The organism is Aeromonas sp. FDAARGOS 1409 (assembly GCF_019048705.1).
Classification (GTDB): domain Bacteria; phylum Pseudomonadota; class Gammaproteobacteria; order Enterobacterales; family Aeromonadaceae; genus Aeromonas; species Aeromonas sanarellii.
On record NZ_CP077395.1, the window covers coordinates 1,932,015 to 1,986,747 of the forward strand.

General features: G+C 61.1%; 59 protein-coding genes (1 of these 59 running past the window's edge). 48 read left to right on the forward strand and 11 right to left on the reverse strand.

The window, feature by feature from the left end; all coding sequences use genetic code 11:
• Nucleotides 1-191 precede the first annotated feature (191 nt).
• The 5 genes from glnK (at nucleotide 192) to I6L39_RS09270 (ending at nucleotide 5,492) form a co-directional block, all read left to right on the forward strand.
• On the forward strand, nucleotides 192-530 hold the full coding sequence (glnK, locus tag I6L39_RS09250; protein ID WP_005332325.1) for a P-II family nitrogen regulator: 339 nt from the start codon (nucleotides 192-194) through the stop codon (nucleotides 528-530).
• Between the two features lie 218 nt (nucleotides 531-748).
• On the forward strand, nucleotides 749-1,753 hold the full coding sequence (locus tag I6L39_RS09255; protein ID WP_042079309.1) for a Fe(3+) ABC transporter substrate-binding protein: 1,005 nt from the start codon (nucleotides 749-751) through the stop codon (nucleotides 1,751-1,753).
• Between the two features lie 39 nt (nucleotides 1,754-1,792).
• On the forward strand, nucleotides 1,793-3,418 hold the full coding sequence (locus tag I6L39_RS09260) for an iron ABC transporter permease (RefSeq protein ID WP_216991617.1): 1,626 nt from the start codon (nucleotides 1,793-1,795) through the stop codon (nucleotides 3,416-3,418).
• Between the two features lie 44 nt (nucleotides 3,419-3,462).
• Nucleotides 3,463-4,497: an ABC transporter ATP-binding protein gene (locus I6L39_RS09265; protein ID WP_216991618.1), complete on the forward strand. Its 1,035-nt coding sequence runs from the start codon at nucleotides 3,463-3,465 to the stop codon at nucleotides 4,495-4,497.
• Nucleotides 4,498-4,586: 89 nt separating this feature from the next.
• On the forward strand, nucleotides 4,587-5,492 hold the full coding sequence (locus I6L39_RS09270) for a Dyp-type peroxidase (protein ID WP_216991619.1): 906 nt from the start codon (nucleotides 4,587-4,589) through the stop codon (nucleotides 5,490-5,492).
• Nucleotides 5,493-5,576: 84 nt separating this feature from the next.
• Here I6L39_RS09270 and argR read toward each other — a convergent pair whose 3' ends face one another.
• Nucleotides 5,577-6,047, reverse strand: coding sequence for a transcriptional regulator ArgR (gene argR / locus I6L39_RS09275; RefSeq protein WP_005308670.1), 471 nt, complete (start codon nucleotides 6,045-6,047; stop codon nucleotides 5,577-5,579).
• A 200-nt stretch (nucleotides 6,048-6,247) separates the two neighbouring features.
• Between argR and I6L39_RS09280 the strand changes: the two genes are divergently transcribed.
• The 7 genes from I6L39_RS09280 (at nucleotide 6,248) to I6L39_RS09305 (ending at nucleotide 11,288) form a co-directional block, all read left to right on the forward strand.
• Nucleotides 6,248-6,988, forward strand: a complete 741-nt coding sequence (locus I6L39_RS09280; RefSeq protein WP_216991620.1) for an ATP-binding cassette domain-containing protein — start codon at nucleotides 6,248-6,250, stop codon at nucleotides 6,986-6,988.
• A gap of 24 nt (nucleotides 6,989-7,012) precedes the next feature.
• Entirely contained in the window at nucleotides 7,013-7,750 is a 738-nt protein-coding gene (locus tag I6L39_RS09285; RefSeq protein ID WP_216991621.1) for a transporter substrate-binding domain-containing protein, read from the forward strand.
• A 3-nt stretch (nucleotides 7,751-7,753) separates the two neighbouring features.
• Nucleotides 7,754-8,404, forward strand: a complete 651-nt coding sequence (artQ, locus tag I6L39_RS09290) for an arginine ABC transporter permease ArtQ (RefSeq protein WP_201997025.1) — start codon at nucleotides 7,754-7,756, stop codon at nucleotides 8,402-8,404.
• 2 nt (nucleotides 8,405-8,406) lie between these two features.
• Nucleotides 8,407-8,532, forward strand: a complete 126-nt coding sequence (locus tag I6L39_RS20325) for a hypothetical protein (RefSeq protein WP_302055617.1) — start codon at nucleotides 8,407-8,409, stop codon at nucleotides 8,530-8,532.
• 2 nt (nucleotides 8,533-8,534) lie between these two features.
• Nucleotides 8,535-9,197 (forward strand): arginine ABC transporter permease ArtM, encoded by a 663-nt coding sequence (gene artM / locus I6L39_RS09295; RefSeq protein ID WP_216991622.1) that lies wholly within the window; start codon nucleotides 8,535-8,537, stop codon nucleotides 9,195-9,197.
• A 242-nt stretch (nucleotides 9,198-9,439) separates the two neighbouring features.
• Nucleotides 9,440-10,375, forward strand: a complete 936-nt coding sequence (gene mdh / locus I6L39_RS09300) for a malate dehydrogenase (protein WP_216991623.1) — start codon at nucleotides 9,440-9,442, stop codon at nucleotides 10,373-10,375.
• 322 nt (nucleotides 10,376-10,697) lie between these two features.
• Nucleotides 10,698-11,288 (forward strand): tetratricopeptide repeat protein, encoded by a 591-nt coding sequence (locus I6L39_RS09305; protein WP_219144409.1) that lies wholly within the window; start codon nucleotides 10,698-10,700, stop codon nucleotides 11,286-11,288.
• 83 nt (nucleotides 11,289-11,371) lie between these two features.
• On the opposite strand, the gene hmpA is transcribed toward I6L39_RS09305, so the two are convergent.
• Complete coding sequence (gene hmpA, locus I6L39_RS09310) at nucleotides 11,372-12,565, reverse strand: NO-inducible flavohemoprotein (protein WP_216991624.1); 1,194 nt, start codon at nucleotides 12,563-12,565, stop codon at nucleotides 11,372-11,374.
• Between the two features lie 111 nt (nucleotides 12,566-12,676).
• Here hmpA and I6L39_RS09315 point away from each other — a divergent pair, with 111 nt between their 5' ends.
• Nucleotides 12,677-13,144, forward strand: coding sequence for an Rrf2 family transcriptional regulator (locus I6L39_RS09315; RefSeq protein ID WP_042079298.1), 468 nt, complete (start codon nucleotides 12,677-12,679; stop codon nucleotides 13,142-13,144).
• Between the two features lie 30 nt (nucleotides 13,145-13,174).
• Here I6L39_RS09315 and I6L39_RS09320 read toward each other — a convergent pair whose 3' ends face one another.
• Both I6L39_RS09320 and ccsA read right to left on the reverse strand, forming a co-directional pair.
• Nucleotides 13,175-14,455, reverse strand: a complete 1,281-nt coding sequence (locus I6L39_RS09320) for an HlyC/CorC family transporter (protein ID WP_042079297.1) — start codon at nucleotides 14,453-14,455, stop codon at nucleotides 13,175-13,177.
• 40 nt (nucleotides 14,456-14,495) lie between these two features.
• Complete coding sequence (ccsA, locus tag I6L39_RS09325; RefSeq protein WP_042079404.1) at nucleotides 14,496-15,287, reverse strand: inner membrane protein YpjD; 792 nt, start codon at nucleotides 15,285-15,287, stop codon at nucleotides 14,496-14,498.
• A gap of 364 nt (nucleotides 15,288-15,651) precedes the next feature.
• Here ccsA and ffh point away from each other — a divergent pair, with 364 nt between their 5' ends.
• The 5 genes from ffh (at nucleotide 15,652) to rplS (ending at nucleotide 19,166) form a co-directional block, all read left to right on the forward strand.
• Complete coding sequence (gene ffh / locus I6L39_RS09330; RefSeq protein WP_042079296.1) at nucleotides 15,652-17,028, forward strand: signal recognition particle protein; 1,377 nt, start codon at nucleotides 15,652-15,654, stop codon at nucleotides 17,026-17,028.
• 179 nt (nucleotides 17,029-17,207) lie between these two features.
• The gene (gene rpsP, locus I6L39_RS09335; RefSeq protein ID WP_010673084.1) at nucleotides 17,208-17,456 is read left to right on the forward strand and encodes a 30S ribosomal protein S16; all 249 of its coding nucleotides are present in this window, start codon (nucleotides 17,208-17,210) and stop codon (nucleotides 17,454-17,456) included.
• Between the two features lie 24 nt (nucleotides 17,457-17,480).
• The gene (gene rimM / locus I6L39_RS09340) at nucleotides 17,481-18,002 is read left to right on the forward strand and encodes a ribosome maturation factor RimM (RefSeq protein WP_040096753.1); all 522 of its coding nucleotides are present in this window, start codon (nucleotides 17,481-17,483) and stop codon (nucleotides 18,000-18,002) included.
• A 34-nt stretch (nucleotides 18,003-18,036) separates the two neighbouring features.
• On the forward strand, nucleotides 18,037-18,783 hold the full coding sequence (gene trmD / locus I6L39_RS09345) for a tRNA (guanosine(37)-N1)-methyltransferase TrmD (RefSeq protein WP_216991625.1): 747 nt from the start codon (nucleotides 18,037-18,039) through the stop codon (nucleotides 18,781-18,783).
• Nucleotides 18,784-18,818: 35 nt separating this feature from the next.
• On the forward strand, nucleotides 18,819-19,166 hold the full coding sequence (rplS, locus tag I6L39_RS09350; RefSeq protein WP_005313505.1) for a 50S ribosomal protein L19: 348 nt from the start codon (nucleotides 18,819-18,821) through the stop codon (nucleotides 19,164-19,166).
• Between the two features lie 105 nt (nucleotides 19,167-19,271).
• Here the strand turns inward: rplS and I6L39_RS09355 are convergent, their stop codons facing one another.
• Both I6L39_RS09355 and mutH read right to left on the reverse strand, forming a co-directional pair.
• Complete coding sequence (locus tag I6L39_RS09355) at nucleotides 19,272-19,601, reverse strand: isoamylase early set domain-containing protein (RefSeq protein ID WP_042079294.1); 330 nt, start codon at nucleotides 19,599-19,601, stop codon at nucleotides 19,272-19,274.
• An 83-nt stretch (nucleotides 19,602-19,684) separates the two neighbouring features.
• Nucleotides 19,685-20,359 carry a DNA mismatch repair endonuclease MutH gene (mutH, locus tag I6L39_RS09360; protein WP_209793625.1) on the reverse strand — a complete coding sequence of 225 codons (675 nt, stop codon included), beginning with the start codon at nucleotides 20,357-20,359 and terminating at the stop codon, nucleotides 19,685-19,687.
• A 731-nt stretch (nucleotides 20,360-21,090) separates the two neighbouring features.
• On the opposite strand from mutH, the gene rppH reads away from it, so the two are divergent.
• The 8 genes from rppH to I6L39_RS09400 all read left to right on the forward strand — a co-directional run bounded on the left by rppH (nucleotide 21,091) and on the right by I6L39_RS09400 (nucleotide 28,730).
• A complete protein-coding gene (gene rppH, locus I6L39_RS09365) occupies nucleotides 21,091-21,618 on the forward strand; it encodes an RNA pyrophosphohydrolase (protein WP_082035008.1) in 528 nt (175 codons plus the stop codon).
• A 12-nt stretch (nucleotides 21,619-21,630) separates the two neighbouring features.
• Nucleotides 21,631-23,910, forward strand: a complete 2,280-nt coding sequence (ptsP, locus tag I6L39_RS09370; protein ID WP_216991626.1) for a phosphoenolpyruvate--protein phosphotransferase — start codon at nucleotides 21,631-21,633, stop codon at nucleotides 23,908-23,910.
• Nucleotides 23,911-23,976: 66 nt separating this feature from the next.
• Nucleotides 23,977-24,801, forward strand: coding sequence for a prolipoprotein diacylglyceryl transferase (gene lgt, locus I6L39_RS09375; protein WP_216991627.1), 825 nt, complete (start codon nucleotides 23,977-23,979; stop codon nucleotides 24,799-24,801).
• Nucleotides 24,801-25,595: a thymidylate synthase gene (gene thyA, locus I6L39_RS09380; protein WP_042079290.1), complete on the forward strand. Its 795-nt coding sequence runs from the start codon at nucleotides 24,801-24,803 to the stop codon at nucleotides 25,593-25,595. The genes lgt and thyA overlap by 1 nt, the downstream gene beginning before the upstream one ends.
• A gap of 272 nt (nucleotides 25,596-25,867) precedes the next feature.
• Nucleotides 25,868-27,058 (forward strand): Na+/H+ antiporter NhaA, encoded by a 1,191-nt coding sequence (nhaA, locus tag I6L39_RS09385; RefSeq protein ID WP_216991628.1) that lies wholly within the window; start codon nucleotides 25,868-25,870, stop codon nucleotides 27,056-27,058.
• Between the two features lie 20 nt (nucleotides 27,059-27,078).
• Nucleotides 27,079-27,459 (forward strand): hypothetical protein, encoded by a 381-nt coding sequence (locus I6L39_RS09390; RefSeq protein ID WP_216991777.1) that lies wholly within the window; start codon nucleotides 27,079-27,081, stop codon nucleotides 27,457-27,459.
• Nucleotides 27,446-28,378, forward strand: a complete 933-nt coding sequence (nhaR, locus tag I6L39_RS09395) for a transcriptional activator NhaR (protein WP_042079287.1) — start codon at nucleotides 27,446-27,448, stop codon at nucleotides 28,376-28,378. The genes I6L39_RS09390 and nhaR overlap by 14 nt, the downstream gene beginning before the upstream one ends.
• Nucleotides 28,379-28,427: 49 nt before the next feature.
• Complete coding sequence (locus I6L39_RS09400; RefSeq protein ID WP_042079286.1) at nucleotides 28,428-28,730, forward strand: metalloregulator ArsR/SmtB family transcription factor; 303 nt, start codon at nucleotides 28,428-28,430, stop codon at nucleotides 28,728-28,730.
• 49 nt (nucleotides 28,731-28,779) lie between these two features.
• Here I6L39_RS09400 and rpsT read toward each other — a convergent pair whose 3' ends face one another.
• Entirely contained in the window at nucleotides 28,780-29,043 is a 264-nt protein-coding gene (gene rpsT / locus I6L39_RS09405) for a 30S ribosomal protein S20 (protein WP_005308808.1), read from the reverse strand.
• 191 nt (nucleotides 29,044-29,234) lie between these two features.
• On the opposite strand from rpsT, the gene murJ reads away from it, so the two are divergent.
• From murJ to ispH, 6 genes are all read left to right on the forward strand, one after another.
• On the forward strand, nucleotides 29,235-30,797 hold the full coding sequence (gene murJ / locus I6L39_RS09410; protein ID WP_216991629.1) for a murein biosynthesis integral membrane protein MurJ: 1,563 nt from the start codon (nucleotides 29,235-29,237) through the stop codon (nucleotides 30,795-30,797).
• A 131-nt stretch (nucleotides 30,798-30,928) separates the two neighbouring features.
• Nucleotides 30,929-31,903 carry a bifunctional riboflavin kinase/FAD synthetase gene (ribF, locus tag I6L39_RS09415; protein WP_202007359.1) on the forward strand — a complete coding sequence of 325 codons (975 nt, stop codon included), beginning with the start codon at nucleotides 30,929-30,931 and terminating at the stop codon, nucleotides 31,901-31,903.
• The gene (ileS, locus tag I6L39_RS09420; protein WP_216991630.1) at nucleotides 31,903-34,764 is read left to right on the forward strand and encodes an isoleucine--tRNA ligase; all 2,862 of its coding nucleotides are present in this window, start codon (nucleotides 31,903-31,905) and stop codon (nucleotides 34,762-34,764) included. The genes ribF and ileS overlap by 1 nt, the downstream gene beginning before the upstream one ends.
• On the forward strand, nucleotides 34,764-35,279 hold the full coding sequence (gene lspA / locus I6L39_RS09425) for a signal peptidase II (RefSeq protein WP_042079282.1): 516 nt from the start codon (nucleotides 34,764-34,766) through the stop codon (nucleotides 35,277-35,279). The genes ileS and lspA overlap by 1 nt, the downstream gene beginning before the upstream one ends.
• Nucleotides 35,276-35,728: an FKBP-type peptidyl-prolyl cis-trans isomerase gene (gene fkpB, locus I6L39_RS09430; protein ID WP_042079281.1), complete on the forward strand. Its 453-nt coding sequence runs from the start codon at nucleotides 35,276-35,278 to the stop codon at nucleotides 35,726-35,728. Before lspA ends, fkpB begins: the two co-directional genes overlap by 4 nt.
• Nucleotides 35,728-36,663: a 4-hydroxy-3-methylbut-2-enyl diphosphate reductase gene (gene ispH / locus I6L39_RS09435; RefSeq protein WP_216991631.1), complete on the forward strand. Its 936-nt coding sequence runs from the start codon at nucleotides 35,728-35,730 to the stop codon at nucleotides 36,661-36,663. The genes fkpB and ispH overlap by 1 nt, the downstream gene beginning before the upstream one ends.
• 51 nt (nucleotides 36,664-36,714) lie before the next feature.
• Here ispH and I6L39_RS09440 read toward each other — a convergent pair whose 3' ends face one another.
• Complete coding sequence (locus tag I6L39_RS09440) at nucleotides 36,715-37,101, reverse strand: type IV pilin protein (protein WP_216991632.1); 387 nt, start codon at nucleotides 37,099-37,101, stop codon at nucleotides 36,715-36,717.
• 87 nt (nucleotides 37,102-37,188) lie between these two features.
• Between I6L39_RS09440 and I6L39_RS09445 the strand changes: the two genes are divergently transcribed.
• The 8 genes from I6L39_RS09445 (at nucleotide 37,189) to luxS (ending at nucleotide 44,857) form a co-directional block, all read left to right on the forward strand.
• Nucleotides 37,189-37,719 (forward strand): GspH/FimT family protein, encoded by a 531-nt coding sequence (locus I6L39_RS09445; RefSeq protein ID WP_216991633.1) that lies wholly within the window; start codon nucleotides 37,189-37,191, stop codon nucleotides 37,717-37,719.
• Nucleotides 37,713-38,378, forward strand: coding sequence for a PilW family protein (locus I6L39_RS09450; RefSeq protein ID WP_216991634.1), 666 nt, complete (start codon nucleotides 37,713-37,715; stop codon nucleotides 38,376-38,378). The genes I6L39_RS09445 and I6L39_RS09450 overlap by 7 nt, the downstream gene beginning before the upstream one ends.
• Before the next feature lies 1 nt (nucleotide 38,379).
• Nucleotides 38,380-39,510, forward strand: a complete 1,131-nt coding sequence (locus I6L39_RS09455) for a PilX N-terminal domain-containing pilus assembly protein (protein WP_216991635.1) — start codon at nucleotides 38,380-38,382, stop codon at nucleotides 39,508-39,510.
• An 11-nt stretch (nucleotides 39,511-39,521) separates the two neighbouring features.
• Complete coding sequence (locus tag I6L39_RS09460) at nucleotides 39,522-41,618, forward strand: prepilin-type N-terminal cleavage/methylation domain-containing protein (RefSeq protein ID WP_216991636.1); 2,097 nt, start codon at nucleotides 39,522-39,524, stop codon at nucleotides 41,616-41,618.
• An 86-nt stretch (nucleotides 41,619-41,704) separates the two neighbouring features.
• Nucleotides 41,705-43,327 carry an NAD+ synthase gene (locus I6L39_RS09465; protein WP_216991637.1) on the forward strand — a complete coding sequence of 541 codons (1,623 nt, stop codon included), beginning with the start codon at nucleotides 41,705-41,707 and terminating at the stop codon, nucleotides 43,325-43,327.
• 9 nt (nucleotides 43,328-43,336) lie between these two features.
• Nucleotides 43,337-43,675 (forward strand): nitrogen regulatory protein P-II, encoded by a 339-nt coding sequence (gene glnB, locus I6L39_RS09470; protein ID WP_005308848.1) that lies wholly within the window; start codon nucleotides 43,337-43,339, stop codon nucleotides 43,673-43,675.
• 61 nt (nucleotides 43,676-43,736) lie between these two features.
• A complete protein-coding gene (locus tag I6L39_RS09475; protein ID WP_167335726.1) occupies nucleotides 43,737-44,330 on the forward strand; it encodes a hypothetical protein in 594 nt (197 codons plus the stop codon).
• Between the two features lie 17 nt (nucleotides 44,331-44,347).
• Nucleotides 44,348-44,857, forward strand: coding sequence for an S-ribosylhomocysteine lyase (gene luxS / locus I6L39_RS09480; protein ID WP_042079274.1), 510 nt, complete (start codon nucleotides 44,348-44,350; stop codon nucleotides 44,855-44,857).
• 57 nt (nucleotides 44,858-44,914) lie between these two features.
• Here luxS and I6L39_RS09485 read toward each other — a convergent pair whose 3' ends face one another.
• Complete coding sequence (locus tag I6L39_RS09485; protein WP_042079273.1) at nucleotides 44,915-45,937, reverse strand: GGDEF domain-containing protein; 1,023 nt, start codon at nucleotides 45,935-45,937, stop codon at nucleotides 44,915-44,917.
• A gap of 133 nt (nucleotides 45,938-46,070) precedes the next feature.
• On the opposite strand from I6L39_RS09485, the gene rnr reads away from it, so the two are divergent.
• From rnr to I6L39_RS09510, 5 genes are all read left to right on the forward strand, one after another.
• Nucleotides 46,071-48,464, forward strand: a complete 2,394-nt coding sequence (gene rnr / locus I6L39_RS09490; protein WP_042079272.1) for a ribonuclease R — start codon at nucleotides 46,071-46,073, stop codon at nucleotides 48,462-48,464.
• Nucleotides 48,461-49,210 (forward strand): 23S rRNA (guanosine(2251)-2'-O)-methyltransferase RlmB, encoded by a 750-nt coding sequence (rlmB, locus tag I6L39_RS09495; protein WP_042079271.1) that lies wholly within the window; start codon nucleotides 48,461-48,463, stop codon nucleotides 49,208-49,210. Before rnr ends, rlmB begins: the two co-directional genes overlap by 4 nt.
• Nucleotides 49,211-49,217: 7 nt before the next feature.
• Nucleotides 49,218-49,787: a Crp/Fnr family transcriptional regulator gene (locus I6L39_RS09500; RefSeq protein ID WP_216991638.1), complete on the forward strand. Its 570-nt coding sequence runs from the start codon at nucleotides 49,218-49,220 to the stop codon at nucleotides 49,785-49,787.
• Nucleotides 49,788-49,980: 193 nt separating this feature from the next.
• Nucleotides 49,981-50,436, forward strand: coding sequence for a GNAT family N-acetyltransferase (locus I6L39_RS09505; protein ID WP_216991639.1), 456 nt, complete (start codon nucleotides 49,981-49,983; stop codon nucleotides 50,434-50,436).
• A 101-nt stretch (nucleotides 50,437-50,537) separates the two neighbouring features.
• Nucleotides 50,538-51,374: a DMT family transporter gene (locus tag I6L39_RS09510; protein WP_216991640.1), complete on the forward strand. Its 837-nt coding sequence runs from the start codon at nucleotides 50,538-50,540 to the stop codon at nucleotides 51,372-51,374.
• 35 nt (nucleotides 51,375-51,409) lie between these two features.
• Here the strand turns inward: I6L39_RS09510 and I6L39_RS09515 are convergent, their stop codons facing one another.
• Together I6L39_RS09515 and I6L39_RS09520 are read right to left on the reverse strand one after the other, a co-directional pair.
• Entirely contained in the window at nucleotides 51,410-52,258 is an 849-nt protein-coding gene (locus I6L39_RS09515; protein WP_216991641.1) for a hypothetical protein, read from the reverse strand.
• Between the two features lie 113 nt (nucleotides 52,259-52,371).
• Nucleotides 52,372-53,595, reverse strand: coding sequence for an Nramp family divalent metal transporter (locus tag I6L39_RS09520; protein ID WP_216991642.1), 1,224 nt, complete (start codon nucleotides 53,593-53,595; stop codon nucleotides 52,372-52,374).
• A 236-nt stretch (nucleotides 53,596-53,831) separates the two neighbouring features.
• On the opposite strand from I6L39_RS09520, the gene rpsF reads away from it, so the two are divergent.
• The 3 genes in view from rpsF to rplI are tightly spaced (at most 52 nt apart) and all read left to right on the forward strand, a layout consistent with a single transcriptional unit that may run on beyond the window.
• On the forward strand, nucleotides 53,832-54,218 hold the full coding sequence (gene rpsF, locus I6L39_RS09525) for a 30S ribosomal protein S6 (RefSeq protein WP_005331771.1): 387 nt from the start codon (nucleotides 53,832-53,834) through the stop codon (nucleotides 54,216-54,218).
• 32 nt (nucleotides 54,219-54,250) lie between these two features.
• A complete protein-coding gene (gene rpsR / locus I6L39_RS09530; RefSeq protein WP_005313392.1) occupies nucleotides 54,251-54,481 on the forward strand; it encodes a 30S ribosomal protein S18 in 231 nt (76 codons plus the stop codon).
• A 52-nt stretch (nucleotides 54,482-54,533) separates the two neighbouring features.
• Nucleotides 54,534-54,733, forward strand: partial view of a 50S ribosomal protein L9 gene (gene rplI / locus I6L39_RS09535; RefSeq protein ID WP_042079265.1) — the beginning only. 247 nt of this gene lie beyond the right edge of the window; 200 of the gene's 447 nt are visible here — the first part of the coding sequence; its start codon is at nucleotides 54,534-54,536; its stop codon lies off the right edge, out of view.

The following is a 54,733-nucleotide window of genomic DNA, read 5'->3' on the forward strand; positions in this document are numbered from 1 at the left end:
TCTCATTTGGTGCATCAAGGGAGTCTGGTGCAGCTTGGTGCCTCATTATGGGGCGAGATGCGCTTCCTTGGTGATCCTGAGCCGTAATGGCTCAAGGGTTGATGTCTATCTTAATGAAAATAAACAATAAAAATACTTGGCACAAGAATTGATGACCCATTCGTGACATACCATGGATTGGGAGCAACCAGATGAAGCTGATTACTGCGATTATCAAACCCTTCAAGTTGGACGACGTGCGCGAGGCCATCGCCAACCTGGGGGTAGAAGGCCTGACCGTCTCCGAGGTCAAGGGCTTCGGTCGCCAGAAGGGGCACACCGAATTATACCGGGGGGCCGAGTACCAGGTCGACTTCCTGCCGAAGGTAAAGCTGGAGATCGCCACCGCCGACGAGAACGTGGAAGGGGTGATCGAGGCCATCTGCAAGGCGGCCTACACCGGCAAGATAGGTGACGGCAAGATCTTCGTCTATGACCTGTTGCAGGCGGTGCGGATCCGCACCGGCGAGAGCGACGACGAGGCGCTCTGATACCCCGCGCCGCGGGGCCGTGAAGGTCAGGCTGCGACGCCTCGGCGGGGAGAGGCCGTCATCAAGGGACCGGATGAGACATCATTCGGTCCCTTTCATTTGTTCAATGGTTAAATATGTGATCCTACCTCCCTGAAGCGCCTTGATCCTGAGGCCGTGACTCGTGCAGAATGCAAACAAAAATGGTTATCAATCGATACGCACACAAGGAACGGACAATGAAAATGAAGATGCTGGCGCTGGCTCTCTCCACCCTGGCCGCCCAGTCGGCATTCGCCGCTGAAGTGAACGTCTACTCCACCCGTCAGGATGAGCTGATCAAGCCCATCATCCAGCAGTTCGAGAAGGAGACCGGGATCAAGGTCAACGTGGTGTTCGCCAAAGAGGGGCTGAACGAGCGTCTGGAGCGGGAAGGCAAGCTCTCCCCGGCGGATTTGATGCTGACCGTCGACATCAGCCGCCTGACCGACCTGGTGAACAAGGATCTGGTGCAGCCGGTGGACAGCAAGACCCTGCAGGAGAATATCCCCTCCATCTATCGGGATCCGGAGAACCGCTGGTTCGCCCTGACCACCCGGGTGCGCGCCATCTACTCCAGCAAGGAGCGCCTCGGCAAGCTCGCCACCATCAGCTACGAAGATCTGGCCAAGCCTGAATTCAAAGGAAAAATTTGTACCCGCAGCGGCAAGCACGAGTACAATGTGGCGCTGGTTTCCTCCATGATCGCCCATCACGGCATGGCGGATGCCAAAACCTGGCTGGAAGGGGTCAAGGCCAACCTGGCACGCAAGCCGCAGGGCAACGACCGGGATCAGGTCAAGGCGATCAAGGACGGCATCTGCGATGTCTCCCTGGGCAACAGCTACTACCTGGGCGCCATGCTGAAGGATCCGGCGCAGAAGTCCTGGGCCGAGGCGGTCGAGATCAACTTCCCGAACCAGGGGGATCGCGGTGCCCACGTGAACGTGAGCGGCGTGGCCATGACCAAGTACGCCAAGAACAAGGAGGCGGCCCAGAAGCTGATGGAGTTCCTCTCCGGCGACACCGCCCAGCACATGTATGCGGACGTGAATGCCGAGTACCCGGTCAAGGCCGGGGTGGAACCCTCCGCCATGGTCAAGTCCTGGGGCAGTTTCAAGTCTGACTCCCTGCCGGTCAGCGACTACGCCAAGCATCGCAAGGACGCCTTGCAACTGCTTGATGAAGTGAAATTCGACTTGTAATCAGATGGGGCCGATGGCCCCATCAACATCTGTGGACTCATGAAACATTTTGGATGGATTGCCGGCAGCTGGGCCACCGCCCTGCTGCTGGGTTTGCCGGTACTTGCCCTCGTCTTCTCCGCCTTCTCGGCCGACGGGGATCTGTTTGCCCACCTCGCCGATACGGTACTGACCGATTACCTTCGCAACACCTCGGGCCTGGTGCTGGGGGTGGCGGCGCTCAGCCTGTTGTTCGGGGTGCCTACCGCCTGGCTGGTGGCCATGTGCCAGGTGCCGGGGCGCCGCGCCCTGCAGTGGGCGCTGATGCTGCCCATGGCCATGCCCTCCTACATAGTGGCCTACGTCTATACCGATCTGCTCGACTACTCGGGCCCGTTGCAGGCGGGGCTGCGCACCCTGTTTGACTGGCAGAGCCCGGCCGACTACTGGTTCCCGGCCATTCGCTCCCTCGGCGGTGCCGCCTGGGTGCTGGCCCTGGTGCTCTTCCCCTATGTCTATCTGCTGGCGCGCGCCTCCTTCCTGGAGCAGTCGGTCAGCCTCATTCACTCCAGCCGGCTGCTCGGCTGCACCCCCTGGCAGAGCTTTCGCCGTCTCAGCCTGCCGCTGGCCCGCCCCGCCATCATGGTGGGGGTATCCCTGGTGGCGATGGAAACCCTGGCCGACTTCGCCACCGTCCACTTCTTCGCCATCAACACCCTGACCACGGCGGTCTATGACACCTGGCTCGGTTACGGCAGCCTGGCCACCGCCGCCAAGCTCTCCTGCCTGATGCTGCTGGCGGTGGTGCTGCTCATCGCCATTGAGCGCCGCTCCCGCCAGCGCCAGCAGGTGTTCCAGAAATCCATGGGGTTCGAGCAGCCGATGCGCTATCCCCTCAAGGGAGGGCGCCGCGTGCTGGCCGCGATCTGGTGCTGGGGCCTGGTGCTGGCGGGCTTCGTCCTGCCGTTCGCGATCCTGCTGGACTACGGGGTGCGCTATTTCGCGCTGTCGTGGACGCCGGAGTTCGTTCGCTTCGCCGGCAACAGCCTGACGGTCTCGGCGTTGACCGCACTGCTCGCCATGGCCATCGCCCTGCTGCTCGGCTTCTTCCGCCGTCTCGATGGGGGCACCCGCAGCCTGCTGCCCCTGCGCATCGCCGCCATGGGCTACGCCATGCCGGGCACAGTGCTCGCCATCGGGGTGCTGGTGCCGCTGACGGCGCTGGACTTTGGCATCAACGATCTGGCCGACTGGCTCGGGATGCAGGGGCCGGGTCTGCTCTTGACCGGCACCCTTACCGCCATCGTGTTCGGCTACCTGGTGCGCTTCGTGGCCATCGCCATCGGCTCGGTGGAGAGCAGCATGAACAAGGTCTCCCCCAGTCTCGACATGGCGGCCCGCTCCCTGGGGCAGGGGGCGGGCGGCATGCTGCGGCGTATCCACCTGCCGCTGGTGCGACGCGGCCTCTTTGCCGGTGCCATGCTGGTATTCATCGAATCCATGAAGGAGCTGCCTGCCGCCCTGTTGCTGCGGCCGTTCAACTTCGAGACCCTGGCGACCCACGTCTACCAGTTCGTCTCGGACGAGATGCTGGAGCGGGGAGCGCTCGGCGCCATCGTCATCGTGCTGGTGGGGCTGGTCCCCCTGGTCTGGATCAACCGCAGTCTGGACGGCCCGGGCCACTGAGCGCGTCGTCCCGCCCGGCGTCAACACGCGAGAGGAAAAGTACCTTGTCCTGCCTGAATATCGAGAAGGTCAGCTGCCGCTACAACGGTCGCAATGTGCTGGAACAGCTATCCCTGACGGTGGCCGACAACGAGATCGTCTGCCTGCTGGGGGCGAGCGGCTGTGGCAAGACCACCTTGCTCAAGGCCGTCGCCGGCCTGTTGCCGCTGGCCGAAGGGGAGATCCGTCTCGGCGATATGCTGCTGGACGGAGAGGGCCAGAGCGTGCCGCCGGAGGCGCGCCACATCGGCATGATCTTCCAGGATTACGCCCTCTTCCCCCATCTGACGGTGGCACAGAATGTCGGCTTTGGGCTGATCCGGCTCGATCGCGGCAGCCGCCAGCAGCAGGTGGAAGAGGCGCTGGCGCTGGTCAATCTGCAGGGCCTGGGGGAGCGCTATCCCCATCAGCTCTCCGGCGGCCAGCAGCAGCGGGTGGCCATCGCCCGCGCCCTGGTCTGCAAGCCGAGGCTGATGCTGCTGGACGAGCCCTTCTCCAACATCGACACCCAGGTGCGGATGAAGCTGATCCTCGAGATCCGTACCCTGCTCAAGCAGCAGGGCATAGGGGCCATCTTCGTCAGCCACAGCAAGGAGGAGGCGTTCGCCTTCGCCGACCGGCTGGCGCTGTTTCGGGCCGGTCACATCGAGCAGGTGGGGCAGCCTGAGCAGCTCTATCGCCGCCCACAGAACCGCTTCGTGGCGGAATTTCTCGGCGGGGTCAACTATCTGGCGGCCGAGGTGGTGGACAGCCACTGCGTGAAGACCACCCTGGGCACCATCTGTGGCCAGGAGCCCCATGGCCGTGCGGTCGGGGAGCGGCTGCAACTCATGCTCAGGCCCCAGCAGCTGGCGCTGACGGCGGCGGCTGACGGCGAACTCGAGGTGCGGGAGCAGCACTTCCTGGGTCATCACTGCCGGGTGCTGGTGGATTGTGCCGGCCAGTCGCTGGAGGCCAGCATCGGCGAGCCCCTGGAAGGGAAGAGGGCGCGGGTGACCGTGGCCCCACATGCCCTGGTGTTGTTTGACCCTTTGCCCTGATGGCGTGATATCGTCGTGAAATCAATGAACTGGGGTTGCACTGGTTTATAATCGCGCCACGCCTTTAGCCAATGTCTTTGGAGAGAGAAATGAAAGCCCAAGCCGGGATCTGCGCAGAGCCGAATCTGCATGCCCTCTATCTGATGTTCAATCGCACCGGCGACGGTGCCGCCCTGGCGGCCCGCCTGGCCAGCCTGCCGGCGCTGTGGGACGCGGTGAGCGCCGACTTCCCCGATGCCGCCTTCAGCGGCCTGGTGGCCGTGGGGGCCGAGGGCTGGGATGCCATCTATCCGGTGGCCCGTCCACCCCAGTTCCGCGGCTTTATGGCGCAGGAGGCCAATGGCAACAAGGCGCCGAACACTCCGTTCGATCTGTTCGTGCAGCTGAGGGCCGACCGGGTGGACGTGCTGCACCACGCCGGTCAGCGGGTGATGGCCCTGCTGGCCGGACTGGTGGTGCTGGCCGAAGAGGTGCGCGGTTTTCGCAACCTCGACTGCCGGGATCTGACCGGCTTCGTCGACGGCACCGAGAACCCGCAGGATGAGCACAGGGCCGAAGTGGCGCTGCTGGAGGGCGGCGAGTTCGCCGGCGGCTCCTATCTCCACGTGCAGCGCTGGGTCCACGCCATGAGCGACTGGGAGAAGCTGGCCCTGAAGGAACAGGAAGACATCATAGGCCGCACCAAGGTGGACAACATCGAATACGAGTCCGCCGACAAGCCGCTCACTTCCCACATCAAGCGGGTCAACCTCAAGACCCCGAAGGGGGAGTCCATGGAGATCCTGCGCCAGAGCATGCCCTGGGGCACCATGAGCGAGCAGGGGCTCTACTTCATCTCCTGCTGCCGCACGCCGCTGCACTTCAATGCCATGCTGGCCAGCATGTACAAGGGGGAGGGCAGTCACTTCGATCACCTGCTGCGCTTCACCCGGGCGGTGACCGGCGCGGCCTTCTTCGCCCCGTCCGTCGACTTCCTGGTGGCCCAGGGCCGTTAAGCCTGTCTTACTCGCAGATAACAAAAATCCCGGCCTTGGCCGGGATTTTTCGTTCGGGATGCCGTCTCGACGACGGCTGCCCGATCAGGGGGTCTGCTCGAACAGTTCGAGGGCGGAGAGGTAGAGCTCCTCGATGTCGGTGTCGCTGGTCGGCGTGATGAAGATGGTGTCGTCACCGGCGATGGTGCCGAGGATCCCTTCGGCCTTGCCGAGGGAGTCGAGCAGGCGGGCGATGAGCTGGGCCGCCCCCGGGCTGGTGTGGATCACCACCAGGGCGCCGTTGTGGTCGACGTCAAGGACCAGATTCTTGAGCGGGCTGGAGGTGGTGGGCACGCCCAGCTCCACCGGCAGGCAGTACACCATCTCCATCTTGGCGTTGCGGGTGCGGACGGCGCCGAAGCGGCTCAGCATGCGCGAGACCTTGGACTGGTTGATGTTCTCGAAGCCCATCTCTTGCAGGGCAGTCACTATCTCTGCCTGGGAGCCGAATCGCTCCTCTTTCAGCAAGGCTTTAAAGGCCTTGGCCAGTTTTTCTTGCTTGTCGTTATGTTTCATCTTGGACTCACGAATGAGGGGGGTGACCGCCTGTCACGCTCAGGCGGCAGATACGAACAGCGCTGCTATTTTGCATTCATATGCCTCTTTTGGCAAGGAAGCGGCGCTTGTTCTGCATATTGATTCAAATATAGCTTGCATCAATGTATGCCGGCGCTAGAATCAGGACGAAATTTTGAAAACTTATTCAATTGGGCTGTATGGGTATCGAATTAATCGGCGTCGAAAAATCCTGGCACAAGGTGCCGGTACTGCAACAGGTGAGCTTTCGGAGCGCTCCCGGCGAGACCTTGGTATTGCTGGGTCCGAGCGGTGCGGGCAAGAGCTCCCTGCTGCGCATGATGAACCTGCTGGACACCCCGGACGCCGGTGTGCTGCGCATCGCCGGCAGTGAATTTTCTTTCCCGTCCAGCCTCTCCGCCGCTGAGTTCAACCGTCAGGCTCAGGCCTTGCGCCGCAAGGTGGGCATGGTGTTCCAGCAGTACAATCTGTGGCCCCACCTCACCGTGATGGAGAACCTGATCGAAGCCCCGGTCAAGGTGCTCGGCATGAGCCGCGAGGCGGCCATCGACAAGGGGGCCTACCTGCTGGCCCAGTTGCAGCTGGCCGACAAGCGCGATGCCTGGCCGGCACGCCTCTCCGGTGGCCAGCAGCAGCGGGTGGCCATCGCCCGTACCCTGATGATGGATCCCCAGGTGCTGCTGTTTGACGAGCCGACGGCGGCCCTGGACCCCGAAATTACCAAAGAGGTGGCGGAGATCATCCGCACCCTGAGCCAGACCGGCATCACCCAGGTGGTGGTGACCCACGAGGTGGAGTTCGCCCGCAAGGTAGCCAGTCAGGTGATCTATCTGGAGAAGGGGCGGATCATCGAATCCGGCACCGCCGCCATCTTCCAGTCCCCGCAAACCAGCCGGTTTGCCGAATTCTTGATGCATTGATATTGAGTCGATAAGGAAGCTGTCATGAAAAAGAGTCTGTTGCTGGTCGCCGCCATGGGCCTGCTGAGCACCTCGGTGCTGGCGAAAGAGATCAAGTTCGCCACCGAGGCCACCTATGCGCCGTTCGAATACCTGGACGACAAGAACGAGTTCCAGGGCTTTGACATCGATCTGGCCCGCGCCGTCTGCGAGCAGGCCAAGCTGGAGTGCAGCTTCCACAACCAGGCCTTCGACAGCCTGATCCCCAGCCTCAAGTTCCGCCGCTATGACGCCGCCATCGCCGCCATGGACGTGACCCCGGAGCGGGCCGCCCAGGTCGACTTCTCCGACATCTATTACGAGAACTCCGCCGTCTTCGTCGCCAAGAAGGACGCCTTCAAGGGGCCGGAAGATCTGGTGGACAAGACCGTCGGCGTGCAGAACGGCACCTCCCACCAGTCCTATCTGGTGGACAACTGGGTGAGCAAGGGTCTGCTGACCGTGCCCTACGCCAGCTACCAGAGCGCCTTCCTCGACATGATGAACGGCCGCACCGACGGCGTGTTTGCCGATACCGCGGTGGCTGCCGACTGGCTCAAGCAGCACAAGGAGTACGCGGTGGTGGGGACGCCGGTGACCGACGCCAAGTACTTCGGTACCGGCTTCGGTATCGCGGTGGCCAAGGGCAACCAGGAGCTGCTGACCCAGCTGAACAAGGGGCTGGCCGAGATCAAGGCCAACGGCACCTATCAGAAGATCTATGACAAGTACTTCGCGCAGTAAGCCATGCTGAGCCTGTTGTTGGATGCAGCCTGGATGACCCTCGGGCTGGCCCTGGCATCCCTGGTCGGGGGCATGGCGCTGGCGCTGGCGTTCAGCGCCGCCGAGCTCAGCAAGCGCAGCTGGTTGGTGTGGCCCGTGGCCACCCTGACCACCCTGATCCGCGGTCTGCCCGAGCTGCTGGTGGTGCTCTTCATCTACTTCGGCTCGACCCAGGTGCTGTTCCTCATCACCGGGGAGTACGTGGAGTTCAGCCCCTTCGCCTGCGGTGTGCTGGCGCTTTCCCTGCTGTTCGCGAGTTATGCCACCCAGACCCTGAGGGCCGCGCTCAATGCGGTGCCTGCCGGGCAGCGGCTGGCCGCGCTGGCGCTCGGCCTTGGCAAGGGGCACACCTTCTTTCGCATCGTGCTGCCCCAGGCCTGGCGCCACGCCCTGCCGGGGCTCGGCAACCAGTGGCTGGTGCTGCTGAAAGATACGGCGTTAGTCTCCCTTATCGGGGTGAACGAGATGATGCGCCAGGCGCAGATGGCGTCGGCCAGCACCTATGAACCCTTCACCTGGTACGCCGCCGCGGCCCTCATCTACCTGGCCATCAGCCTGGTGAGCGAGTTCGGCCTCAAGCAGGCGGCTCGTTACACCCGACGCTACGGAGGCTGAGCATGCAGGATTATCTCATGACCCTGCTGGGGGGATTTGTTATCACCCTGCAACCGACTGTCTTCAGTCAGCTGAGTGACTGCGGGTTCAAGCAGGCTGCTCCTTCTACCCGCCGTTACGGAGGCTGATCATGCAGGATTACCTGATGACCCTGCTGGGGGGGCTGGCCATTACCTTGCAGCTCACCGCGTTCAGCCTGCTGCTCGGCGTGCTGATGGCGGCTGCCATGACCTGGGTGCTGGAGCGCCGCATACCGGTGGCGACCCAGCTGGTGCAGCTCTGGGTGCTGATCTTCACCGGCACGCCGCTGCTCATCCAGATCTTCCTCATCTACTACGGGCCTGGCCAGTTCGAGTGGCTCAAGGCGAGCCCGCTCTGGCCGCTGCTCAAACAGCCCTGGTTCTGCGCCGTGCTGGCGCTCGGCTTCAACACCGCCGCCTACTCCACCCGGCTGTTCAAGGGGGCCCTCGACGCCATCCCCGCCGGCGAGGTGGAGGCCTGTCGGGCGCTCGGCTTCTCGGCCGGCCAGACCCTCTGGATGAAGACCCGCCACGCCGCCCGCCGGCTGGTGCCCGCCTATTCCAACGAGGTGATCCTGGTGCTCAAGGGGAGTTCACTCGCCAGTACCATCACCATCATGGACATCATGGGGCTGGCCCAGCGCCTCAACGCCCAGACCTATGACACCCTGGCGGTGTTCACCGTGGCCGGGGCCCTCTACCTGACCATGAATGGATTGTTAACAATTGGTTTCCGCTGGTGTGAGCGCAGAGCGCTGGCATTCCAGTCCTGAAGCAGTCTGATTTACCTCTTAATGGTGAGGTGGGCACAGGAAATCTGTGCTTTTCCTCCCATTTATCGCATATTCCTCTCCGCTTTCGTCGCCGCTTGTTCCCTGGCTCACAGAACCCGTGATTACAACTGTTATCAGATTGTTTTTTGGGAGGGGATCCTTTAAGGTGAGGCGCACAATAAGAATCAGCGTTAACCCAACTAGAAACAACCTTAAACCTACGCTTAGACATGGAGTTGATCATGAAAGTTGCCGTTCTGGGTGCCGCCGGTGGCATCGGCCAAGCCCTCGCTCTGCTGTTGAAAAATCGCCTTCCTGCCGGTTCCGAACTGAGCCTGTATGACATCGCACCGGTCACCCCGGGCGTGGCGGCGGACCTGAGCCATATCCCGACTGACGTGAAAGTAAAAGGTTTCTGCGGTGAAGATCCGAGCCCGGCTCTGGTCGGCGCCGATGTCGTGCTGATCTCCGCCGGTGTGGCCCGCAAGCCCGGCATGGATCGTTCCGATCTGTTCAACATCAATGCCGGCATCGTCAAGAATCTGGTGGAGAAGTGTGCCGCCTCCTGCCCGAAGGCGCTGATCGGCATCATCACCAACCCGGTCAACACCACGGTCGCCATCGCCGCCGAAGTGCTGAAGAAGGCCGGTGTCTATGACAAGCGCCGCCTGTTCGGTGTCACCACCCTGGACGTGATCCGTGGCGAGACCTTCGTGGCCGAAGCCAAGGGGCTGAACGTCGACAAGGTGCGCGTCAACGTCATCGGCGGCCACAGTGGTGTGACCATTCTGCCGCTGCTCTCCCAGGTTGAAGGCGCGTCTTTCACTGCTGAAGAAGTCGCCGCCATGACCAAGCGCATCCAGAATGCCGGTACCGAGGTTGTGGAAGCCAAGGCCGGTGGCGGTTCCGCCACCCTCTCCATGGGCCAGGCAGCCTGCCGCTTCGGTCTGTCTCTCATCAAGGGTCTGCAAGGGGAAGCCAACGTCATCGAGTGCGCCTATGTGGAAGGCAACGGCGAGCACGCCACCTTCTTCGCGCAGCCGGTACTGCTCGGCAAGAACGGCGTCGAGTCCGTGCTGGACTACGGCAAGCTGAGCACCTTCGAGCAAGAGGCGATGGACAGCATGCTGGCCACCCTGAAGGCCGACATCCAGCTGGGTGTCGACTTCGTCAAATAAGTCGCCGCGTCGATCGCAAGGGGAGCCCAGGCTCCCCTTTGTCATTTTCGGGGGTTGGTGTGGCGGGCTAAGGAGATGGTCCCGGCTGCCGATAACAGAGGGCAGCAGGAGATCTCTAATGATGAAACCCAGTATCCTCATCGGCCTCGTCGGTTTGTGCAGCCTCCCCTTGCAGGGGGCCGAGCCGGCATCGGCCGCCATACCAACCCAGACTGCGGCGACCGCGTCTCCCCCGACCACCGTTGCGTCGCCACCTGAACGTTCGACCATTGCCGCGTCTGCCGCATCCGCTGCGGCTTCGACAGCCCCGGCGGCGGCACCCTTGCCCAAGGCGGCAAGCGCAGTCTCAGCGGCGGCGGGGGAACTGCAGGCGGTGCCGCTCTATCGGCAGGACGAGCTGCTCAACTGGATAGAGCAGGGGCGCCATCTGGCCAGGGTGAAGCAGGACAGGTGCCAGTTGACTCAGGACATAGAGGCGCGTGCCTCGGTGATGAAGATCCCCGCCTATCAGTTCCTCTGGGGAGACATGCTCGCCTGGGGCGTCTGCATCAAGCCGGACGCCCAGATGGGGGTGCAATACATGTGGGAGGCGGCGAACCAGGGGCTGGCACCCGCACTGGAGCAGCTCGGCCGCTATTACTGGAAGGGCATCCTGGTCCAGAAGGATCTGGTGCGGGCCGAGACCCTGATGCGGGAGGCCGCCAGCCTCGGCTTCCTGCGGGCCCAGATGGAGTGGGTCGAGATGCTGTTGCAGGGCATGGGGAGCCCGCTGGATTACGAGGAGGCCTATCACTGGCTGCACGGCGCCGTCATCGGCGACAAGGCCATCCACCAGAAGGCGGCGAGCCTGCTCAGCCGGCTCGGCAACCGCATGCCCGCCAACGCCATCGCCCGCGCCAAGGCGATGCGCTGATCACTGGCGGCCAGACACCATGAAAAAGGCCCGGACACCTGGGTGTCCGGGCCTTGTCAGCGGTGCGTGGCGGTGAGGCGGGATCAGATCTCCTGATGGGGGCCGAAGATCTCGTAGTGCATGCGGTCGGCAGGCACGCCCAAACCGACCAGTTGACCCTTCACCGCCTTCATAAAGCCAAGAGGGCCGCAGAAATAGTAGTGGGCGTTGGCCGGGATGAGGTCGGTGACCTGCTCCAGCGCCAGGGGGCCGACGAAGTCGTAATCCTCACCCTGGACATCCTGCTCTCCCGGCTCTCGATACCAGGTGCGGCTCTGCAATCTGGGGTGCTGCCGGCTTTTCTCCCGGATCTCCTCTCTGAACGCGTGCTGGGCACCGCGCTCGCAGGCGTGCAGCCAGCGGATCTCGGTATCCTGGCCGCTCGCCAGCAAGTGGTTGAGCATGCTCAGCACGGGGGTGAGTCCCACCCCGGCGGAGAGCAGCACCACTGGGGTGGCAGTCTCCTCTTGCAGGAAGAAGTCGCCTGCCGGTGGCATCACTGTCACCTCGTCACCGACGTGCAGCTTGTCGTGCAGCAGGTTGGAAGCCTGACCCTGGGGCTCGCGCTTGACGCTGATGCGGTAGTCGCGGCCATTGGGCGCATCGGAGAGAGAGTACTGGCGGATCTCCTGGTGTTCTAGCTTGGGATGAACCAGCTTGATGCTGAGATATTGACCCGGCTTGAAGCGCAGCACGGGCATGCCGTCGACGGGGGCCAGCACGAAGGAGGTGACGAGTTCGCTCTCCTGGCGCTTCTCCCTGATGATGAAGGAACGGGTACCCTGCCAGCCCCCCTCCTGGCTTGCCTGCTCCCGGTAGAGCTCGCCCTCCCGGCCGATGAAGATGTCGGCCAGCACGCCATATGCCTTGCCCCAGGCCGCCAGCACCTCCTCTGTCACCGCATTACCACCCATTTCTTTGAGCGTGGCCAAGAGATGACTACCTACAATGTGATATTGTTCCGGCTGGATGAGGAAACCCGTGTGCTTGTGGGCGATGCGTTCCACGGCCCCTGCCAGGGCGCCCAGGTTGTCGATGTTCCTGGCATAGGCCGCCACCGCACTGAACAGCGCCAACGGCTGACCGCCGCTGCGCTGGTGAGCCAGATTGAATACATCCTTCAATTCCGGATGGTGGCTGAACAAGCGCTGGTAGAAGTGCTGGGTGAGGGCTGGTCCCGCCGATTCGAGCAAAGGAATGGTGCTCTTGATGACGGCGATGGTGGCTTGGTCTAACATAGGAGGTCCTTTCTAATTGAACATCTGGAATGTCACTTAATAAGTTGCATCCTAAATGTTTAATTGATCTGGATCAATCATCAATTCTTTGCGCTATGCGCCGCAGGCACTATGAGACTGACTAGCTATACCGATTTTGGATTGAGAGCCCTGCTCTATCTGGCCACCCTGCCGGAGGGCGAACTGTCGAGCGTGGCCAAGGTGTCCGCCCTGTACGACGTCTCCCGCAACCACATGGTGAAGGTGGTAAACCAGCTGGTGAAGCTGGGCTACCTGCAATCCCAGCGCGGCAAGAATGGCGGGATCCGCATGGCCTGCTCCCCCGAGAGCATAAACATAGGCCAGGTGATCCGGGCGCTGGAAGGCAATCTGGACGGCATCGACTGCGGTTCCCCCGTCTGCCATATCGTCTCTGTCTGCCTGCTCAAGAGCGCGTTGAAGGAGGCGATGAACGCGTTCCTGGCGGTGATGGACGGCTATACGCTGCAAGATCTGCTGGCCAACCGTGACGAGCTGCAGCAGGTGTTCGGCGAGTTGATCCCGACCCTGGTGCTGGAGCCGGATGACGAGAGCGAGTGAAACGAAAAGGCTGCCATCGGCAGCCTTTTTTCAATCTTCGTACCCTGAATCGTTACGGTACAGGTGTGGCATGATCCTCGCCATCTTCACCATGTTGTTCTCCACCTCGAGGATCTCGATGGGGTAGCCCGCCAGCCTGACGCTGATGTTGGGCTGGGGGATCTCCTCCAGGTACTCCAGGATCACGCCGTTGAGAGTGCGCGGGCCATCGGTGGGGAGGTGCCAGTCCATCTCCTTGTTCAGCTCGCGGATGCTGGCGGAGCCCTCGACCAGGAAGGAGCCGTCCGGCTGGGGGTGGATCTCGTCGCTCGGGGTCGGCGTCATGGAGGTAGTGAAGTCGCCGACTATCTCTTCCAGTATGTCGTCCAGGGTGATCAACCCCTGAATGTCGCCATATTCGTCGACAATCAGCCCGATCCTCTCCTTGTTGCGCTGGAACTTGGCCAGCTGCACATTGAGCGGCGTCCCCTGGGGGATGAAGTAGATGGGGTCGACCTCTCGCAGCAGACTGGACTTGCTGAACTGATCCCGTGCGACCAGCCTCAGGGCGTCGCGTGCGTGCAGGAAGCCAACCACATCGTCGATGTTGTCGCGATAGAGCAGGATCTTGGTGTGGGCGCAGTGGGCCAGCTGGCGCAGGATGAGCTTCCAGTCGTCGTTGATGTCGATGGCGGAGATCTCGCTGCGCGGCACCATGATGTTCTCCACCGTCATCTTGTCCAGATCCAGGATGCTGATCAGCATCTCCTGATGGCGCTGGGGAATCAGGCTGCCCGCCTCGTTGACTATGGTGCGCAGCTCCTCGGTGTTGAGGGCGTCATCCTTGCGGTGTTCGAGGCGCAAGAGCTTGAGCAGCAGGTTGGTGATGCTGTTGATGAGCCAGACCAGGGGCGAGAAGGGCACCATCAAGCCCTTGAGGACCCAGGAGGCGGGGTAGGCAATGCGCTCGGGGAACATGGCGGCCAGGGTCTTGGGGGTGACCTCCCCGAACACCAGCACCACCAGGGTGAGGCCGAAGGTGGCGATGGCGACGCCGAGATCCCCGAACAGCCGGATGCAGACTATGGTGGCGATGGCGGAAGCCAGGATGTTGACCAAGTTGTTGCCGATGAGAATGAGGCCGAGCAGCCTGTCCGGCCGGGCCAGCAGTTTTTCGACCCGGCGGGCGGCCTTGTGCTTGGTCTGGGCCAGATGCCGCAACTTGTAGCGGTTGAGGGACATCAGACCGGTTTCGGAACTGGAGAAGAAGGCTGACAAGAGGATCAAGATAACGAGCACAATCAGCAATGTACTCGTTGAGATACTGTCCAAGCAGGGCTCCTGTGTCTGTGGTTGAGGGGCGGGCGGGTCGTCAGCTCAGCAGCACTTCCTTGACGAAGCGACTGCCAAAGTAGGCCAGGGTCAGGATGATGCTGCCGACCAGGCTCAGCATGATGACTTTGCGACCCCGCCAGCCACGGGTGTGATGGCCCCACAGCAGCAGGGCGTAGACGCACCAGGCCAGGATCGAGAGGATGGCCTTGTGGGACTTGCCCTGGGCGAACATGTCTTCCAGGAAGAACAGGCCGGAGGCGATGGAGAGGGTCAGCAACAGCAGCCCCGCCGAGATCAGCTGGAACAGGCGCTTCTCCACCGTCATCAGGGGCGGCATGGCAGGCAGATGACTGATTTTTCTCGATTTCAGCTGCCTGTCCAGACAGGCGAGCTGGAGGGCAAACAGGCAGGCTATCATCAGCACCGAATAGGCCAGCAAGGCGAGCCCGATGTGCAGCAACAGCTGGGGATGGGCCTCCAGATGGGTGATGTAGCGCCCGGGAATGAGAGCGCTGGCCGCCAGCAGCAGGGCCGAGAAGCTGTAGACGACGGGCAGCAGGATCCAGCCGTTGAAGCGGCGGGTGACGCAGGTCATGAAGCTGCTGATGATCAGGCTGACCAGGGAGGCCACGTTCAGCATGCTGAGGTTCTGGCCGGAGTGGGTGGCCAGCACCTCGCTGCCCACGGCCACCCCATGGGCGGTCAGGGCAAGGCCGATGCAGGCAAACAGCGACGCTTGCCCGACAGGCTTGGCGCTGAGCAGCAGGTGCAGTGAGGCGATGATGGCCAGCAGGTAAAACGCCAGGGCCAGAACAGAGATCACGATCATAACCAGGTCGTTGTCAAACAAGCTTTAGGGATAAGAGGGGCAGTATACCTTGCACAAGATATGCTCGCCAGTTGTGCCAGGGGCCAACTGCCCACATATAAGTAGAAGCGCTCCATGCGGCGAATAATCGTCCTCCTGCGTTGACTGGGGTATACTGCCCGCCATTTGTTGACCTGCCCGTTCATGGCAGGCTGCCGCAAGCGGCGAGTCATCGTCCCTGCAGTGCGGACTGGGGTATAATGCCCCTCATTTGTTAGCCTGCCCGTTCGAAGGCTGGCTGCCGCCACAAGCGGCGAGTAATCGTCCCCACAGTGCTGACCGGGGTATAATGTCCCCATTGTCACGCCAAGAACCGGAAAGCGTCATGTTTGAGAATTTGACTGAACGACTCTCGCGCACCCTGCGCAACGTCAGCGGCCGCGGTCGCCTGACGGAAGAGAACATCAAGGATACCCTGCGCGAAGTGCGCATGGCGCTGCTCGAGGCGGACGTCGCCCTGCCGGTGGTGCGCGATTTCGTGGCCCGCGTCAAGGAGCGGGCGGTGGGCCAGGAAGTGGCCAAGTCCCTGAGCCCGGGCCAGGCCTTCATCAAGATAGTGCACGGCGAACTGGTCACCGTGATGGGGGAGGCCAACGAGCAGCTCAACCTGGCGGCCCAGCCGCCGGCCATCATTCTGATGGCGGGTCTGCAGGGGGCCGGTAAGACCACCACGGTCGGCAAGCTGGCCAAGCTGCTCAAGGAGCGAAGCAAGAAGAAGGTGCTGGTAGTCAGTGCCGACGTCTACCGCCCGGCGGCCATCAAGCAGCTGGAGACCCTGGCCGGCGACATCGGCGTCGACTTCTTCCCGAGCGATGCCAGCCAGAAACCCGTCGCCATCGCCACTGCGGCCATCGATCAGGCGCGCAAGAAGTTCTATGACGTGGTGATCGTCGATACTGCCGGTCGTCTGCACGTCGATGGCGAGATGATGGCGGAGATCCAGGATCTGCACGCCACCATCAAGCCGGTGGAGACCCTGTTCGTGGTGGATGCCATGACGGGTCAGGATGCCGCCAACACCGCCAAGGCATTCAACGAGGCGCTGCCGCTCACCGGTGTGATCCTCACCAAGGCGGATGGCGACGCCCGCGGCGGTGCCGCCCTGTCGGTGCGCCACATCACCGGCAAGCCGGTCAAGTTCATCGGTATGGGCGAGAAGACAGACGCGTTGGAGCCCTTCCATCCGGATCGTCTGGCCTCCCGCATCCTCGGCATGGGCGACGTGCTGTCGCTCATCGAAGAGGTGGAGCGCAACGTCGACAAGGAGAAGGCGGCCAAGCTGGCCAGCAAGGTCAAGAGCGGCAAGGGCTTCGATCTGGAAGATTTCCGCGAGCAGCTGGCCCAGATGCGCAACATGGGCGGCATGATGGGCATGCTCGACAAGTTGCCCGGCATGTCCGGGCTGCCGGACAACATCAAGGATCAGATGGATGACAAGCTCACCGTGCGGATGGAGGCCATCATCAGCTCCATGACGCCCAAGGAGCGTGCCCATCCCGATCTGATCAAGGGCTCCCGCAAGCGCCGCATCGCCGCGGGCTCAGGCATGCAGGTGCAGGACGTGAACAAGCTGCTCAAGCAGTTCACCGAGATGCAGCGCATGATGAAGAAGATGTCCGGCAAGGGCGGCATGCGCAAGATGATGGGCCAGATGAAGAACATGTTGCCCCCCGGTTTCGGTGGCGGCCGCGGCCCCTTCTGATCTGACCCGGATCCTTGATCGAGGGTCTGCCCATGGCAGGCCCTTTTCATTGCCGCTCTGCGCAAAAAATGGCTGGCTTGGTTGCAATTATTACGAATCCAAGTAGAATTACGCGGCTTATTTTAAGCTAGGGTCCGCGTGTTTGCGGGCCTTGTTCATTAGATGTTAATGAGGACGATATGGTAACCATTCGTTTACAACGTGGTGGCGCGAAAAAGCGTCCGTTCTACCAGGTAGTAGTTGCTGACAGCCGTAACGCCCGTGACGGTCGTTTCATCGAGCGCGTCGGTTTCTTCAACCCGGTTGCTGCTGGTAACGCTGAAAAGCTGAACCTGGACCTGGCTCGTATCGAGCATTGGGTTGCTACTGGTGCCGCTGTTTCTGACCGCGTTGCCAAGCTGATCAAAGACGCTGCCAAAGCTGCTTAATCAGCCAAACGGTAGGGAGTTAAGGTGGAAAAACCTGTAGTTCTGGGCACCCTGGGCACCGTTTACGGGATCAAGGGCTGGCTTAAAGTGAACTCCTTCACCGATGTTGCCGAAGCGATTTTCGATTACAACCCCTGGCTGATCAATCAGAACGGGGCGTGGCGTGAGATTCGGGTTTCGGCCTGGAAGCGTCACAACAAGGGTCTGATCTGCAAACTCGATGGTATCGATGTGCGCGAGGATGCCCTGGCATTGACCAATGTCGAGATTGGCGTCCCCGCCGATCTGTTGCCCGCGTTGCCCGAAGGGGAGTTCTACTGGCGTGACCTCATCGGTTGCACCGTAGTGACCACCAAGGGATACGACCTGGGCAAGGTGACCGAATTGATGGAAACCGGCTCCAACGATGTGTTGGTGGTTGAGGCCAATGTAAAAGATGCCTTTGGTGCAAAGGAGCGGTTGATTCCGTTCCTGGAAGAGCAGGTGATCAAGAACATTGATCTGACTGCTCGAACAATCGAAGTTGATTGGGATCCTGGTTTCTAGTTTCCCGCGCTGATACGGGTGCCGGAGGTTTCTTATGTGGATTGGGGTGATCAGCCTCTTCCCTGAAATGTTCCGAGCCATTACCGAGCACGGGGTAACGGGTCGGGCCGTCAAGAGTGGCCTGCTGCAGATTGAGTGCTGGAACCCCCGGGACTTTACCCATGACAAACACCGTACGGTCGATGATCGTCCTTATGGTGGTGGGCCCGGCATGTTGATGATGGTTCAGCCGCTGCGTGATGCCATTCATGCAGCCAAGCAAGCAGCGGGAGACGGGGCGAAAGTCATCTATCTCTCCCCTCAGGGACGCAAGCTGACTCAAGCGGGCGTAACCGAGCTGGCGACGAATCAGAAACTGATTCTGGTCGCCGGTCGATACGAAGGTATCGATGAACGCGTGATACAAACCGAAGTCGACGAAGAGTGGTCTATCGGGGATTACGTGTTAAGTGGTGGCGAACTGCCTGCCATGACCCTGATCGATGCGGTTTCGCGTCTGGTCCCTGGGGTTTTGGGCGATCAGGCCAGTGCCGAGCAGGACTCCTTCACGGATGGCCTGCTGGATCATCCCCACTATACTCGGCCGGAGGTGTTGGATGGGCTGACGGTGCCCGAGGCGCTGACAAGCGGCAATCACGAAGTGATTCGGCGCTGGCGTCTCAAGCAATCGCTCGGACGAACCTGGCAGAGAAGGCCGGAACTTATTAACAACCTAGCTCTGACTGACGAGCAAGAATCACTTCTTGCCGAGTATGTCCGCGAAGTGCGTGACAACGTTTAGTAGAGTTTTCAGTTTATCCTAGGTAAGGAAAGACAATGAGCAAGATTATTCAGCAGCTTGAACAAGAGCAACTGCGTACCGACATCCCGGCTTTTGCCCAGGGCGACACCGTACGTGTTCAAGTTCGTGTTAAAGAAGGTGGTAAAGAGCGTCTGCAGGCTTTCGAAGGCATCGTGATTGCCAAGCGTAACCGCGGTCTGCACTCTGCTTTCACCGTTCGCAAGATCTCCAACGGCGAAGGTGTTGAGCGTGTATTCCAGACTCACTCTCCGCTGATCCACAGCGTAGAACTGAAGCGTCGTGGTGATGTTCGCCGCGCCAAACTGTACTACCTGCGCAACCTGTCCGGCAAAGCTGCTCGTATCAAAGAGAAGCTCAACTAATTCGATTCGAATTGGTGTCGGTATGTCGGCGAAAAGCTCGACAGGTAGTGAAAAGGCTCGCCAATGGCGAGCCTTTTTTGTGTCCGCGATTCGGCAGGCCGGCACTCAGCCCGGCTGGCTGACCCTCACCACCGAGTTGTCCCGCCCGAAGGGACCGGGCACATAGTCATCCGCTTCCCAGTCGTTGTCGTAGAAGGTCTCGCCATTCGGTTGCACCAGCTGGTAGCAATACTCGAAATGGGCGGGGCCGTCGGTGGGAAGGTTGAGCGTCGCCTTGAACTCCCCGCTCTTCATCCTTTTCAGTTCGATGGGTTGCCACTGGCTGAATTCACCCAGCAGCAAGACCTGTTCGGCGTCGCCGGCGGCCTCCTTTTCCACTGCAAAGGTCACCTTGACCTCGGGACGGGACTTGAGAAATTGCTTGTTGATCGGCATATGGACTCCTTGTCACTGGCTGCGAAGAAAGCATTGCTGGTCATTTTTATATCACTCTATGACAAGGATGTTGATAACACAGATCAAAGGGGCAGGGCAAAGTGGCGCTGCAGCAACTGGTGGGTGAACGGGATCTTGAGGTAGAACCCCCGTGGCAGGGTCTGGATCGGCTGGCCGTTGCGACCGATGGCGCGGGTCAGGGCCTTGCTGTTGGCCGCCTTGGGGCGCAGTTGCATCACCTGGCCGTGGCGGGCACTGATCTGCTCCACTTCCCCCAGCACTATCATGTCCATCAGCTCCTCCCAGTCCTGACGCAGCAGCTCATCCTCCTCCTCGCTCGGGCTCCACAGCAGCGGCATGCCGACCCGGCGTTCACCGACCGGGATTTCGCGGCTCCCCTCCACCGGGATCCAGAGCACCCGCGACAGCTTGTTGCGCACGTTCGACTCTTCCCAGCGCTGGCCGCTGATCCCGATGAGGGGGGCCACGCAGACGAAGGTGGTCTCGAGCGGCCGGCCTTGAGGATCGACGGGGATCGTCTTGAGCTCGATGCCGAGATCCGGGAAATCCTGCTCGGGCCGGCTGCCGGCGCTGGCCCCCAGATGCCATTCGATCAATTGCCCCGTCCAGCCCTTGTCACGCCTGAGATCCCGCGGCACCGGGATCCCGGCGGTGGCGGCGAGCTGGGCCAGGGTGAGGCCCGCCATGGCATAGGCGCGGGTCAGCAGCTCCTGTTCTGACTGGGGATTGGCGGGCATGAGGGCTCCTGTGAGAGGGAATGGGTTGGGCATGGTGGATCCTCGAAGGGATCGCTGATTTTATAACCGATCCTTGCCCGGCTATGCACAGGGGGGGCAAGATTGCCGGTTATTATCTATCGTAATGATTTTAAAGCGTTTTGGTGTTTTTCTCCAGCCCGGAGAGGAGAAGGATCCCTGCTGAAGCGAGTTGTCCAAGGGTTTGGACGAGCTGTTTCACATAGTTATCCACAGAAATCTTGGATAACTGAGATAAAGTGGTGATGCAGCCCCCCGTATCAGAAATAAATGTGAGAGCCCGCCGATTTTTCTCGCCATTTCGGTGCAGATAATGCGCCATATCTGTGGATAAATCAGCCTTGGTGGATCTTTGAACAGTCGAACTTGTTCACAATTGACGGTGAGGATCCTTGGGTGCAAAAGACATGGATCTTGATCCAGCACTTAAATTGTAACTTTATGTATTTAAATGGATATTATGTTTAGTTGTGAATCGGGTATGATGTGGTGCCGTGAGACACCACAGTATAAAACTACTGTATATACCTGCTTGATCACAGGCTTATGCACAGTCTGGGTGGGCAACTTGGGCAGCTAGAATGTCCAATTTGTTTATAACTTTGCTTGAAAAGCCAAGTTATTCATGAATGGAAGATGACAGTCCCTGTTTGCCGCCACGGGGTGAATGTGGAACAATCTCGTTATAGATTCAGCCTTTATAAGGTGATCACGTGATAGATGGCGACGGATTTCGTCCCAATGTCGGTATCGTGATCTGTAACCGTGACGGACAAGTATTGTGGGCTAAGCGCTATGGGCAGCACTCCTGGCAGTTTCCGCAGGGGGGGGTTGATGATGGTGAATCGCCGGAACAGGCCATGTATCGTGAGCTGTATGAGGAGATAGGCCTCAAGCCGGACGATGTGACCATCTTGGCGACCAGTCGCAACTGGTTGAAATATCGCTTACCCAAACGGCTCGTTCGCTGGGACAGTTCACCGGTCTGTATTGGCCAGAAGCAGAAGTGGTTTTTGTTGCAGCTCGATCCCGGCAAAGAGTCCAGGATCCAGTTTGGCTGCCATGGTCACCCGGAATTTGATGATTGGCGTTGGGTCAGCTTCTGGTACCCGGTGCGTCAGGTCGTCTCCTTCAAGCGGGAGGTTTACCGCCGGGTGATGAAGGAGTTTGCCCCGCTGGCCATGCCAGTGCCCGTGGTGCAGGCTAATCGAAAGGATGGGCGGCGCAACCGCTCGCGCTAAGGAGCACACTAGTTGCTGACGGAACTCAGACGCATCGTGGAAAGCATGGCCGAGGCCAACACCCTCGAACAGGCCTTGCAAGCATTGGTGAGCCAGACCCGGCTCGCCATGACGGTGGACTGCTGCTCCGTCTATGTCGCCGAGCCAGAGATGCGCCGCTACCGTCTGGCGGCCACCGACGGCCTGGCCGAATCGGCTGTGGGCAAGGCGACACTGCCCTTCGAACAGGGCATCGTCGGTCTGGTGGGTCAGCGTGAAGAGCTGATCAACCTGGCCGATGCCCCGGCCCACCCCAGTTTCAAGTTCCTGCCCGACGTGGCCGAGGAGGCGTTTCGCTCCTTCCTCGGTGCCCCCATCATGCATCAGCGCCAGGTGGTGGGCATTCTGGTGGTGCAGCAGAAAGAGAGTCGGTTGTTCGATGAAGGGGAAGAGTCCTTCATGGTCACCCTGGCGGCCCAGCTGGCGGCTCGCATCGCCCAGGCCCAGGCCAAGGGGTGGTTGCAGAAGACCGACTGGAGCAAGCCCCTGCGTGGCATCGCCGGGGCCAGCGGCATCGCCATCGCCAAGGCTTGGGTGTGGCGCCCGCGCAAGGCGCTCAACACCATCACGCCGCGCAAGGACGAGGACCACGGCAAGCAGCTGGCCCGCCTCGAGCTGGCGGTGGAGGAGGTGCGCCACGATCTGGAGAGCCTGGCGCTGCGCTTTCGCGAGAGTTACAGCCAGGACTCGGTCGCGATCTTCGACATCTATCTGCACCTGCTGGACGACCCAGGCTACATCAAGCCGATCCGCAACAAGGTCAGCAAGGAGCACTGGACCGCGATCTCCGCGGTCAAGCTCATCAGCGATCGCCTGATCGAACAGTTCAAGGGGATGAAGGATCCCTACCTGAGAGAGCGCTCCACCGATGTGAAGGACATCGCCCAGAGGCTCATCAGCCGCCTGGTGCAGGACGAGCCCGAGCAGCTCACCATAGGGGAGCCCGTGGTACTGGTGGCCGACGAGGTGACCGCCACCATACTCGCCGAGATCCCGCGGGAATTCCTGAGCGGCGTGGTGTCGCTCAAGGGGGGGACCAACTCCCATGCCGCCATCCTGGCCCGTGCCATGGGGGTGGCTGCCATCATGGGGGTGGATCTGCCCCTCGGCGACATCGGCGGGCGCACCCTGGTCATCGATGGCTACAGCGGCGATCTCTTCATCGAACCCAACCAGGTGATCCTGACCGAGTACCGGCAACTGCTGAGCGAGGAGCGGGCGCTGGATACCCTGGTGCGCAGTGTCGACAACCAGCCCTCCGAGACCGCCGACGGCACGCCTGTGTCCCTGCTGCTCAATGCCGGCCTCAGCGCCGATACCGAGATCTCCCTCAACCATCTGGCGGACGGCGTCGGACTCTATCGCACCGAGATCCCCTTCATGCTGCAGGACAGCTTCCCCTCGGAGTGGGAGCAGACGGCGCGCTATCGCGGGATCCTGGAGACCTACCGGGACAGACCGGTCTGCATGCGCACCCTGGACGTGGGAGGGGACAAGCAGCTGCCCTACTTCCCCATCGTGGAGGAAAATCCCTTCCTTGGCTGGCGGGGGATCCGGCTCACCCTGGATCACCCCGAGCTCTTCCTGGTTCAGCTCAAGGCCATGCTGCGGGCCAGCGAAGGGCTGGACAATCTGGCCATCATGCTGCCGATGATCAGTAGCGTCAGTGAGATCAAGGCCTCCCGCCGGTTGCTGGATCAGGCCTGGCGCGAGGTGTCGGAGGAGGCGGCGAGCCGCGATGCGGTGATCCGCTACCCCAGCCTCGGGGTGATGATTGAAGTCCCCTCCGCCCTCTATATCCTGCCTGAGATGGCACCCCTCATCGACTTCTGGTCGGTGGGCAGCAACGACCTGACCCAGTATCTGCTGGCTGTGGACCGTAACAACGCCCGGGTCGCCAGCATCTACGACGCCTTCCACCCCGCAGTGATCCGCGCCCTGCAGCTGCTGGTCGATGCCTCTCAGCGCTACCACAAGCCGGTCTCGGTCTGTGGCGAGCTGGCCGGCGATCCGGTCGGCGTGCTGCTGCTGCTGGCCATGGGCTATCGCCGCTTCAGCATGAATACCCACAATATTTCGCGCATCAAGTACGTGCTGCGTCAATCCGACCTCGGGGAGCTGAAGACGCTGCTGGCCGATGGCCTCAAGCACGACAATCCCCACGTGCTGCGCGGCCTGTTTGCCCGCTACCTGGAGGAACACGGGCTGGGCGGCTTGCTGCGGGCGGGCCACAAGGTCAGGCTGCCAGATTGATATTCAGTCTTGTTCCTGCTGGCGAATGATCGGAGAATGCGGCTTTTCCTATGACTGGGGCCGCTTATGCAGCACGACGGATATTGGATTTTCTCGCAGATTGATCCCGTAGCATTCAGTTTGGGACCACTATCGGTTCGCTGGTATGGTCTCATGTACCTGTTCGGCTTCGCCTTCGCCATGTGGCTGGCGGGCCGTCGCGCCGATGCGCCGAACAGCGGCTGGACCCGCAACGAGGTCTCCGACCTGCTGTTCTATGGCTTCCTCGGGGTGATCCTGGGTGGCCGCATCGGCTACGTGCTGTTCTACAACTTCGATCTCTTCCTCGCCGACCCGACCTACCTGTTCAAGATCTGGACCGGGGGCATGTCGTTCCACGGTGGTCTCATCGGGGTCATCACCGCCATGATCTGGTTTGCCCACAAGACCCAGCGCCACTTCTTCACCGTGGCCGACTTCGTGGCGCCGCTCATCCCCTTTGGCCTCGGCGTCGGTCGCATCGGCAACTTCATGAATGGCGAGCTGTGGGGGCGGGTCACCGATGTGCCCTGGGCCATCATCTTCCCGGAGGCGGGCCCCGAGCCGCGCCATCCGTCCCAGCTCTACCAGTTCGCCCTGGAAGGGGTGGTGCTCTTCATCATCTTGAACCTGTTCTGGCGCAAGCATCCACCCCGCGGCGCCATCTCCGGCCTGTTCCTGCTGTTCTACGGCCTGTTCCGCTTCCTGGTGGAGTTCGTCCGTCAGCCGGACAGCCAGCTGGGCCTCTACTTCAACGAGATCAGCATGGGTCAGATCCTCTCCACCCCGATGATAGTGGCGGGTGCGCTCATGGTCTGGGCCGCCTATAAACAGCCCCGTCTGTTCGGCAATGCGCCCAAGGAGGTCAAGTAATGCGTGCCTATCTCGATCTGATGCAGAAAATTCTGGACGAAGGGGCAGTCAAATCCGATCGCACCGGTACCGGTACCCTCTCCCTGTTCGGCCATCAGATGCGCTTCAATCTGGCGGAAGGATTCCCGCTGGTGACTACCAAGAAGTGTCACCTGCGCTCCATCATTCACGAGCTGCTCTGGTTCCTGAACGGTGACACCAATATCGCCTATCTGAAAGAGAACGGCGTCAGCATCTGGGACGAGTGGGCTGACGAGCACGGCGATCTGGGGCCCGTCTACGGTGCCCAGTGGCGTTCCTGGCCGACCGCGGACGGTGGCGTGGTGGATCAGATCCAGAAGGCGGTGGACGACATCAGGCAAAACCCGGATTCTCGCCGCATCATCGTCTCCGCCTGGAACGTGGGCGAGTTGGACAAGATGGCGCTCGCCCCCTGCCACGCCTTCTTCCAGTTCTACGTGGCGGACGGCAAGCTCTCCTGCCAGCTCTACCAGCGCAGTTGTGATGTCTTCCTCGGCCTGCCGTTCAACATCGCGAGCTACGCCCTGCTGACCCACATGATGGCCCAGCAGTGTGACCTCGAGGTGGGGGACTTCGTCTGGACCGGGGGCGACGTGCATCTCTATGCCAACCACATGGAGCAGACGGCGCTGCAGCTCAGCCGTGAGCCGCGGCCCTTGCCGCAGCTGGTGATCAAGCGCAAGCCGGACTCCATCTTCGACTACAGGTTCGAGGACTTCGAGATCCAGGGCTATGATCCCCATCCCGGCATCAAGGCCCCCGTCGCCATCTGAGGGGCCCCTTGCCCCCGGAGACGGACAGTGAAGACGGTTCGACACTCCTGTTCCATTGGCGCCTGCGGGCGCCTTTTTCATGCCTAATGTGAATTATTATGCAGTTTTTGGCGTGAGGAACTGGGGGGGAAGGGGAGGGGAAAACGGTGCTTATAGCAGACACAATCCATTTTGCCTTCGGTTTTCTCGTTGTTACTGGCTGTTAGAAACGATTTTTCATTGAACTACTCGACCCCTAGACTGAAAAGATGCAATTTTACGGGTAGTTAGACATGAGCGATGTATTCAAGCGTTTTCTCAAACTGGAGTCCGCTTCCGGAATAATTCTGATCCTGGCCGCCTTGTTGGCCATGGGCCTGGCGAACTCGGCCCTGGCGCAGCACTATCAGAGCTTCCTCAATACCGAGGTGCAGGTTCGCATCGCGGCTCTCGACATCAACAAGCCGCTGCTGCTCTGGATCAACGACGGCTTCATGGCGATCTTCTTCCTGCTGGTCGGCCTCGAAGTGAAGCGCGAGATGCTGGAGGGGGCGCTCTCCTCCCGGGTGCAGGCCACCTTCCCGGCCATTGCCGCCGTGGGCGGCATGCTGGCCCCCGCGCTCATCTACAGCCTCTTCAACTACGGGGACGAGGCCACCCGGGCTGGCTGGGCCATCCCGGCCGCGACCGACATCGCCTTCGCCCTCGGGGTGATGGCATTGCTGGGCAAGCGGGTACCGACCAGCCTCAAGGTCTTCCTGCTGGCCTTGGCCATCATGGATGACCTGGGGGTCATCATCATCATCGCCTTGTTCTATACCCAGCAGTTGTCGCTGACCGCGCTGGCGATAGGCGTGGTGGCCACCTTGACCCTGCTGTGGATGAACCGCCGTGGTGAGGACAGAATTGGCCTCTACATGCTGGTGGGGCTGGTGCTCTGGGTCGCGGTGCTCAAGTCCGGCGTCCACGCGACCCTGGCCGGTGTGGTGGTGGGCTTTATGATCCCGCTGAACGGCAAGCGCTATGCGTCACCGCTCAAGCATCTGGAGCATGTGCTGCACCCCTGGAGCGCCTTCCTGATCCTGCCGCTGTTCGCCTTTGCGAATGCGGGAGTCTCTCTGGAGGGGATCTATCTCTCGGCCCTGCTCAACCCGCTTCCCATGGGCATCATACTGGGCCTCTTCGTCGGCAAGCCGCTCGGGATCTTCACCATCAGCTGGCTGGCGGTGAAAACCGGTGTCGCCCAGCTGCCGCAAGGAGTGAACTTCAGACAAATCTTTGCCGTCAGCATCCTGTGTGGCATCGGCTTCACCATGTCGATGTTCATCGCGTCGCTGGCGTTCGAGCATGGCGGACTGGACTACGGCAACTACTCGCGCCTCGGGATCCTGGCGGGGTCCACCCTGGCGGCCGTGACCGGTTATATCGCCCTGCGGATGGCGCTGCCCAATCGGGAGGCGAATCAAAGCACGGAGGGGTTATGAAACGACTCGGATGGTTAGTCATGCTGGCGAGTCCTGTGGTCTGGGGAAACGGGCTGGCCGATTGCCAGCAGGATGCGGCCTCGGCCGGTTGTTCGGCCTATCTCAACGGGGTGGTCGACAGCGCCCTGATGCTGGGGGACAAGCAGGCCAAGGCCCGGTTTGGCGAGACCTTCGCCGAGCGGGCCCTGAGCAGCCGGGCCGGCGAGCGGGTCAAGCAGTCCAACAGGCGCTACTGCTCCGAGCGGATGCCGGATCCCGTTCGCCTCAAGGCCCATCTGCAGGCGCAGTTCGACGCGAACAAGGTTGACTCGATCAGCGACATGTATGACATTCTGGCGGTTGAACTCAGCTGCTACCGGAGCCCGCGCAGCGCGGGAACCCCATCGGATGTCACACCTTAACTACAACCACCTCTACTATTTTTGGATGACGCAGAAGAAGGGCTCCGTCACGCAGGCGGCGGAAGCCCTCTTCCTGACCCCCCAGACCGTCACCGGCCAGATAAAGCTGCTCGAGCAGCGCCTCGGCGGCAAGTTGTTGATCAGAAAAGGGAGATCTCTCGAAGCCACCGAGCTTGGCCAGCTGGTGTTCCGCTATGCCGACAAGATGTTCAGCCTCTCCTACGAGATGCTGGATATCGTCAACTACCGCAAGGAGAGCCAGGTCCTGTTCGACGTCGGCATCGCCGATGCGCTCTCCAAGCGCCTCGCCAGCCGGGTGCTGCTCTCCGTCATCCCCAACGACGGCTCCATCCACCTGCGTTGCTTCGAGTCGACCCACGAGCTGTTGCTGGAGCAGTTGAGCGAGCACAAGCTCGACATGATCCTCTCCGACTGCCCGGTGGACTCCAGCCAGCACGCCGGCCTGCTCTCCAAGCGGCTCGGAGGCTGTGGCGTCAGCTTCTTCTGCAAGGCGCCGCTGCCTGAAAAGCCGTTTCCCGCCTGTCTGGAGGAGCGCAAGCTGCTCATTCCCGGTCGCCGTACCGCCATGGGTCGCCAGTTGACCCAATGGTTCGAGCAACAGGGCATCTCTCCCAGCATCCTGGGGGAGTTCGATGATGCGGCCCTGATGAAGGCGTTCGGCTTCTTCAATCAGGGCATCTTCATGGCACCGACCATCTACCGGGAGGAGATCCTGGAGGGGGAGGAGGTGATGCTGCTGGGAGAGACCCAGGATCTGATGGAGGAGTACTACGTCATCTTCGCCGAGCGGATGATCCAGCATCCGGCGGTGAAACGGGTGTGCGAGAGCGACTTCTCCTTCCTCTTTGCCGGGCAGGAGGATTTCACCGCCATTCAACCGGCGAGCCTGTCTTTTTAAATCGTCGAGGTCGGGGTTATGATGGCTGTCTTGCAGGAGAGGGGATGAGATGCAGTTGGAAGAGATGGAGGCGAATGCCGGGCGTGCCGTCACCCTGCTCAAGGCGCTGGCCAACGAGCGGCGACTGTTCATTCTGTGTCAGTTGCTGGAGCGGGAGTTGTCGGTGGGGGAACTCAATGAGCGGCTGGGACTGAGTCAGTCGGCCCTGTCACAACATCTGGCCGTGTTGAGGCGCGATGAGCTGGTGGCGACGAGGAAGGAGGCCCAGACGGTCTACTATTCCCTGCGCAGCCTTGAGGTACGCGAGATGATCGGATTGTTGCACAGGCTGTATTGCAGCGAGCCCAAATAAAAAACCGGCACTAAGGCCGGTTTTTTCAGCTTTCATCAGCGGATGCTGATTAAGCCATGGCTTTGATCTGGGCAGACAGGCGGCTCTTGTGACGAGCAGCTTTGTTCTTGTGGATCAGGCCTTTGGTCGCCATACGATCCATGATCGGCTGAGCAACAGCGAAAGCGGCAGTGGCAGCAGCCTTGTCGCCAGAGGCGATGGCAGCGATCACTTTCTTCAGGTAGGTACGGGTCATGGAACGACGGCTGGCGTTGTGCTGACGACGTTTCTCTGACTGAAGAGCACGCTTCTTAGCAGATTTGATGTTAGCCAAGGTAAAACTCCTAAAACTGTCTTAGCGAGTGTATTGAAAAGGCCCGGAAATATGCCTTCCCAACCACATATTGTCAAATGATTTGTGCAAATAAACACCGCCCCCCGGTGGTGTGTCAGATGGGAGACGGTTAAACTGTCGGCCGATTCTAACAGCATTCTTTTCTTTCCGACAGTTCCAGAGGCCTCGTCTTGAGTAAGAAATTGATCAAATCCGGCATGATAGTGTCCGGAATGACGCTGGCATCCCGTGTGATGGGCTTGGTGCGCGATGTGGTCATCGCGAATCTGCTCGGTGCCGGGGTGGCCGCAGACGTCTTCTTCTTCGCCAATCGCATTCCCAACTTCTTGCGCCGCCTGTTTGCCGAAGGGGCGTTCAACCAGGCCTTCGTCCCCGTGATGACGGAGTACAAGAAAAACGGTGACGAGCAGGCGCTGCGCGATCTGCTGGCCGCGGTGGCAGGTACCCTCGGCGGTATCGTCACCGTAGTGACCCTGCTCGGGGTGCTGGGTTCAGGCGTCCTGACGGCCCTGTTCGGCTGGGGCTGGTTCTGGGACTGGCTGCACGGTGGCCCGGCGGCGGAGAAGTTCGAGCTGGCCAGCCTGATGCTCAAGATCACCTTCCCCTATCTCTGGTTCATCACCTTCACCGCCATGGCGGGAGCCATCCTCAATACCTTCGGGCGCTTCGCGGTTTCGTCGTTCACGCCGGTGTTTCTCAACGTCACCATGATAGGGGCTGCATGGTGGATAGCGCCGTTGCTGGATCGCCCCGAGATCTCGCTGGCCATCGGTGTCTTCCTCGGCGGCCTGGTGCAGTTCCTGTTCCAGTACCCCTTCCTGCGCCAGCTCAACATGCTGGTCTGGCCCAAGTGGGGTTGGCACCATCCCGGGGTGGTGAAGATCCGCACCCTGATGCTCCCCGCCCTGTTCGGTGTCTCGGTCAGCCAGATCAACCTGCTGATCAACACCATGCTGGCCTCCTTCCTGGCCACAGGTGCCATCAGCTACCTCTATTACTCGGATCGCCTGCTGGAGTTTCCCCTCGGCCTCTTTGCCGTGGCCATCAGCACCGTGATCCTGCCGGCCCTGGCCCGCAAGCATGTGGACGCGGATCCGGCGGATTTCTCCCGCACCATGGACTGGGGGGTGCGCATGGTGATGCTGCTGGGCCTGCCCGCCATGGTGGGGATCGCCGTGCTGCGCGAGCCCATACTGCGAGTGCTCTTCATGCGCGGCGAGTTCGGCCTGCACGAGGTGAGCATGTCGAGCGCCAGCTTGCTGGCGTCCACCACAGGCCTGCTCTCCCTGATGCTGATCAAGGTGCTGGCACCGGGCTACTACGCCCGTCAGGACACCAAGACCCCGGTGCGCATCGGCATCATGGCCATGGTGGCCAACATGGTGTGCAACCTCCTCTTCATCTATCCGCTCGGCTACGTGGGGTTGGCGCTGGCGACCGCCTGCTCCGGCACCCTGAACGCGGCCCTGCTGTTCAAGGGGCTCTATCAGCAGAACGTCTACCGGCCCTCCCGCCACACCGGGGTATTTTGCCTCAAGCTGCTGACGGCAAGTCTGCTGATGGGGGGCGTGCTCCTCTACCTCTCCCCGGATCTGGCCCAATGGGGCGCCTGGCACATGAGCAAGGCGAGCATGCAGCTGACCCTGCTGCTCTGCCTTGGCGGGGCGCTGTACGGGATAGTCCTGCTGGCGCTGGGCATCCGGCCAAGACACCTGAAATCAGATCGCCAATAGGGAGCAACCCCGTCTTCATGGCGTCGGACACGGCATCGGATAGCTGAAATCGGGTCAACGGCAGGGCTGACCCTGATTGCTGCCTGATATATAATCCGCCGATTTCCATGGCAGCAACGCACAAGGCACTGATGGAGCTCATTCGCGGCATTCACAATATCAAGCCCCGTCACCGGGGCTGTGTATTGACCATAGGCAACTTCGATGGGGTTCATCAGGGACACCATGCGGTGTTGGCCCGCTTGCAGGAGAAGGCCGCGCAGCTCGGCCTGCCGGCCTGCGTCATGCTGTTCGAGCCCCAGCCGCTGGAGTTGTTTGCCGGTGCCGCCGCGCCCGCCCGCCTCAGCCGCTGGCGGGAGAAGTACGAAGCGCTCAAGACCATGCAGATCGACCGCATGCTCTGCGTGCGCTTCACCCACCGTTTCGCCGAGCAGGCTGCCAGCACCTTCATCGAGCAGCTGCTGGTGGAGAAGCTCGGGGTGCATTACCTGGTGGTGGGCGACGATTTTCGCTTCGGTAAGGGGCGGGAAGGGGACTTCCATCTGCTGGAAGAGGCGGGGCGACGCTTCGGGTTCGAGGTGATCAGCACCCAGAGCTTCCAGCTGTCCCGTCAGCGGGTCAGCAGCACCTTAGTGCGCGAGGCCCTCAGGGCCGGGCGCATGGCGGAGGTGGAGCTGATGCTCGGTCGCCCCTATGCCATCAGCGGTCGGGTGGCCCACGGCGACAAGCTGGGGCGCACCATAGGTTTTCCCACCGCCAATCTGGCCCTCAAACGCCAGGTTGTCCCGGTCGGTGGCGTGTTTGCGGTGGAAGTGATATGTTCCGGCAAGACCTTCCCCGGTGTCGCCAATGTGGGTGTACGGCCGACCTTGAGCGGTACACAAGCCAGATTGGAAGTACATCTATTTGATTTTTCTGGTGATCTATATGGTCAGCAGGTCAAGGTGCTGCTTCGCCACAAGCTGCGCGAAGAGCAGAAGTTTGACTCTTTCTCCGCCTTGAAAGAGCAGATCGAACGAGATGCCCTGGCGGCCCGAGCCTGGTTCGGGCTGCCACAATTTCATTTACCCAGCACTCTTTTAGAAAAGAAGGGAACCCAGGACTGATGAGCGACTATAAACACACCCTGAATCTGCCGGAAACCGAGTTTCCGATGCGTGGCGATCTGGCCAAGCGCGAACCCAACATGCTGAAACGTTGGTACGATCAGGATCTTTACGGCGCCATTCGCCGCGCCAAAGCGGGCAAGCCTTCTTTCATTCTGCACGATGGCCCCCCCTATGCGAACGGCAGCATTCACATCGGTCACTCGGTCAACAAGATCCTCAAAGATATCATCATCAAGTCCAAGGGCCTCTCCGGCTTTGATTCCCCCTATGTGCCGGGCTGGGATTGCCACGGTCTGCCCATCGAGCTGAAAGTGGAAGGCATGGTCGGCAAGCCGGGGGAGAAGGTTTCCGCCGCCGAGTTCCGCGCCGAGTGCCGCAAATACGCCAAGACCCAGATCGAAGCGCAGAAGACCGACTTCATCCGTCTGGGCGTGCTGGGTGACTGGGAACACCCCTACCTGACCATGGATTTCGGCACTGAAGCCAACATCATCCGCTCCATGGCGAAGATCGTGGCCAACGGCCACCTGCACAAGGGCTCAAAGCCGGTGCACTGGTGTACCGACTGCGGCTCCGCGCTTGCTGAGGCCGAAGTGGAGTACTACGACAAGAACTCCCCCTCCATCGACGTGCGCTTCAAGGCCGTCGACGAGGCTGCCGTCGCCGCCAAGTTTGACTGCGCCGAAGGCCACACCGGCAAGGGCGTGATCTCTGCCGTGATCTGGACCACCACCCCCTGGACCCTGCCGGCCAACCGCGCCATCGCCATGCACGCCGATCTGGACTACGCCCTGGTGCAGGTGGAGGGCGAGCATCCCGAGCGCCTGATCCTGGCCGCCGAGCTGGTCAAGGACGTGATGGACAGGGCCGGCATCGAGAAGTTCCACAACCTGGGCTACGCCAAGGGCGCGGCGCTCGAGCTGCTGCGCTTCAATCACCCCTTCTACCACTTCGATGTGCCCGTGGTGCTGGGTGACCATGTCACCCTGGACGCCGGTACCGGCGCGGTGCACACCGCCCCTGGCCACGGTCAGGAAGACTTCGTGGTCGGTCAAAAGTACGGCCTGGAAGTGGCCAACCCGGTTGGCAGCAACGGCGTCTATCTGCCGGATACCGAGCTGTTTGCCGGCCAGCACGTGTTTAAGGCCAACGCCTCCGTGGTCGAGGTGCTGACCGAGCGCGGCGCCCTGCTTCACCACAAGGTGTTCAACCACTCCTACCCGCACTGCTGGCGCCACAAGACCCCGATCATCTTCCGTGCCACCCCGCAGTGGTTCATCAGCATGGAGCAGAAGGGTCTGCGCAAGCGTGCCCTCGAAGAGATCGAGCGCATCGAGAAAGAGGGCATTGCCCAGCACGGCCAGAGCGGCTGGGTGCCGGCCTGGGGCAAGAACCGCATTCAGGCCATGGTCGAGAATCGTCCCGACTGGTGCATCTCCCGTCAGCGTACCTGGGGCGTGCCCATCTCCCTGTTCGTTCACAAGGATACCCAGGAGCTGCACCCGGATTCCGTCCGCCTGATGGAAGAGGTGGCCAAGCGGGTCGAGCAGTCCGGCATCCAGGCCTGGTGGGATCTGGACAAGGCCGAACTGCTGGGAGCCGACGCCGACAACTACGAGAAGGTGCCCGACACCCTGGACGTCTGGTTCGACTCCGGCTCCACCCATGCCTCCGTGGTCGATGCCCGTCCCGAATTCAACGGCAAGCCAGCCGACATGTATCTGGAAGGTTCCGACCAGCACCGTGGCTGGTTCATGTCGTCGCTCATGATCGGCGTGGCCATGAAAGACAAGGCCCCCTACAACCAGGTGCTGACTCACGGTTTCACCGTGGATGGTCAGGGTCGCAAAATGTCCAAGTCCATCGGCAACGTGGTCAGCCCGCAGGACGTGATGAACAAGCTGGGTGCCGACATCCTGCGTCTGTGGGTCGCCAGCACCGACTACACCGGCGAGATGACCGTCTCCGACGAGATCCTCAAGCGCTCGGCCGACGCCTATCGTCGCATCCGCAACACCGCCCGCTTCCTGCTGGCCAACCTGAACGGCTTCAATCCGGCGACCGACATGGTGGCGCCTGCCGACATGGTGGTGGTGGATCGCTGGGCCGTGGGCCGTGCCAAGGCGGTACAGGCCGAGATCGTGGCCGCGTTCGACGAGTACAACTTCCACGGCGTGACCCAGAAGCTGATGCAGTTCTGCTCCATCGAGATGGGTTCCTTCTATCTGGACGTCATCAAGGACCGTCAGTACACCGCCAAGGCTGACAGCCTGGCCCGTCGCTCCTGCCAGACCGCCCTCTATCATATCGCCGAGGCCATGGTGCGCTGGATGGCGCCCATCATGAGCTTCACCGCCGACGAGATCTGGGCGCTGCTGCCAGGTGAGCGTGGCGAATTCGTCTTCACCGAGGAGTGGTACGACGGCCTGTTCGGGCTGGAAGCGGGCGAAGTGCTGAACGACGAGTTCTGGGCCGAGATCCTCGCCGTGCGCGGTGAAGTGAACAAGGCGCTGGAAGTGGCTCGTGGGGAGAAGCGCATCGGTGGCTCCCTGCAGGCCGAGCTGACCCTGTTCGCCAAGCCGGAACTGGCTGCCCGCCTGAACGCCCTGGCCGATGAGCTGCGCTTCGTGCTGCTCACCTCCAAGGCCAGGGTGGTCAGCGCAGATGCCGCCCCGGCAGACGCCGTGGCGACCGAGCGCGACGACCTGTGGCTCTGCGTGGCGCAGTCTGCCGCCGCCAAGTGCGACCGCTGCTGGCACCATGTGGAAGACGTGGGTACCATCGCGGGTCACGAAGAGATCTGTGGCCGCTGCGTCACCAACGTCGAGGGTGACGGCGAAACGCGTCAATTTGCCTGATGAACATGACTCAGAACGAGATGAACAACAAAACCGGCCTGCGTTGGCTGTGGCTGGCGGTGCTGGCCTTCGTACTGGACCAGGCGAGCAAGCTCGCCGTGGTCAAGCTGCTGCCGTTTGGCTATCCGGGGGTGGAGATCACCCCCTTCTTCAACCTGGTCCACGTCTACAACAAGGGGGCGGCCTTCAGCTTCCTGGCCGATCAGGGGGGCTGGCAGCGCTGGTTCTTCGCCCTGCTGGCGTTTGCCATCTGCGGTCTGTTGATCCATTGGTTGCGCAAGCAGTCGGTGACCCAGCGCTGGAGCGGTATCGCCTACAGCCTGATCATCGGCGGGGCGCTCGGCAACGTGTTTGACCGGCTGGTGCTGGGCCATGTGGTCGACTTCCTCGACTTCTACTGGCAGCGTGCCCATTGGCCGGCGTTCAACCTGGCGGACAGCTTCATCTTCATCGGTGCCGCCATGATCGTGCTGGACGGCTTCCGTGGCGAGAAAAAACAGGACGCGACCTCATGAGCCAGTCGATTGCTGCGGACAGCAGCGTGCTGTTCCACTTCTCTATCAAACTGGAAGACGGCTCGGTGGCCGACAGCACGGCGCTGCACGGCAAGCCGGCCCGTCTGCGGATGGGAGACGGCAGTCTGACGCCGAGCTTCGAGCAATGCCTGCTGGGGCTGCGAGCAGGGGAGAGCAAGAGCTTCACCCTGGTGCCGGAAGAGGCCTTCGGCCTCTCCAACCCCGACAACATCTACCATCTCGACCGCGCCAAGTTCGGTGCCGATGTAGAGCCCAAGGTAGGTACCATCATACTGTTCGACCAGCCCAACGGCAGCGAGCTGCCCGGGATCATCCGGGCGGTGGAAGGGATGTCGGTCACGGTCGATTTCAACCACCCCCTGGCCGGTCACACCGTCACCTTCGAGGTGGAGATCCTGGGGGTTGATGACGAGGAGAAGGTTCACTGATGGATATTCTGCTGGCTAACCCCCGTGGCTTCTGCGCCGGTGTCGACCGGGCCATCAGCATCGTCGAGAGCGCGCTGGAGAAGTTCGGAGCCCCCATCTATGTCCGCCACGAGGTGGTGCACAACCGCTACGTGGTGAACAAGCTCAAGGAGGCGGGCGCCGTCTTCGTCGAGGAGCTGGACGAGGTGCCGGACGACAGCATCGTCATCTTCTCCGCCCACGGCGTGGCCAAGACGGTGCGCGAGATGGCCAAGTCCCGCGCCCTCAAGGTGTTCGATGCGACCTGTCCGCTGGTGACCAAGGTGCACATGGAGGTCCATCGCGCCAGTCGCAAGGGCTCCGAGGCCGTGCTCATCGGCCATGCCGGCCACCCCGAGGTGATCGGCACCATGGGCCAGTACGAAAATCCCGAGGGGGGCATATATCTGGTGGAGACGCCGGAGGATGTGGCGAAACTCCGGGTGAAGAATCCGGACGATCTCTGCTTCGTCACCCAGACCACCCTCAGCGTGGATGAGACTTCTGACGTCATCGATGCGCTGCGCCAGCACTTCCCGAAGATCCAGGGGCCGCGCAAGGACGACATCTGCTACGCCACCCAGAACCGTCAGGACGCGGTGCGGGAGATGGCCGGGCTGGTGGATGCCATGCTGGTGGTGGGGTCGCGCAACTCCTCCAACTCCAATCGCCTGCGGGAGCTGGCCGAGAAGGTGGGGGCTCGTGCCTACCTCATCGATGATGCCTCCATGATTGAGCCGGGTTGGCTGGATGGTGTGGAGCGCATCGGTGTGACCGCCGGCGCCTCCGCCCCCGACATTCTGGTGCAGAACGTCATCGCCCGCCTGCGCGAGCTGGGGGGCAATATAGTGACCGAGCACCCCGGTCGCGAGGAGAACGTGGTGTTCGAGGTTCCCGCCGAACTGCGGATCCTGTAATAACGACGATGCCGACTAATGTCGGCATCGTGCTTTTTGTCCCCGCATTACCTACTTCCAGCACTCTGCTGGTGTCTTCTCATCGGTCTTGTCGATATACATATTGGCGCAACCAGTGTCGCCGCTCTGGGCTCCTTTGGCCTGCGCTATCAGTTTGTAGGTTACAGTGTTAGTTGATGCCGAAACAACGTCAAAACTGTAGTAGGCGCTGGAGGGACTGCCAAGGTCCGCAGGGTTGGTACTGTAGGCTGCGCTGGTGATGCGGTATTCTTCCTGCTTTAGCTGCATAGTCAGCAGTCCCTTGATGGCCTCGGCTCTACGCGATTTGCGCAAAGCATCCATAAAGCTGGGGTAGGCCACGGCGGCGATGATGGCCACGATGGCGACCACGACCATCAGTTCAATCAGCGTAATTCCTCTTGCGAAGCGTAGTGGCATCGGCATGGTTCCATTAGTGAGTTGAGACTATCATAGGATAGTACTCGCCGGCCCGAGAACGGGCTATAGACAGGAGTCTGGGCAAACATGGAAATGCGGATCAGGCCGGTGTCCGGCTTTACCCTGATAGAGCTGATACTAGCCTTGGCACTGGTGGCGATTCTGGTTGCCGTCGCGCTCCCCAGTTATCGTTCGCTGCGCCAGGAGCAGATAGTCAGGGCCGCCACCCAGGCGCTTTATACCGACATGATGCTGCTCAAGTCCGAGGCCATAAAACGCGGCGGCCCCTTGACGCTCAAACTCTTCAACGCCGGTCAGTCGAACTGGTGTTATCGAATCGCGATAGACGCTACCTGCAGCAGTTGTGCCGACCATTGCTCCAGTATCGAGGGCCGCAAAGGCGCCGATGCAAACGAGTTTGGCGGCGTGGTGATCGATGCGTCGAACCAATACAAGAGTGGCTCCACTGCCAGCATCACCTTCACGCCACGCCGGGGCACTTTCTTCGGGGGGCAACTTACCCTATCCAATGGTTCCAGCACTGCTTACAAGGTTGTCATCGCGAGCTATGGTCGGATAAAGACTAGCCCCTGTACCAATGGGATTTCATCATGTTGAAAACCAGTCATGTCAAGGGGTTCAGTCTAGTGGAGCTGATGGTGGCGATGGTGGCGGGTCTGCTGCTAGTGGCTGCGGTGACGACGCTGTTTGCGACGATTCTCAGGGCAAATAGCACGGCTATGAAGGTGAGCCGACTCAATCAGGAGGTTCAGGCGATCACCGACATGATTGCCCGAGATATTGAGCGGGCCGGCTATGATGCCAGCGCTGCTACCGCTACTCGAATGACTTCTGGTGCTGCACCTTCCCCTTTCTATTTTGATGTCAGTACCGATCTGCTAGATGAGACTGCGACTGGCTCTAAGCTCTATCGTTGTATCAGGATTAGTTATGATGATGATGCTGACGGTGTTCTCGATAATCCGAGCCCCTCACCTTCAACATCATCGCAAAATGAGTCACGAGTCTACAGCTACAGCAGCGCTCAAAAGGGAGTCAAACTAGACACTGGGGGCTCGGCCGCTTGCGATAGTAGTGTCCTTCTATCTACTGATGACGCAATAGAAATTACTGCGCTTACCTATAGCCTGCTCTCCAGCAGTCAGGTAAGCGGTGCCAGGGCAATTCAACTCAACATTTCGGGCCGCTACAAGGACAATACTGAGCTGACCTTGAACTTGCAGCGTGATATCAAGTTGCGCAATGACGGATACTGATATGAGAATCCAGTCCGGTTTTACTACCTTCACTGTCACGCTGATCCTGTTACTGATCCTGCTGGCGGTCACTCTGCTGGTGGGCAAGTTGTTGGTAGCGGATCGCCGCATCACATTGAATGAAACGCTCTATCGTCAAGTGATGGCATTGGCAGAGCAGGGGCTCTCCTATGGTTTTGGCCGACTATCTGCTGAAGGGGCGTCTTGCCCCTCTTCTATCCCTGCCTGGTCAGGCAACTCGTTTTCTCCATCAGGTGCGGGTGGGAGTTATACCCTGACGGTTGAATGCATAACTCCCTTTCCCGTGGTGGCTGGGAGTACCACGCCCATTGCTCCTATCCTGGTTCGTTCAGTGGCTAGCCTGAGCAACAGCCAGGCGCAGGCGGCAGTTGAGGCTCGGTATGTACAGAGCAATGTGTTGGCTGGGACACCTGCGGCACCACTGACTGTTGCTGGGGGCATGGCGGTGAGCGGCAACTTTACGGTAGTTGCCAATCCCAATGGGGGGGGGCTCGGAGTGCCACTCTCCATCTGGACCGATGAGTATGTCGATCTTACCAACGGCTCGGGGCAGACCTGCCACCAAGGGGATTACGCTGGTGGTTGCAGTGCCAACATCAGCCAGCCGGGCAATAAACAGTCGGATATCAAGGATAGCGATCCCGATTTTCCCGACGACTTGGTGTGGTATTTGTTCAATGAGAATGACGATGCCGCTGGCTGGGCCAACATAGAATCAAGAGCCAACCAGATAGTCAATAATTGTGATGGTCTGGGGCCGACGACGACAGGGCTTGTCATTGTCAATGGCGATTGCAATCCCGGCTCCAATATTGGTACTCAATCTGCCCCGGTGGTACTAATCATCAAGGATGGCAACTTGAGTATCAATGGCAATCGCCAGCTTTACGGGCTGGTATTCGCTTATGCTTCCAATCCCACAACGACGAACAAAGATATTGATCTCAGAGGTGGAGCCATCGTTCATGGAGCCTTGGCAGCCAACTTCAAGCTGGGCAAGGCGAATGGTACCTATGATGCCAAGTATGATGCGGCCGCGCTGAGCAATATCAAGACGGGAGCTGCCTTCCAGACTCTTAAACAGGTGCCGGGTAGCTGGCGCGACTGGTAGAGGACAAGTAAATGAAATGGCAAAAAGGATTTGGCCTGTTTGAGATCCTAGTGACACTAGTTGTGCTGGGAGTGGGCGTCGTCGGCCTGGTGGTCCTCTCGAAGTCGGCCCTGACGGCTTCCCAGGATGGGAAGCGTTATGAAGTGGCCATGCGGCTCGCGGAGTCCAAGATTGAGGAGTTTCGTAATTTCAACAGTCTGGTGACGGCGACAGCCCCACTCACTGCCTATGCAGCCATCACAAGCGGTAATGCTACCAAAAGTCAGTCTGGCGACAGTTACACGCTGGTTTGGACTGTGACCAACCAATACTGGAACGGGAGCACCTCTGCATGGCAGAACACGGCCCCTGCGGGATATCTGCTGAACTACCCCGGGCGAAAGCAGATCAATACGACCGTGAGTTGGACCAACAGCGAAGGGGCGACGCTGTCGGTTGCTCTCATTGGGTATGCCTCACCTACGGAATCATTGACCGCAGGGCAGTTGAAAGGGGGCTTGGATACCGCCCGGACAGGACCGAAGATAAGTTATAATCCAGGCGTAGCGCCAGATGTTATCTCCATCGATCTCGGCAATGGCAGCAGACAGGAGACCAGCAAGCCTTCTCCCACCGTGGTGGCCAAAAATAATACCGTCGGCAAGGAAGTGCAATTTGAAACGGTGACGTATCAGCCGGCAAATCAAGGCAATACGCAGCAAATTCAGCAGGATATAAGCTCCGTGAGTTGTACCTGCACTTATGGTTCCACTTTGAATGCCTATCTGCCAGGTCAGGCCTACAGTACTGCCACCAACCAGCTGTATTGGAAAGTCGGGGCCTTGCAGAGCAAGCAGACCGGGACGGTCGGGAATAACCAGCCAGCACTGTGTACAAGCTGCTGCAAGGATCACTTTGATGGGTCGGGGAGCACTTTTACCAATTACTATGCGCCGCTCAACACCAGTCGACAGCGTTACGATGGTTCGCTGACCGCGGTAACTGGTGGTGACTATGTCGATGCTTGTCGTTTCGTGCGGATCGATGGCTATTATCGGCCCTTGCCTGACTGGAATCTGGTCAAGGTTGTCGTCGTGACCTCTGACTTTTTGGCCAAGGCCGCCAATCAGGTCAGTTACCAGAATTACATACAATATGTGGTTAAAACCTATATCGATTGGCAGAAGCAGACCCTGAGCTGGACATCAAACCAGACGGCGACGCCTCCCGCTATCACTGAGTTTGCCGACTGGCTGGCCACGCCCAGTAACGTCGCGGCCGGAGGGGATGCGACGACGGCCATCACCTTGAATACGGGGACTCGGCAGCTGATCGCTCGCGGCATCTATGTCGATATCCTGGATCCCGTTTATCTGGCTGGGATTGATACTAGTGTGACTGGTTATCTGGCCAAGGTACCATTTCAGGACATCAATCTGACCATGCTGGCGGAGTGGTCCATGACACCACTCAGCGGCCAGTTGACGGGGGGGGTTACCGACTATGCCACAGTGACCAACGAACCGGTTGATACAATCGTCGATCTCAATAACTACTACTTTGGTAGCTATAGCCGTGGTTATTTGACAGCCAAAAAAACGACCCAGGACAGTAGTCTAGTGCTGCAGAGCGTGAAGGTGAAGGCCACTGTTTATCAGGGGAACTCTGGGGTCACAGCTACGCTGATTTCACCTTGGGATCAGAGCTTGGCGCTCAGTACGGAGTTGTCGCTCAAAGTCGATAGCACCGTGGTATCGCAGCCCATGTTAACCGTTACAGGCAGGGTGCAATGCTTGGAGCAAACCAGCAACAAAAATCCAGCTCCAATTGCTTGTAATAAAGACTATTTCAAAAACTTGAATATTTACCCCTCCTCCTCTTGCCGTATTGATGAGCCTGCAAGTACTAACCAAGTTGGTATATATGTTTGTTCGGCGGAGCAGAATAGCACTTTGGTGGTGAGCTTTTCGCATCCAGGGAGTGGCAATATCAACTTCCTTGTGAGGCCAAACACATTAAGCATCCCGATGATTCCGCCTGCCGATGGCTCTCAGGTCATCAGCGGCCCCTGCACCTTGCTGGTCGATAACGGCGTCACCAATGCCGCCAACCTGACCTGCTCTCCCTGAGGCTTGTTGAGGGAGCCAAGGCGCTGGCACAGCCAGCGCCTTTTCTTTATCATTCCCCATCATTTTCGAATTCAAGATGCATCGCCATGGCAAAAGCCCTCTCTCTGATGCTTGCCCAGTTGAATCTGACGGTAGGCGCCATCGAAGATAACTGTGACAAGGTGTTGGCGGCCGCCGCCGAGGCTGACCAACAAGGTGCCGACCTGTTGGTCTGCTCCGAGCTGGCCCTGACCGGCTATCCGCCGGAGGATCTGCTGCTGCGCGCCGACCTGATGATCCGGGTAGAGGCGGCCCTGGCCCGCATCGCTGCATGGCAGGGGGCTTGCGCCATTCTGGTGGGCCACCCCTGGCGCGAAGGGGAGGCGCTCTACAATGCCGCCTCTCTCTATGCGCAGGGCAAGCTGGTGGCGCGCTACTTCAAGCAGGATCTGCCCAACTACGGGGTGTTCGACGAGAAGCGTTATTTCACGGCGGCGAGCGAGACCTGCGTGGTGTCGTTCCGTGGTCATCGACTGGGGCTGCTCATCTGCGAGGACTTGTGGCAACCCGGCCCGGCGCTGGCCGCCAAGGCGGCGGGAGCCGATGTGCTGATCACCATCAACGCCTCTCCCTACGATCAGGAGAAACCCTGGATCCGCCGCGAGCTGATGACCGAGCGCTGCGATCAGACCGGGTTGCCGCTGGTCTACCTCAACCAGGTGTGCGGCCAGGACGAGCTGATTTTCGACGGCTGTTCCAAGGTGTTCAACAGCCGGGGCGAACTGACCCACAAGCTGGCCCCGTTTGCCGAAGAGATGGCGCTGGTGCGCTTTGCCGATGGTCAGCCGGTGAAGGAGCGTGAGCCGGTCGCGCCGCTCGAGCCGCTGGCCGAGACCTATCAGGCGCTGGTGCTGGCGGTGCGCGACTATGTCACCAAGAACGGTTTCCTGGGGGCTGTGCTGGGGCTCTCCGGCGGCATCGACTCGGCGTTGACCCTGGCCATTGCAGCCGATGCCATCGGGGCGGACAAGGTGCAGGCGGTGATGATGCCGTTCCGCTACACCGCGCAGATGAGCGTGGAAGACGCTAAGGAGCAGGCCGAGCGCATGGGGGTGGAGTTCAACATCATCTCCATCGAGCCCATGTTCGAAGGCTTTATGGCTCAGCTGGCGCCGCTGTTTGAAGGCACTGCCCGCGACACCACCGAAGAGAACCTGCAGGCGCGCTGCCGCGGGGTGCTGTTGATGGCGCTCTCCAACAAGCGCCGCCGCATCGTGCTGACCACGGGCAACAAGAGCGAGATGGCGGTGGGTTATGCGACTCTCTATGGCGACATGGCCGGCGGTTTCGACGTGCTCAAGGATGTCCCCAAGACCCTGGTCTTCAAGCTGTGCGAGTATCGCAACAGCGTGGAATACGTGATCCCGCAGCGGGTCATCGATCGTCCCCCGTCGGCCGAATTGGCGCCGGACCAGGTGGATCAGGACAGCCTGCCTCCCTATGACATCCTGGATGCCATCCTCAAGCGCTACGTGGAAGAGGATGCGTCCGTGGCCGACATGGTGGCTGAGGGCTTCGAAGAGGCGGTGGTGCGCAAGGTGGTCCGTCTGGTGGATCTCAACGAATACAAACGCCGTCAGGCGGCGGTCGGCCCCCGCATCACGGCCCGCAACTTTGGTAAGGATCGCCGTTACCCCATCACGTCCGGGTTCGGCAAACAGAACTGGTAAGGAGTCACCATGAAGAAGATTGAAGCCATCATCAAACCGTTCAAGCTGGACGATGTGCGCGAGGCCCTGGCCGAGATCGGCATCAACGGCATGACTGTCTCCGAGGTCAAGGGGTTCGGCCGCCAGAAGGGCCATACCGAACTCTATCGCGGCGCCGAGTACATGGTCGATTTCCTGCCCAAGGTGAAGGTGGAGCTCGTGGTGCAGGACGAGGATCTCGACGCCTGCCTGGAGGCGATCCAGAACACCGCCCGCACCGGCAAGATCGGGGATGGCAAGATCTTCGTCTGCGAGGTGGAGCGCGTCATTCGTATCCGCACCGGTGAAGAGAACGAAGACGCAATCTGATGTGGTGGATGTATCTCGTGATGACAAACGACGCTGAGGGCCTGTCCCTCTGATGACCCGGATGCGTTTCAGGGTGGCGGCCGCTCTGTTGATGACGCTGAGCGCCTGCAGTACCCGGCCGCCCGCCCAGCCGGAAAACCTGTGCCAGATCTTTCGCGAAAAGCCGGACTGGCACAAGGCCGCGCTCAGGATGAACGAGCGGTGGGGCACGCCGGTGCACGTGGTGATGGCCATGATGTATCAGGAGTCCTCCTTCGTGCACGATGCCCAGCCGCCGATGCAGTACTTCCTCTTCATCCCGACCGGGCGGGCGAGCTCCGCCTACGGCTATGCCCAGGTGAAGGACGAAACCTGGGACGATTACCAGCGGGAAACCGGCAATGGCTGGAGTGATCGCGACGACTTTGCCGACGCCATCGATTTCATGGGCTGGTACACTCACAAGGCCCAGCGGCTCAACGGCACTTCCAAGTGGGATGCCTATGGCCAGTATCTCAATTATCACGAAGGCTGGGGTGGCTACCGGCGTGGCAGCTACCGCAGCAAGGGGTGGCTGATGAAGGTCTCCCGCAAGGTGGAGGCCCGCGCCCAGCGCTACGGTGCCCAATACAGACAATGCAAGGATCGGCTTCCCAGCGGGGGCTGGTTCTCCTAACCAATCAGGAGTCAGAAATGCCGTTATTGGACAGTTTTACCGTCGACCACACCCGCATGGCAGCCCCTGCAGTGCGGGTGGCCAAGACCATGCAGACCCCGAACAAGGACACCATCACGGTGTTTGACCTGCGTTTCTGCGTGCCGAACCAGGAGATCCTCTCCGAGCGTGGCATCCATACCCTCGAGCATCTGTTTGCGGGTTTCATGCGAGATCACCTCAACGGCAACGGGGTGGAGATCATCGACATCTCTCCCATGGGATGCCGGACCGGCTTCTACATGAGCCTGATCGGCGCGCCGGATGAGGCCCGTGTCGGTGCCGCCTGGCAGGCCGCCATGAGCGACGTGCTGGCCGTGCAGGAGCAGGGCAAGATCCCCGAGCTCAACGAATATCAGTGCGGCACCTACAGCATGCACTCCCTGGAAGAGGCGCACGCCATCGCCCGCCAGGTGCTGGAGCGCGGCATCGGCGTCAACCGCAACGACGAGCTGGCCCTGCCGGAAGAGAAGCTGAAAAGCCTCTAAGTCGAGATGGAAAAAGGAAGGCCGGTCATTGACCGGCCTTCTTGCGTTCTGGTGTCCTCAGGAGGGCAGGGGCATCACCCGGTTGCGCCCCAGCTCCTTGGCCTTGTAGAGCAGCTTGTCGGTTCGCTCTATCAGGGCATCCGCCGTCTCCTGGCCATTGTATTCCCCCACCCCGAACGAGGCGGTGATGTGATCGATGCGCCGGCCGGACTTGCGATCCAGAATCGACATCCGCTCGATGACGCGGCGCAGGCTCTCCGCCATCTGCCGGGTCAGTGCCAGGGCGCGGCTCGGCACCAGCAGGGCAAACTCCTCGCCTCCCAGGCGATAGGCCGTGATGCCCTCCTTGCTGGCCTCCCGCAGCCGCTTGCCGACGATGCGCAGCACCTGGTCGCCGAGCAGGTGGCCATATTCGTCGTTGAAGTTCTTGAAGCGATCGATATCGGTCATGATCAGCGAGAAGGGTTGCTTGCTGCGGATCAGGCTCTCCATCTCCAGGTCGAAGGCGCGGCGGTTGAGCAGGGAGGTCAGGGGGTCCTCGGTCGCCATCTTGCGGGTCTCGCTCAACGCCTGCTTCAGCTCCTTGATCTCCTTCTCGGCGCTGCTGAGCTGGTTGCGAAAGTGCAGGGTGGACATGCGCACTTCCCTGGATTCGCGCACCAGTTCCCGCAGGATCCCCATGGTGTCCTCCAGGCTCAGCCCCTCGTCATCGATGAGGCTCAGCTTGTCGAAGCTCTTGTCGAGCATGGCCTGGAACTGGCCAGTATCCATCAGGGCGTCCTGCATGGAGTTGCCGAGCTCGTTGGCCATGGCCGCCAGATTGAGTTTCATCGCCTCGAGCTGCTGCTCGTCCTGGCTGGCGAGGTGTTGATGATAGAGGCGCTCGCAGGTGGTGAGGGAGAAGGTGCCCTGCAGTTTTATCGCCTGATCGACGGCCTGATTCAGCTCCGGCATGCCTCCGGAGACGTAGCTGTACCAGAGGTGGTAATTGTTCGGTGTGGTGGGGATTTGATACTTGATCATCAGGGGGACCGCCTGTTTCAAATAGGCGGCCGATTGGGCGAACGAGTCCTTGCTCATGAGTTCCGAGTCTCACATACCTGCAAACTGTGGCCAGTATGACAGAGAGATTGGCCAAAAGGCAGTCGATGGATGCCATTAGCTCCCCCCTTCGATATAATGTCTGCGTTACTACCTACCCTAAGGCCTGCTTATGTCTCAAAAAGATCCTTTCCTCCAACGCGAGGCCGAAAAATACGAAAACCCCATTGCCAGCCGCGAGATGCTGCTGGAGCTCATCAAGGGCCATGAAAAACCCATGTCCCGTGAAGAGCTGGCCAAGGTCCTCAAGCTGACCGAAGAAGAGCCGTTGGAAGCCCTTCGCCGCCGCCTGCGCGCCATGGAGCGCGATGGACAGCTGGTATTCACGCGCAACCAATGTTACGCCCTGCCGGATCGCCTGAATCTGGTCAAAGGCTATGTGCTTGGCCACAAGGATGGATTCGGTTTTCTGCGCCCCGAAGGTGGTGGACCGGATCTGTTCCTGAACAACCGCGAGATGCAGCGCCTGATGCACGGCGACTATGCCCTGGTGCAGCCCACCGAGATCGACCGCAAGGGGCGCCAGGAGGCGCGCCTGGTGCGCCTGCTCAAGGCCCGCGAGGCGGACATCGTCGGCCGCTACTTCGTCGAGAACGGCGTCGGTTTCGTGGTGCCCGATGACAGCCGCATCGGCCAGGACATCATCATCCCGGAAGGGGAGAACAAGGGCGCTCGCCAGAGCCAGGTGGTGGTCGTGCGCATCAACCAGCGTGCCACCGCCCGCTTCAACGCGGTCGGCACCGTGTTGGAAGTGCTGGGCGAGAACATGGCGCCGGGCATGGAGATCGAGATCGCCCTGCGTACCCACGGCATCCCGCACACCTGGCCGGAGGAGGTGACCAAGGAGGTCGCCGGCCTGGGCGAACAGGTGCCGGAGAAGGCCAAAGAGGGGCGCATCGACCTGCGTGCCCTGCCGCTGGTCACCATCGACGGGGAAGACGCCCGCGACTTCGATGACGCCGTCTTCTGTGAAGCCAAGCGCGGCGGCGGTTGGCGCCTCTGGGTCGCCATCGCGGACGTCTCCGCCTATGTGAAACCGGGCACGGCCCTCGACACCGAAGCCTACCAGCGCGGCAACTCCGTCTATTTCCCCGAGTTCGTGGTGCCCATGCTGCCTGAGGTGCTCTCCAACGGCCTCTGCTCGCTCAACCCCCAGGTCGACCGCCTCTGCATGGTGTGCGAGATGACCATCTCGGCCGCCGGCCGCATGTCCGGCTACAAGTTCTACGAAGCCGTGATGAACTCCCACGCTCGCCTGACCTACACCAAGGTGGCCGCCATTCTTGACGGGGATCCCAAGCTGCGTCAGCAGTATGACCCCCTGGTGGGCCATATCGAGGAGCTCAACAACCTCTACAAGGCGCTCAAGCATGCCCGCCATCAGCGTGGCGCGGTGGAGTTCGAGAGCGAGGAGACCCGCTTCATCTTCAACGCCCAGCGCAAGATCGACCGCATCGTGCCGCTGGTGCGCAACGACGCCCACAAGATCATCGAAGAGTGCATGATCCAGGCGAACGTGGCTGCCGCCCGCTACATCGAGAAGAACGAAGCCTCAGCCTTGTTCCGGGTGCACGACCGTCCAGGTGAGGAGCGGTTGACCGGCTTCCGCGACTTCCTGGCCGAGCTGGGTCTGGAGCTCAAGGGCGGGCTCGAGCCCGAGCCGAAGGACTTCGCCGAGCTCGCCGCCAAGTTCGAAGGGCGCCCGGATGCGGAGCTGCTCTCCACCATGCTGCTGCGCTCCATGCGTCAGGCCATCTATCAGGCCGACAACATAGGTCACTTCGGGCTGGCGCTGAAGTCCTATGCCCACTTCACCTCGCCGATCCGTCGCTACCCCGATCTCATCCTGCATCGCGCCATCAAGTACCAGACGGCCAAGGAGCAGCAGGGCAACCTGCGCCACAAGTGGACCCCGAGCGGTGGCTACCACTATCAGCTCGACGAAGTGGATCCCATGGGCGAACACTGCTCCATGACCGAGCGCCGGGCCGACGACGCCACCCGCGACGTGGCCGACTGGCTCAAGTGCGAGTACATGCTGGATCACGTGGGTGACGAGTTCGACGGCGTCATCGCCAGCGTCACCGGCTTCGGCTTCTTCGTGCGCCTGGCCGAGATCCACATCGACGGTCTGGTGCACGTCAGCACCCTCACCAACGACTACTACCAATTCGACCCGCTGCACCAGCAACTGATCGGCGAGAACTTCCGCCGTCGCTACCGCCTGGGTGACAAGGTGAGGGTCAAGGTGATGGGGGTGAACCTGGACGATCGCAAGATCGACTTCGTGATGGTGGAAGAGCCCCTCCAGATCTCCGGCAAAAACGCCAAGCAGGCGGTGCGCAAGATGGCCGAGATCAAGAAGGAGAAGGCCAAGAGCGCCGAGCGCCACGAAAAACGCAAAGAGGACAAGGACCACGGCAAATCCGCCAAGGGCGGCCGTGCCAAGTCCAGCAACAGAAGACCGAGCAAGAAGGCTCGCGACAAGGCCAAGAGCACTAAATGAGTACTGAACTGATCTACGGCATTCACGCTGTCTCCGCGCTGCTGGAGCGCACCCCGGAGCGTTTCATCGAGGTGTGGGCCCTCAAGGGCCGCGAGGACGAGCGGCTGCAACCCCTGCTGGCGGAGCTGGAGTCCCTCGGCATCAGGGTGCAGAGCGTGAACCGCAAGACCCTTGACGACAAGGCGGAAGGCAACAATCACCAGGGCATCATGGCCAAGGTGATCGAAGCGCCCAAGCTGGCCGAGCACGACCTGGCCAGCCTGCTGGACGGCCTGGCCGAGCAGAAGGCCGAGCCTTTCCTGCTGGTGCTGGACGGGGTGACGGATCCGCACAACCTCGGGGCCTGCCTGCGCAGCGCCGATGCGGCCGGGGTGCACGGGGTGATAGTGCCGCGGGACAAGGCCACAGGTCTCACGTCCGTGGTGCGCAAGGTCGCCTGCGGCGCCGCCGAAGTAGTGCCGCTCATCCAGGTCACCAACCTGGCCCGCACCCTGCGCGAGCTGCAGGAGCGCGGGGTCTGGATCGTCGGGACTGCCGGTGAGGCGGATCACGACCTCTATCAGGCGAAACTCACCGGCCCCCTGGCGCTGGTGATGGGGGCCGAGGGCAAGGGCATGCGCCGGCTGACCCGCGAGCACTGCGACGAGCTGGTGAGCATCCCCATGGCGGGGGCGGTCTCCAGCCTCAACGTCTCGGTGGCGAGCGGTGTCTGCCTGTTCGAAGCCGTGCGCCAGCGCCGCGGCTGACAAGGCGATGACCGACAGACCCCCCTTTGTCTGGGAACGGGTCGCAGATGAGCAGGAGGCCGAGCGCCTCCTCTCTTTTGCCCGGCCGTTGACCCTCGCTCCCAAATCTTGTCTCTGGCATGCCGGCGACAGTCCGGCACTGCTGGTCAGGGTGGAGAAGGGGTTGCTGCGGGCCAAGGTGGTGCTGGCGGATGGCCGCGAGTACATCAAGGAGTTCTACTGGGAGGGGGACGAGTTTCTCGACTTCCACCACCTGCTCAGTGGTGAGCCCGCCCGCTACAGCGTGGAGGCGCTGGAGCCTTGCCGACTGCAGCTTTTCCCGCTGGTGGATCTGTGCCGTCTCCCTTGCTGGCCCGCCTGGTATCACCACCTCCTTGAAGTGCAGCTGCGTATCAAGGAGGAGAAAGAGTTGTTGCTGCTGACCGAGAGTCCCGAGGCCCGCTATCAGCACTTTTTGCGCAGTTTTCCCGCGCTGGAGGCCAGGGTGCCCGATCACCAGATCGCCGCCTACCTCGGCATCACCCCTATCAGCTTGAGCCGCATCCGCAGGCGATTGAAGGCGCGTGACCAGGGGTAATCCCTGCTCGAAGTGGCGCGTGCAGGCTGGCAGATGCAGAGCGTGATGCCGGCGCCAGGCTCTAGGTTCCGTGCACTCCTGCGCGCCAGCCTGAGCCGTATCTGCAGGCCGCTCAAGCCTCTCTTAACCAAGGTTAATGCCGGCGCCGGTTCGAGAGTCTATGCTGGCGGACCGGATCCATGAGGAGTGATCGATGAACTGGAGTCTCAAGCCCTGGTGTGAACTCACCACGGACGAATTGTATGAGCTGCTCGCCCTGCGCGCCGAGGTGTTCGTGGTGGAGCAGACCTGCCCCTTCCAGGATCTGGACGGGCTGGATCGCCGGGACGGCGTACTGCACCTGCTCGGTTATGAGGAGGAGCAGCTGGCGGCCTATGCCCGTATCATGGCCCCCGGCATAGGCGACGAGCAGGGCGCCGCCATCGGCCGGGTGGTCACTTCACCTCGGTCGCGAGGGGGCGGGCTGGGCCACAGGTTGCTCGATGAGGCGGTGACCGCCTGCACGGTCCGCTGGCCGGCGCACAGCATCTGGCTCGGCGCACAAGCTCACCTGCAGGGTTTCTACGGCCAGCACGGCTTCGTGGCCGAAGGGGAAGGGTATCTTGAGGATGACATTCCCCACATGGGCATGCGCAGACAGCCTGCCTGATCAGCCACATGGCCGGGGAAGCGGGCGGCCATGAGCGGGCTCTCGCACCACAGTGACGCAAACGGGTATGATGGCGCTTCCTTGCTGATCGGAATCCCGTCGTGACACTCTCCATCTTCGCCGCCATTCTGCTGGCCGCCCTGCTTCACGCCCTGTGGAATGCGCTGGCCAAGCGTCAGGCCGCGGGGCGGATCAGCGTGCTGCTGGTCTCGCTCTGCTCCGGGTTGTTCTGCCTGCCCTTCCTGCCCCTGGTAGGGCTGCCCGCATCGGCCGAATATCCCTGGCTGGCGTTCTCCATTCTGCTGCACAGCGGATATTGTCTCTTCCTGGGCCGTGCCTATCGGCTGGGGGAGTTTGGCCAGGTCTATCCGCTGGCCCGGGGCTGTGCTCCCCTGATGACCCTGTTGTTCGGTGCCCTGCTGCTCGGCGAGGTGCCAGGGGGGGTGGCAGTGATCGGGGCTCTGGTGCTGGTGGGCGGAGTGCTGTTGATGGCGTGGCGCGGCGGTATCCGGTTGGCACCTTCCGCCCTGCAGGTGGTGCTCATCACGGCGCTGTTTACCGCCGCCTATACCCTGTCTGACGGCATGGGGGCCCGCTCGGCTGGGGAGCCGGTGCGCTACACTCTCTGGCTCTTTACCCTGACCGCGCTGGTGATGCCGCTGCTGATGAGATGGCAGAGCCGCACCGCCTTGCGCACCCTGACCCGGGCCGACTGGTACTCGGGGGCGTTGGGCGGCGCCCTCTCGCTGTTGGCGTACGGTATCGTCATCTGGGCCATGACCCGAGCCCCCATCGGACTGGTGGCGGCGCTGCGCGAGAGCAGCGTGTTGTTTGCGGTGCTGCTCTCCTGGGGCTGGTTGGGGGAGCGGTTGGGGCGGATCCGGCTGGTGGCGGCCTTGGTGATCCTCTGCGGCATACTGTTGATCCGGCTTGGCTGAAGGCAAGGCGGCAGCAGAGCGCAGGGCTCGGTGGGTCAGGGGCTGACCCGGGTGGTGAGGATGAACCCCTCCTCCCAGGGGGCCAGTTGCACCCGCACCCGGCCCAGTTCGGCCAGGCTGGCGGCATGGGTGCCGCCACAGGGGATGGTGACCTCCCGGCCGTCCAGGGTGCAGTGCCAGTAACGGGAGTCGATGATGGCCTCGCCGGCCCGGCTGCGGCGGATCTCGCCCCCTGCGGCCAGCCAGTCGGCCAGCTGCCGGTTGATCCGCTCTTCTACCTGCGCCAGTTCCGCCAGCAGGGCCTCGGCGTTCACTCCCTTCTTGCGCAGACTCTTGCCGATGCGGTACTGCTCCCGCGAACCACGGGGCTCGACCCGGGAGCGCTGGATGGCGAGGCGATCGAAGTCGGGCTGATCCAGGGCATCCCGCTCGCCGACCTCCTTGCGCCAGTAAGGCATCAACGTCCGGTTCAGGGCCAGGGCCACCAGATGGCAGGCGCTGTGACCCAGGCTCAGGGCGTGGCGCGCCTCGGCGTCCACCCTGAGCTCCACCGGCGTGCCCGCGGCCAGGTCGAACGCACCGGCGAGAGGATGCACCACCACGAAGGCCCAACCCTCGGCGCCTCGCTTGACCGGGATGGCCTGATCCACGAACAGCGCCCCCTCCGGGCTGATGACCCCCATGGCGCAGGGCCCGACGACCGCCTCGCCGCCCTCCCAGCGTACCCAGCCCACATCACCGGGCTGATCGGGCCAGAGGTGACTCTGGGGATGGAAGGGGGTGAGATCTGTGACCAGCAGGGTGGGGTCTCCCCGCTCGCAATAGAGGACGCTGGCCGCTTCCTGATGTTGGCCCAGCACGAAGCTGACCCGGGTATGTTCCATGGCAGGGCTCCTGCAACGAGAAAAGGAGAAGGAAAAGCGGCAGCATACGCGAAAGTGCGAAGAGGCTCATCAACCTGGGTTAATGAGCCTCTCTGTTTTGTTGCGGCAGCTCGCTAGATCAAGGCGACCAGCAGGTAGGCGTTGAGGCCGATCACCAGGGCGACGATGAGGCGGCCGGCGGCCTGGGTCACGGGGTGGTTGCGATGCGCCCCCATCAGGGCGCGATCTCCGGTCAGCATCAGCAGGGGAATGAGCGCGAGCGCGATGCCGAAGCTCAGGACCACCTGGCTCAGCACCAGGATCTCCGTGGTGTTGAGGCCCATGGCGATCACCACGAAGGCGGGGGCCATGGTGATGACCCGGCGTAGCCAGAGCGGAATGGTGAAGCGCACGAAGCCCTGCATCACCACTTGCCCGGCGAGGGTGCCCACCACGGTGGAGGAGATGCCGGAGGCGACCAGGGAGAGGCCGAACAGGGTGGCGGCCCCTTGGCCGAGCAAGGGGGTCAGGGTCTGGTAGGCCGACTCCAGCTCGGCCACCTGTGAGTTGCCGGTGCCGTGGAAGGCGGCCGCGGCCATGGCCATCATGGCCAGGTTGACGAAACCGGCGATGGTCATGGCGATGGCCACATCCACCCGGGTGCCGTGCAGCCGCTGGGACACTGTGCCCTGATCCTGGGTGTGCTGGGTCAGGGCCGAGTGCAGATAGATGACGTGAGGCATCACGGTCGCCCCCAGCACGCCGGCAGCCAGGTAGACAGCATCGCCGTTGGGCAGACCGGGGAAGAGGGCACCCTCCAGCAGGCTCGGCAGGTGAGGGCGGGAGAACACCAGCTCGACGAGGTAGGCCGCCGCCACGAACAGCAGCAGGCCGCCCACCGCTAATTCCAGTGGCTTCTGGCCGCGGGATTGCAGCATGAGGATGCCCCAGGTGAGCACGGCAGTGATGCAGGCGCCTTCCAGCAGGGTGACCCCCAGCAGCAGCTTGAAGCCCACCGCCGCGCCGATAAATTCGGCGAGATCCGTGGCCATGGCGATGACCTCCGCCTGTACCCAGTAGGCACAGACCGCCGGCTTGGGCAGCTTGTCCCGGATATGTTCCGCCAGATTCTTGCCGGTGACGATGCCGAGCTTGGCGGACAGGGTCTGTACCAGCATGGCCATCAGGTTGGCCCAGACCACCACCCACAGCAGCTGGTAGCCGAAGGTGGAGCCCGCCTGGATATTGGTGGCGAAGTTGCCCGGATCTATGTAGCCGATGGCGGCGATGAAGGCGGGGCCGAGCAGGCTCAGCTTGAATTTGCGGGCCGGGATGGCCGTGGTCAGCGCGGGTTGCATGTCGTCATCCTCCATGGGGATATGACGAGAGCATAGATCTAAATGATAATTGTTATCAATTGTTGTTTTGTATCAAGCCCATCGACAAAAACATCTGCTGACGCCGGTTGCAGTGGCAGGGGGGATTTCGTACAATACGCCGCCCTAGAAAGCAGCGTCAAAACACCACTATGTTCCTTGCCTCCGAGGTCTGGCTGCACCTGGGCAGAGGCTGAATTAATCCGTAAGGAGCTAAAATGCGTCATTACGAAATCGTCTTCATGGTTCATCCGGACCAGAGCGAGCAAGTACCTGGCATGATCGAGCGTTACACCGGCGCTATCACCACCGCTGGTGGCACCATCCATCGCCTGGAAGATTGGGGCCGTCGTCAGCTGGCTTACCCGATCGACAAGCTGCACAAGGCTCACTACGTTCTGATGAACGTTGAAGCCGAGCAGGCCGTTATCGATGAGCTGGAAACCAACTTCCGCTTCAACGATGCCGTTATCCGCAACATGATCATGCGCACCAAGCACGCCGTGACTGAAGTTTCTCCGATGGCCAAGGCCAAGGAAGAGCGCTTCACCCGTCGTGACGACGAGCGCCGCGAAGATGCTGTTGAAGCGTCTTCCGAAGAGTAATTCTTAAGATCATTCCATAGAGGATAAAGGCCATGGCACGTTATTTCCGTCGTCGTAAGTTCTGCCGCTTCACCGCCGAGAACGTTACCGAGATCGACTACAAAGATATCGTTACTCTGAAAAACTACGTCACTGAATCTGGCAAGATCGTACCGAGCCGTATCACCGGTACCCGCGCCAAGTATCAGCGTCAGCTGGCACGCGCCATCAAGCGTGCTCGTTACCTGGCTCTGCTGCCGTACACCGATCTGCACAACAAGTAAGAATCGGTCCGGCGCTTACGCCTAACTCAACGAAATTTATAGAGGAAAGGTAATGCAAGTTATCCTGCTCGATAAGATCGCCAAACTGGGCGGTCTGGGTGACCAAGTTTCCGTTAAAGCTGGTTATGCCCGTAACTACCTGATCCCGCAAGGCAAAGCTGTGATGGCCACCAAGGCCAACATCGAAGCCTTCGGTGCTCGTCGCGCCGAACTGGAAGCCAAGCTGGCTGCCAACAAGGCCGCTGCCGAAGA

Excerpts from the sequence above, each read along its gene's own strand:
- glnK (WP_005332325.1), top strand. The coding sequence starts at position 192 with ATGAAGCTGATTACTGCGATTATCAAACCCTTCAAGTTGGACGACGTG.
- I6L39_RS09255 (WP_042079309.1), top strand. The coding sequence starts at position 749 with ATGAAAATGAAGATGCTGGCGCTGGCTCTCTCCACCCTGGCCGCCCAG.
- I6L39_RS09260 (WP_216991617.1), top strand. The coding sequence starts at position 1,793 with ATGAAACATTTTGGATGGATTGCCGGCAGCTGGGCCACCGCCCTGCTG.
- I6L39_RS09270 (WP_216991619.1), top strand. The coding sequence starts at position 4,587 with ATGAAAGCCCAAGCCGGGATCTGCGCAGAGCCGAATCTGCATGCCCTC.
- argR (WP_005308670.1), bottom strand. The coding sequence starts at position 6,047 with ATGAAACATAACGACAAGCAAGAAAAACTGGCCAAGGCCTTTAAAGCC.
- I6L39_RS09280 (WP_216991620.1), top strand. The coding sequence starts at position 6,248 with ATGGGTATCGAATTAATCGGCGTCGAAAAATCCTGGCACAAGGTGCCG.
- I6L39_RS09285 (WP_216991621.1), top strand. The coding sequence starts at position 7,013 with ATGAAAAAGAGTCTGTTGCTGGTCGCCGCCATGGGCCTGCTGAGCACC.
- artQ (WP_201997025.1), top strand. The coding sequence starts at position 7,754 with ATGCTGAGCCTGTTGTTGGATGCAGCCTGGATGACCCTCGGGCTGGCC.
- I6L39_RS20325 (WP_302055617.1), top strand. The coding sequence starts at position 8,407 with ATGCAGGATTATCTCATGACCCTGCTGGGGGGATTTGTTATCACCCTG.
- artM (WP_216991622.1), top strand. The coding sequence starts at position 8,535 with ATGCAGGATTACCTGATGACCCTGCTGGGGGGGCTGGCCATTACCTTG.
- mdh (WP_216991623.1), top strand. The coding sequence starts at position 9,440 with ATGAAAGTTGCCGTTCTGGGTGCCGCCGGTGGCATCGGCCAAGCCCTC.
- hmpA (WP_216991624.1), bottom strand. The coding sequence starts at position 12,565 with ATGTTAGACCAAGCCACCATCGCCGTCATCAAGAGCACCATTCCTTTG.
- I6L39_RS09315 (WP_042079298.1), top strand. The coding sequence starts at position 12,677 with ATGAGACTGACTAGCTATACCGATTTTGGATTGAGAGCCCTGCTCTAT.
- ccsA (WP_042079404.1), bottom strand. The coding sequence starts at position 15,287 with ATGATCGTGATCTCTGTTCTGGCCCTGGCGTTTTACCTGCTGGCCATC.
- ffh (WP_042079296.1), top strand. The coding sequence starts at position 15,652 with ATGTTTGAGAATTTGACTGAACGACTCTCGCGCACCCTGCGCAACGTC.
- rpsP (WP_010673084.1), top strand. The coding sequence starts at position 17,208 with ATGGTAACCATTCGTTTACAACGTGGTGGCGCGAAAAAGCGTCCGTTC.
- trmD (WP_216991625.1), top strand. The coding sequence starts at position 18,037 with ATGTGGATTGGGGTGATCAGCCTCTTCCCTGAAATGTTCCGAGCCATT.
- rplS (WP_005313505.1), top strand. The coding sequence starts at position 18,819 with ATGAGCAAGATTATTCAGCAGCTTGAACAAGAGCAACTGCGTACCGAC.
- I6L39_RS09355 (WP_042079294.1), bottom strand. The coding sequence starts at position 19,601 with ATGCCGATCAACAAGCAATTTCTCAAGTCCCGTCCCGAGGTCAAGGTG.
- mutH (WP_209793625.1), bottom strand. The coding sequence starts at position 20,359 with ATGCCCGCCAATCCCCAGTCAGAACAGGAGCTGCTGACCCGCGCCTAT.
- lgt (WP_216991627.1), top strand. The coding sequence starts at position 23,977 with ATGCAGCACGACGGATATTGGATTTTCTCGCAGATTGATCCCGTAGCA.
- thyA (WP_042079290.1), top strand. The coding sequence starts at position 24,801 with ATGCGTGCCTATCTCGATCTGATGCAGAAAATTCTGGACGAAGGGGCA.
- nhaA (WP_216991628.1), top strand. The coding sequence starts at position 25,868 with ATGAGCGATGTATTCAAGCGTTTTCTCAAACTGGAGTCCGCTTCCGGA.
- I6L39_RS09390 (WP_216991777.1), top strand. The coding sequence starts at position 27,079 with ATGCTGGCGAGTCCTGTGGTCTGGGGAAACGGGCTGGCCGATTGCCAG.
- nhaR (WP_042079287.1), top strand. The coding sequence starts at position 27,446 with ATGTCACACCTTAACTACAACCACCTCTACTATTTTTGGATGACGCAG.
- I6L39_RS09400 (WP_042079286.1), top strand. The coding sequence starts at position 28,428 with ATGCAGTTGGAAGAGATGGAGGCGAATGCCGGGCGTGCCGTCACCCTG.
- ribF (WP_202007359.1), top strand. The coding sequence starts at position 30,929 with ATGGAGCTCATTCGCGGCATTCACAATATCAAGCCCCGTCACCGGGGC.
- ileS (WP_216991630.1), top strand. The coding sequence starts at position 31,903 with ATGAGCGACTATAAACACACCCTGAATCTGCCGGAAACCGAGTTTCCG.
- lspA (WP_042079282.1), top strand. The coding sequence starts at position 34,764 with ATGAACATGACTCAGAACGAGATGAACAACAAAACCGGCCTGCGTTGG.
- fkpB (WP_042079281.1), top strand. The coding sequence starts at position 35,276 with ATGAGCCAGTCGATTGCTGCGGACAGCAGCGTGCTGTTCCACTTCTCT.
- ispH (WP_216991631.1), top strand. The coding sequence starts at position 35,728 with ATGGATATTCTGCTGGCTAACCCCCGTGGCTTCTGCGCCGGTGTCGAC.
- I6L39_RS09440 (WP_216991632.1), bottom strand. The coding sequence starts at position 37,101 with ATGCCACTACGCTTCGCAAGAGGAATTACGCTGATTGAACTGATGGTC.
- I6L39_RS09445 (WP_216991633.1), top strand. The coding sequence starts at position 37,189 with ATGGAAATGCGGATCAGGCCGGTGTCCGGCTTTACCCTGATAGAGCTG.
- I6L39_RS09450 (WP_216991634.1), top strand. The coding sequence starts at position 37,713 with ATGTTGAAAACCAGTCATGTCAAGGGGTTCAGTCTAGTGGAGCTGATG.
- I6L39_RS09455 (WP_216991635.1), top strand. The coding sequence starts at position 38,380 with ATGAGAATCCAGTCCGGTTTTACTACCTTCACTGTCACGCTGATCCTG.
- I6L39_RS09460 (WP_216991636.1), top strand. The coding sequence starts at position 39,522 with ATGAAATGGCAAAAAGGATTTGGCCTGTTTGAGATCCTAGTGACACTA.
- I6L39_RS09465 (WP_216991637.1), top strand. The coding sequence starts at position 41,705 with ATGGCAAAAGCCCTCTCTCTGATGCTTGCCCAGTTGAATCTGACGGTA.
- glnB (WP_005308848.1), top strand. The coding sequence starts at position 43,337 with ATGAAGAAGATTGAAGCCATCATCAAACCGTTCAAGCTGGACGATGTG.
- I6L39_RS09475 (WP_167335726.1), top strand. The coding sequence starts at position 43,737 with ATGCGTTTCAGGGTGGCGGCCGCTCTGTTGATGACGCTGAGCGCCTGC.
- luxS (WP_042079274.1), top strand. The coding sequence starts at position 44,348 with ATGCCGTTATTGGACAGTTTTACCGTCGACCACACCCGCATGGCAGCC.
- I6L39_RS09485 (WP_042079273.1), bottom strand. The coding sequence starts at position 45,937 with ATGAGCAAGGACTCGTTCGCCCAATCGGCCGCCTATTTGAAACAGGCG.
- rnr (WP_042079272.1), top strand. The coding sequence starts at position 46,071 with ATGTCTCAAAAAGATCCTTTCCTCCAACGCGAGGCCGAAAAATACGAA.
- rlmB (WP_042079271.1), top strand. The coding sequence starts at position 48,461 with ATGAGTACTGAACTGATCTACGGCATTCACGCTGTCTCCGCGCTGCTG.
- I6L39_RS09500 (WP_216991638.1), top strand. The coding sequence starts at position 49,218 with ATGACCGACAGACCCCCCTTTGTCTGGGAACGGGTCGCAGATGAGCAG.
- I6L39_RS09505 (WP_216991639.1), top strand. The coding sequence starts at position 49,981 with ATGAACTGGAGTCTCAAGCCCTGGTGTGAACTCACCACGGACGAATTG.
- I6L39_RS09515 (WP_216991641.1), bottom strand. The coding sequence starts at position 52,258 with ATGGAACATACCCGGGTCAGCTTCGTGCTGGGCCAACATCAGGAAGCG.
- I6L39_RS09520 (WP_216991642.1), bottom strand. The coding sequence starts at position 53,595 with ATGCAACCCGCGCTGACCACGGCCATCCCGGCCCGCAAATTCAAGCTG.
- rpsF (WP_005331771.1), top strand. The coding sequence starts at position 53,832 with ATGCGTCATTACGAAATCGTCTTCATGGTTCATCCGGACCAGAGCGAG.
- rpsR (WP_005313392.1), top strand. The coding sequence starts at position 54,251 with ATGGCACGTTATTTCCGTCGTCGTAAGTTCTGCCGCTTCACCGCCGAG.